The sequence below is a fragment of the Klebsiella sp. 54 genome (assembly GCF_018223875.1).
GTDB lineage: Bacteria > Pseudomonadota > Gammaproteobacteria > Enterobacterales > Enterobacteriaceae > Klebsiella > Klebsiella quasipneumoniae.
This window is the reverse complement of sequence record NZ_JAGRRA010000003.1, coordinates 1-57,671: the sequence shown is the minus strand read 5'-3', so window position 1 is coordinate 57,671 and position 57,671 is coordinate 1. Positions and strand designations below refer to the sequence as shown.

General features: G+C 57.8%; 50 protein-coding genes and 1 pseudogene. 34 read left to right on the top strand and 17 right to left on the bottom strand.

Annotated features, from left to right (window positions below):
* Positions 1 to 331 precede the first annotated feature (331 nt).
* From mrcB to fhuB, 5 genes are all read left to right on the top strand, one after another.
* On the top strand, positions 332 to 2,887 hold the full coding sequence (mrcB, locus tag KHQ24_RS09990) for a bifunctional glycosyl transferase/transpeptidase (protein WP_023319766.1): 2,556 nt from the start codon (positions 332 to 334) through the stop codon (positions 2,885 to 2,887).
* A gap of 234 nt (positions 2,888 to 3,121) precedes the next feature.
* A complete protein-coding gene (gene fhuA / locus KHQ24_RS09985) occupies positions 3,122 to 5,329 on the top strand; it encodes a ferrichrome porin FhuA (RefSeq protein WP_004204430.1) in 2,208 nt (735 codons plus the stop codon).
* Positions 5,330 to 5,374: 45 nt separating this feature from the next.
* Positions 5,375 to 6,172, top strand: a complete 798-nt coding sequence (fhuC, locus tag KHQ24_RS09980) for a Fe3+-hydroxamate ABC transporter ATP-binding protein FhuC (protein ID WP_004204431.1) — start codon at positions 5,375 to 5,377, stop codon at positions 6,170 to 6,172.
* Positions 6,172 to 7,062, top strand: coding sequence for a Fe(3+)-hydroxamate ABC transporter substrate-binding protein FhuD (fhuD, locus tag KHQ24_RS09975; protein ID WP_065878620.1), 891 nt, complete (start codon positions 6,172 to 6,174; stop codon positions 7,060 to 7,062). The genes fhuC and fhuD overlap by 1 nt, the downstream gene beginning before the upstream one ends.
* Positions 7,059 to 9,041 carry a Fe(3+)-hydroxamate ABC transporter permease FhuB gene (gene fhuB, locus KHQ24_RS09970; RefSeq protein WP_004204433.1) on the top strand — a complete coding sequence of 661 codons (1,983 nt, stop codon included), beginning with the start codon at positions 7,059 to 7,061 and terminating at the stop codon, positions 9,039 to 9,041. Before fhuD ends, fhuB begins: the two co-directional genes overlap by 4 nt.
* Before the next feature lie 174 nt (positions 9,042 to 9,215).
* On the opposite strand, the gene hemL is transcribed toward fhuB, so the two are convergent.
* On the bottom strand, positions 9,216 to 10,496 hold the full coding sequence (hemL, locus tag KHQ24_RS09965) for a glutamate-1-semialdehyde 2,1-aminomutase (RefSeq protein WP_017900647.1): 1,281 nt from the start codon (positions 10,494 to 10,496) through the stop codon (positions 9,216 to 9,218).
* Between the two features lie 180 nt (positions 10,497 to 10,676).
* On the opposite strand from hemL, the gene clcA reads away from it, so the two are divergent.
* Entirely contained in the window at positions 10,677 to 12,095 is a 1,419-nt protein-coding gene (gene clcA / locus KHQ24_RS09960) for a H(+)/Cl(-) exchange transporter ClcA (protein ID WP_211777255.1), read from the top strand.
* Between the two features lie 81 nt (positions 12,096 to 12,176).
* Positions 12,177 to 12,521: an iron-sulfur cluster insertion protein ErpA gene (gene erpA, locus KHQ24_RS09955; protein WP_002889275.1), complete on the top strand. Its 345-nt coding sequence runs from the start codon at positions 12,177 to 12,179 to the stop codon at positions 12,519 to 12,521.
* Positions 12,522 to 12,602: 81 nt separating this feature from the next.
* Here erpA and KHQ24_RS09950 read toward each other — a convergent pair whose 3' ends face one another.
* Genes KHQ24_RS09950 through mtnN form a run of 3 tightly spaced genes read right to left on the bottom strand, consistent with a single transcriptional unit; the run spans position 12,603 to position 14,757 of the window.
* Positions 12,603 to 13,229 (bottom strand): TRIC cation channel family protein, encoded by a 627-nt coding sequence (locus KHQ24_RS09950; RefSeq protein WP_004204437.1) that lies wholly within the window; start codon positions 13,227 to 13,229, stop codon positions 12,603 to 12,605.
* 36 nt (positions 13,230 to 13,265) lie between these two features.
* Positions 13,266 to 14,066 carry a vitamin B12 ABC transporter substrate-binding protein BtuF gene (gene btuF / locus KHQ24_RS09945; RefSeq protein WP_065878616.1) on the bottom strand — a complete coding sequence of 267 codons (801 nt, stop codon included), beginning with the start codon at positions 14,064 to 14,066 and terminating at the stop codon, positions 13,266 to 13,268.
* Entirely contained in the window at positions 14,059 to 14,757 is a 699-nt protein-coding gene (gene mtnN, locus KHQ24_RS09940; RefSeq protein ID WP_004204440.1) for a 5'-methylthioadenosine/S-adenosylhomocysteine nucleosidase, read from the bottom strand. The genes btuF and mtnN overlap by 8 nt, the downstream gene beginning before the upstream one ends.
* Positions 14,758 to 14,840: 83 nt before the next feature.
* Here mtnN and dgt point away from each other — a divergent pair, with 83 nt between their 5' ends.
* The 3 genes from dgt to cdaR all read left to right on the top strand — a co-directional run bounded on the left by dgt (position 14,841) and on the right by cdaR (position 19,248).
* On the top strand, positions 14,841 to 16,355 hold the full coding sequence (gene dgt, locus KHQ24_RS09935) for a dGTPase (protein ID WP_004204441.1): 1,515 nt from the start codon (positions 14,841 to 14,843) through the stop codon (positions 16,353 to 16,355).
* A gap of 134 nt (positions 16,356 to 16,489) precedes the next feature.
* Positions 16,490 to 17,923 (top strand): serine endoprotease DegP, encoded by a 1,434-nt coding sequence (gene degP, locus KHQ24_RS09930; protein WP_004145870.1) that lies wholly within the window; start codon positions 16,490 to 16,492, stop codon positions 17,921 to 17,923.
* Positions 17,924 to 18,090: 167 nt separating this feature from the next.
* Complete coding sequence (gene cdaR / locus KHQ24_RS09925; RefSeq protein ID WP_002889289.1) at positions 18,091 to 19,248, top strand: DNA-binding transcriptional regulator CdaR; 1,158 nt, start codon at positions 18,091 to 18,093, stop codon at positions 19,246 to 19,248.
* A gap of 120 nt (positions 19,249 to 19,368) precedes the next feature.
* Here cdaR and KHQ24_RS09920 read toward each other — a convergent pair whose 3' ends face one another.
* The 4 genes from KHQ24_RS09920 to map all read right to left on the bottom strand — a co-directional run bounded on the left by KHQ24_RS09920 (position 19,369) and on the right by map (position 24,233).
* Positions 19,369 to 19,755: a DUF3461 family protein gene (locus tag KHQ24_RS09920; protein WP_002889292.1), complete on the bottom strand. Its 387-nt coding sequence runs from the start codon at positions 19,753 to 19,755 to the stop codon at positions 19,369 to 19,371.
* A gap of 107 nt (positions 19,756 to 19,862) precedes the next feature.
* A complete protein-coding gene (gene dapD, locus KHQ24_RS09915) occupies positions 19,863 to 20,687 on the bottom strand; it encodes a 2,3,4,5-tetrahydropyridine-2,6-dicarboxylate N-succinyltransferase (protein WP_002889295.1) in 825 nt (274 codons plus the stop codon).
* Positions 20,688 to 20,717: 30 nt separating this feature from the next.
* A complete protein-coding gene (glnD, locus tag KHQ24_RS09910; RefSeq protein ID WP_017900651.1) occupies positions 20,718 to 23,381 on the bottom strand; it encodes a bifunctional uridylyltransferase/uridylyl-removing protein GlnD in 2,664 nt (887 codons plus the stop codon).
* A 57-nt stretch (positions 23,382 to 23,438) separates the two neighbouring features.
* Entirely contained in the window at positions 23,439 to 24,233 is a 795-nt protein-coding gene (gene map, locus KHQ24_RS09905; RefSeq protein WP_211777254.1) for a type I methionyl aminopeptidase, read from the bottom strand.
* 321 nt (positions 24,234 to 24,554) lie between these two features.
* On the opposite strand from map, the gene rpsB reads away from it, so the two are divergent.
* The 20 genes from rpsB to tilS all read left to right on the top strand — a co-directional run bounded on the left by rpsB (position 24,555) and on the right by tilS (position 48,232).
* Positions 24,555 to 25,280: a 30S ribosomal protein S2 gene (gene rpsB / locus KHQ24_RS09900; RefSeq protein ID WP_004204447.1), complete on the top strand. Its 726-nt coding sequence runs from the start codon at positions 24,555 to 24,557 to the stop codon at positions 25,278 to 25,280.
* Between the two features lie 119 nt (positions 25,281 to 25,399).
* Positions 25,400 to 26,251: a translation elongation factor Ts gene (tsf, locus tag KHQ24_RS09895; protein WP_004151930.1), complete on the top strand. Its 852-nt coding sequence runs from the start codon at positions 25,400 to 25,402 to the stop codon at positions 26,249 to 26,251.
* Between the two features lie 147 nt (positions 26,252 to 26,398).
* Positions 26,399 to 27,124 (top strand): UMP kinase, encoded by a 726-nt coding sequence (gene pyrH, locus KHQ24_RS09890; RefSeq protein ID WP_002889306.1) that lies wholly within the window; start codon positions 26,399 to 26,401, stop codon positions 27,122 to 27,124.
* A 150-nt stretch (positions 27,125 to 27,274) separates the two neighbouring features.
* Positions 27,275 to 27,832, top strand: a complete 558-nt coding sequence (gene frr / locus KHQ24_RS09885; RefSeq protein ID WP_002889308.1) for a ribosome recycling factor — start codon at positions 27,275 to 27,277, stop codon at positions 27,830 to 27,832.
* A 228-nt stretch (positions 27,833 to 28,060) separates the two neighbouring features.
* Positions 28,061 to 29,263, top strand: coding sequence for a 1-deoxy-D-xylulose-5-phosphate reductoisomerase (ispC, locus tag KHQ24_RS09880; RefSeq protein ID WP_065904252.1), 1,203 nt, complete (start codon positions 28,061 to 28,063; stop codon positions 29,261 to 29,263).
* A gap of 237 nt (positions 29,264 to 29,500) precedes the next feature.
* The gene (ispU, locus tag KHQ24_RS09875) at positions 29,501 to 30,259 is read left to right on the top strand and encodes a (2E,6E)-farnesyl-diphosphate-specific ditrans,polycis-undecaprenyl-diphosphate synthase (RefSeq protein WP_002889316.1); all 759 of its coding nucleotides are present in this window, start codon (positions 29,501 to 29,503) and stop codon (positions 30,257 to 30,259) included.
* 12 nt (positions 30,260 to 30,271) lie between these two features.
* Positions 30,272 to 31,129: a phosphatidate cytidylyltransferase gene (gene cdsA, locus KHQ24_RS09870; RefSeq protein WP_023292047.1), complete on the top strand. Its 858-nt coding sequence runs from the start codon at positions 30,272 to 30,274 to the stop codon at positions 31,127 to 31,129.
* An 11-nt stretch (positions 31,130 to 31,140) separates the two neighbouring features.
* Complete coding sequence (rseP, locus tag KHQ24_RS09865; RefSeq protein ID WP_049092268.1) at positions 31,141 to 32,493, top strand: sigma E protease regulator RseP; 1,353 nt, start codon at positions 31,141 to 31,143, stop codon at positions 32,491 to 32,493.
* 31 nt (positions 32,494 to 32,524) lie between these two features.
* Entirely contained in the window at positions 32,525 to 34,954 is a 2,430-nt protein-coding gene (bamA, locus tag KHQ24_RS09860) for an outer membrane protein assembly factor BamA (RefSeq protein WP_004204452.1), read from the top strand.
* 121 nt (positions 34,955 to 35,075) lie between these two features.
* Entirely contained in the window at positions 35,076 to 35,561 is a 486-nt protein-coding gene (gene skp / locus KHQ24_RS09855; RefSeq protein ID WP_002889325.1) for a molecular chaperone Skp, read from the top strand.
* A gap of 3 nt (positions 35,562 to 35,564) precedes the next feature.
* Entirely contained in the window at positions 35,565 to 36,590 is a 1,026-nt protein-coding gene (lpxD, locus tag KHQ24_RS09850) for a UDP-3-O-(3-hydroxymyristoyl)glucosamine N-acyltransferase (protein ID WP_004204453.1), read from the top strand.
* Positions 36,591 to 36,695: 105 nt separating this feature from the next.
* The gene (fabZ, locus tag KHQ24_RS09845) at positions 36,696 to 37,151 is read left to right on the top strand and encodes a 3-hydroxyacyl-ACP dehydratase FabZ (protein ID WP_004145858.1); all 456 of its coding nucleotides are present in this window, start codon (positions 36,696 to 36,698) and stop codon (positions 37,149 to 37,151) included.
* A 3-nt stretch (positions 37,152 to 37,154) separates the two neighbouring features.
* Positions 37,155 to 37,943, top strand: coding sequence for an acyl-ACP--UDP-N-acetylglucosamine O-acyltransferase (gene lpxA / locus KHQ24_RS09840; protein ID WP_004204455.1), 789 nt, complete (start codon positions 37,155 to 37,157; stop codon positions 37,941 to 37,943).
* The gene (lpxB, locus tag KHQ24_RS09835; RefSeq protein ID WP_004204457.1) at positions 37,943 to 39,094 is read left to right on the top strand and encodes a lipid-A-disaccharide synthase; all 1,152 of its coding nucleotides are present in this window, start codon (positions 37,943 to 37,945) and stop codon (positions 39,092 to 39,094) included. The genes lpxA and lpxB overlap by 1 nt, the downstream gene beginning before the upstream one ends.
* Positions 39,091 to 39,690, top strand: a complete 600-nt coding sequence (gene rnhB / locus KHQ24_RS09830; RefSeq protein WP_004204458.1) for a ribonuclease HII — start codon at positions 39,091 to 39,093, stop codon at positions 39,688 to 39,690. The genes lpxB and rnhB overlap by 4 nt, the downstream gene beginning before the upstream one ends.
* A 17-nt stretch (positions 39,691 to 39,707) precedes the next feature.
* Positions 39,708 to 43,190 carry a DNA polymerase III subunit alpha gene (gene dnaE, locus KHQ24_RS09825; protein WP_017900653.1) on the top strand — a complete coding sequence of 1,161 codons (3,483 nt, stop codon included), beginning with the start codon at positions 39,708 to 39,710 and terminating at the stop codon, positions 43,188 to 43,190.
* A gap of 12 nt (positions 43,191 to 43,202) precedes the next feature.
* Positions 43,203 to 44,162 carry an acetyl-CoA carboxylase carboxyl transferase subunit alpha gene (accA, locus tag KHQ24_RS09820; RefSeq protein WP_004204460.1) on the top strand — a complete coding sequence of 320 codons (960 nt, stop codon included), beginning with the start codon at positions 43,203 to 43,205 and terminating at the stop codon, positions 44,160 to 44,162.
* Between the two features lie 113 nt (positions 44,163 to 44,275).
* Positions 44,276 to 46,429 (top strand): lysine decarboxylase LdcC, encoded by a 2,154-nt coding sequence (locus tag KHQ24_RS09815; protein WP_004204462.1) that lies wholly within the window; start codon positions 44,276 to 44,278, stop codon positions 46,427 to 46,429.
* A 46-nt stretch (positions 46,430 to 46,475) separates the two neighbouring features.
* A complete protein-coding gene (locus KHQ24_RS09810; RefSeq protein ID WP_004204463.1) occupies positions 46,476 to 46,865 on the top strand; it encodes a VOC family protein in 390 nt (129 codons plus the stop codon).
* A gap of 53 nt (positions 46,866 to 46,918) precedes the next feature.
* Positions 46,919 to 48,232 (top strand): tRNA lysidine(34) synthetase TilS, encoded by a 1,314-nt coding sequence (gene tilS / locus KHQ24_RS09805; RefSeq protein ID WP_108433553.1) that lies wholly within the window; start codon positions 46,919 to 46,921, stop codon positions 48,230 to 48,232.
* 12 nt (positions 48,233 to 48,244) lie between these two features.
* Here tilS and rof read toward each other — a convergent pair whose 3' ends face one another.
* A complete protein-coding gene (rof, locus tag KHQ24_RS09800; protein WP_002889424.1) occupies positions 48,245 to 48,505 on the bottom strand; it encodes a Rho-binding antiterminator in 261 nt (86 codons plus the stop codon).
* Positions 48,492 to 48,692, bottom strand: coding sequence for a YaeP family protein (locus KHQ24_RS09795; protein ID WP_002889429.1), 201 nt, complete (start codon positions 48,690 to 48,692; stop codon positions 48,492 to 48,494). Before KHQ24_RS09795 ends, rof begins: the two co-directional genes overlap by 14 nt.
* A gap of 196 nt (positions 48,693 to 48,888) precedes the next feature.
* Here KHQ24_RS09795 and KHQ24_RS09790 point away from each other — a divergent pair, with 196 nt between their 5' ends.
* From KHQ24_RS09790 to nlpE, 3 genes are read left to right on the top strand one after another with little or no spacing between them, the layout of a single operon-like run.
* Entirely contained in the window at positions 48,889 to 49,434 is a 546-nt protein-coding gene (locus KHQ24_RS09790; RefSeq protein WP_004204466.1) for a YaeQ family protein, read from the top strand.
* Positions 49,431 to 49,844: an alternative ribosome rescue aminoacyl-tRNA hydrolase ArfB gene (gene arfB, locus KHQ24_RS09785; RefSeq protein WP_004204468.1), complete on the top strand. Its 414-nt coding sequence runs from the start codon at positions 49,431 to 49,433 to the stop codon at positions 49,842 to 49,844. The genes KHQ24_RS09790 and arfB overlap by 4 nt, the downstream gene beginning before the upstream one ends.
* A gap of 42 nt (positions 49,845 to 49,886) precedes the next feature.
* Entirely contained in the window at positions 49,887 to 50,585 is a 699-nt protein-coding gene (gene nlpE, locus KHQ24_RS09780) for an envelope stress response activation lipoprotein NlpE (RefSeq protein WP_004204471.1), read from the top strand.
* A gap of 188 nt (positions 50,586 to 50,773) precedes the next feature.
* Here nlpE and KHQ24_RS09775 read toward each other — a convergent pair.
* From KHQ24_RS09775 to metN, 7 genes and pseudogenes are all read right to left on the bottom strand, one after another.
* Positions 50,774 to 51,066: pseudogene (locus KHQ24_RS09775) on the bottom strand (hypothetical protein); the annotation flags it as partial.
* A gap of 58 nt (positions 51,067 to 51,124) precedes the next feature.
* Positions 51,125 to 52,843 (bottom strand): proline--tRNA ligase, encoded by a 1,719-nt coding sequence (gene proS / locus KHQ24_RS09770; RefSeq protein ID WP_004204474.1) that lies wholly within the window; start codon positions 52,841 to 52,843, stop codon positions 51,125 to 51,127.
* Positions 52,844 to 52,955: 112 nt separating this feature from the next.
* Positions 52,956 to 53,663 (bottom strand): tRNA (N6-threonylcarbamoyladenosine(37)-N6)-methyltransferase TrmO, encoded by a 708-nt coding sequence (tsaA, locus tag KHQ24_RS09765; RefSeq protein ID WP_017900660.1) that lies wholly within the window; start codon positions 53,661 to 53,663, stop codon positions 52,956 to 52,958.
* Positions 53,660 to 54,067, bottom strand: a complete 408-nt coding sequence (gene rcsF, locus KHQ24_RS09760; RefSeq protein ID WP_004204477.1) for an Rcs stress response system protein RcsF — start codon at positions 54,065 to 54,067, stop codon at positions 53,660 to 53,662. The genes tsaA and rcsF overlap by 4 nt, the downstream gene beginning before the upstream one ends.
* 107 nt (positions 54,068 to 54,174) lie before the next feature.
* Complete coding sequence (gene metQ, locus KHQ24_RS09755) at positions 54,175 to 54,990, bottom strand: methionine ABC transporter substrate-binding lipoprotein MetQ (RefSeq protein ID WP_002889445.1); 816 nt, start codon at positions 54,988 to 54,990, stop codon at positions 54,175 to 54,177.
* A gap of 43 nt (positions 54,991 to 55,033) precedes the next feature.
* A complete protein-coding gene (locus tag KHQ24_RS09750; RefSeq protein ID WP_004204478.1) occupies positions 55,034 to 55,687 on the bottom strand; it encodes a methionine ABC transporter permease MetI in 654 nt (217 codons plus the stop codon).
* The gene (gene metN / locus KHQ24_RS09745; RefSeq protein WP_002889450.1) at positions 55,680 to 56,711 is read right to left on the bottom strand and encodes a methionine ABC transporter ATP-binding protein MetN; all 1,032 of its coding nucleotides are present in this window, start codon (positions 56,709 to 56,711) and stop codon (positions 55,680 to 55,682) included. The genes KHQ24_RS09750 and metN overlap by 8 nt, the downstream gene beginning before the upstream one ends.
* A gap of 188 nt (positions 56,712 to 56,899) precedes the next feature.
* Between metN and gmhB the strand changes: the two genes are divergently transcribed.
* Entirely contained in the window at positions 56,900 to 57,466 is a 567-nt protein-coding gene (gmhB, locus tag KHQ24_RS09740) for a D-glycero-beta-D-manno-heptose 1,7-bisphosphate 7-phosphatase (RefSeq protein WP_004204479.1), read from the top strand.
* Positions 57,467 to 57,671: the final 205 nt, after the last annotated feature.

Genomic DNA, 57,671 nt, shown 5'->3' with positions numbered 1-57,671 from the left:
ATCTTGTTACGTAAGCACGAGGTAAAATGCTGGTTAAGAATGTCGCATTTTAGTGCTATCCTGTATGCCCTGAACATTACGTGCTATGTTCTGACTTATTCTGCCAGTGATGCGTTTAACACATTGATTTTATGGTGAATTTATATTGTTAGTATCATGTGAAGCGAAGCAAAGCAACCCTTTGAAAGGTGGGCGGCGCGTTCTGCCCGCCAGCAGGTTGTCGTCCTGAGGATGAGCAGCCTGAACGTTAATTTGAGAGATTTCTTCTTCCTCTGAACGGAGGAAGTATTGAGAATCAGGCCTTTGCGCCTGAACGTTGCGGAGAAAAAGCATGGCGGGAGATGACCGCGAGCCTATCGGACGTAAGGGAAGACCCTCACGTCCGACAAAACAGAAAGTCACCCGTCGCCGGGTCCGGGAAGAGGACTACGACGACGAGTATGATGACGATGATTATGAGGATGAGAAACCGGTGCCGAGAAAAGCCAAAGGCAAAGGTGGCAAGCCTCGTCGTAAGCGCAGCTGGCTGTGGCTGCTGGTCAAGCTGGGGATTGTCTTCGCGGTGCTGATTGCCGCCTATGGCGTCTACCTCGACCAGAAAATCCGCAGCCGCATCGACGGTAAAGTTTGGGAGCTGCCGGCTGCGGTCTATGGACGGATGGTGAACCTTGAGCCGGACATGCAGATCAGCAAAAACGAGATGGTGCGTCTGCTGAACGCCACCCAGTATCGTCAGGTTAGCGCGATGACGCGTCCCGGCGAATATACGGTGCAGGCCAACAGCATCGAGATGATCCGCCGTCCGTTCGATTTCCCGGACAGTAAAGAAGGGCAGGTGCGCGCGCGTCTGACCTTCGACGGCGACCATCTGGAAACCATCGAGAATATGGATAACAACCGCCAGTTCGGTTTCTTCCGCCTCGATCCGCGGCTTATTACCATGCTGCAGTCGCCGAACGGCGAGCAGCGTCTGTTCGTGAAGCGCAGCGGCTTCCCTGACCTGCTGGTGGATACACTGTTGGCGACCGAAGACCGCCACTTCTACGAGCACGATGGCATCAGCCTCTATTCCATCGGCCGTGCGGTGCTGGCGAACCTGACGGCAGGCCGGACGGTGCAAGGGGCAAGTACCCTGACCCAGCAGTTGGTGAAAAACCTGTTCCTCTCCAGCGAGCGCTCCTACTGGCGTAAAGCCAACGAAGCGTACATGGCGCTGATCGTCGACGCCCGCTACAGCAAGGATCGCATCCTTGAGCTGTACATGAACGAGGTGTACCTCGGTCAGAGCGGCGATAACGAAATTCGCGGCTTCCCGCTGGCCAGCCTGTACTACTTTGGCCGTCCGGTGGAAGAGCTGAGCCTCGACCAGCAGGCGCTGCTGGTGGGGATGGTGAAAGGGGCCTCGGTGTATAACCCGTGGCGCAACCCGAAGCTGGCCCTTGAGCGACGCAATCTGGTGCTGCGTCTGCTGCAGCAGCAGCAGGTCATCGACCAGGAGCTGTACGACATGCTGAGCGCGCGTCCGCTGGGCGTGCAGCCGCGCGGCGGGGTCATTTCACCACAGCCGGCGTTCATGCAGATGGTGCGTCAGGAGCTGCAGGCGAAGCTGGGCGATAAAGTAAAAGATCTCTCCGGCGTGAAGATCTTCACTACCTTCGACTCGGTGGCGCAGGATGCCGCGGAAAAAGCGGCTACTGAAGGGATCCCGGTACTGAAGAAACAGCGCAAGCTGGCAGATCTGGAAACTGCCATGGTGGTGGTGGACCGCTTTACCGGTGAAGTGCGGGCGATGGTCGGCGGCGCGGAGCCGCAGTTCGCCGGCTACAACCGCGCGATGCAGGCCCGCCGGTCGATTGGTTCTCTGGCCAAGCCGGCGACCTATCTGACCGCGCTGAGCCAGCCGAATCAGTATCGCCTGAATACGTGGATCGCCGATGCGCCAGTGACCATTCGCCTGTCCAATGGCCAGACCTGGTCGCCGCAGAACGACGATCGTCGCTTCAGCGGCCAGGTGATGCTGGTAGATGCCCTGACTCGTTCGATGAACGTGCCGACGGTTAACCTCGGGATGGCGCTGGGCTTGCCGGCGGTGGTCGATACCTGGACCAAACTGGGGGCGCCGAAGAATCAGCTCAACGCCGTGCCGGCGATGCTGCTTGGCGCGCTGAACCTGACGCCGATTGAAGTGGCCCAGGCCTTCCAGACTATCGCCAGCGGCGGCAACCGTGCACCACTCTCCGCCCTGCGGTCAGTGATTGCGGAAGATGGCACGGTGCTGTATCAGAGCTACCCGCAGGCGGAGCGCGCGGTGCCTGCCCAGGCGGCCTACATGACGCTGTGGACCATGCAGCAGGTAGTGCAGCGCGGGACGGGGCGTCAGCTGGGGGCGAAGTATCCGGGCCTCCATCTGGCGGGGAAAACCGGGACCACCAACAATAACGTCGATACCTGGTTTGCCGGGATCGACGGTAGCCAGGTGACCATCACCTGGGTGGGTCGCGACAATAACCAGCCAACCAAACTGTACGGTGCCAGCGGTGCGATGTCGATTTATCAGCGTTATCTGGCGAACCAGACGCCAACGCCGCTGGTGCTGACGCCGCCGGAAGATGTGGTCGACATGGGCGTGGACAGCAACGGCAACTTCGTCTGCAGCGGCGGGATGCGTTCGCTGCCGGTGTGGACGACGCAGCCGGATGCGCTGTGCCGCCAGGGCGAGATGATGCAGCAGCAGCAGTTGCAGCAGCAGGAAGCGAACAACCCGTTCAATCAGTCCGGGCAGCAGCAGCCTCAGCAGCAACAGCAACCGCAGCAACAGCCGCCGAAGCAGCAGGAGAAGAGCGACGGCGTCGCGGGCTGGATCAAGGATATGTTCGGCAGTAACTGATCTACGCCATAAGACCAGACCCCTTAAGACGAAAGTATTAAGGGGTTTTTTTACGTCTGTAAAAAAGTTAACGGCTCTTTAACTCCATAATAACTATCTGGTTATTAATTCAGCCCTCGACCCGCAGCGACAGGCATATCGCTTGCCTTGCCTTCGACGTTTCGCCTATTATATCGCCCGTCATAATAATAATTCTCGTTTACGTTATCATTCACTTTCATCAGAGATATACCCATGGCGCGTCCAAAAACTGCTCAGCCAAACCACTCGCTGCGTAAAGTCGCAGCTGTAGTAGCCACGGCGGTTAGCGGCATGTCTGTCTACGCACAGGCAGCAGAACAACCGAAGCAAGAAGAAACCATCACCGTCGTTGCCGCTCCGGCCGCCCAGGAAAGCGCCTGGGGACCGGCGCCGACCATCGCGGCGAAACGCTCCGCCACGGCGACGAAAACCGATACCCCGATTGAAAAAACGCCGCAGTCTGTGTCGGTGGTGACGCGCCAGGAGATGGAGATGCGCCAGCCGACGACGGTAAAAGAGGCGCTCTCCTATACGCCAAGCGTCTTCTCCACCCGCGGCAGTTCGACCACTTATGACGTGGTCACCATTCGCGGCTTCACCACCTCGACGACCGTCAACACCAACCAGTATCTGGACGGCATGAAGCTGCAGGGGAATAACTACTCTGAAGTCTCCATGGATCCTTACTTCCTGGAGCGCGTGGAAGTGATGCGCGGGCCAACTTCGGTGCTGTACGGCAACAGCAACCCGGGCGGTATCGTCAGCATGGTCAGCAAACGCCCGACCACCGAGCCGCTGAAAGAAGTGCAGTTTAAGATGGGCACCGACAATCTGTGGCAGACCGGGTTTGACTTCAGCGACGCCATTGATGATGCCGGCGTCTGGTCTTACCGCCTGACCGGCCTGGGCCGCAGCCAGGATGCCCAGCAGCAGATGGCGAAATCGACCCGCTACGCGGTGGCGCCCTCCTTTAGCTGGCGTCCGGACGATAAAACCGACTTCACATTCCTGAGCAACTTCCAGAATGACCCGGATGCGGGCTACTACGGCTGGCTGCCGCGTGAAGGCACCGTGGTGCCGTATTACGACGCCAATGGTAAGGCGCACAAGCTGCCAACCGATTTCAATGAAGGCGAGGCGGATAATAAAATCTCCCGCCGCCAGAAGATGGTGGGCTACAGCTTCTCCCATCAGTTCGATGATACCTTTACCGTGCGGCAGAACCTGCGCTATGCCGAGGTCGATACCCTGTATCGCTCGGTGTACGGCAATGGCTATGTCGCGCCGGGCTACATGAATCGCGCCTATGTGCGCTCCGACGAGCACCTGAACACCTTTACCGTCGATACCCAGCTGCAGTCTGATTTCGCCACCGGCGCGGTCAGCCATACGCTGCTGACCGGCGTGGACTACTCGCGGATGCGTAATGATGTGGATGCCGACTACGGGACGGCGGATCCTATCAGCATGAATAATCCGCAGTACGGCAACCCGAATATTCAGGTTACCTTCCCGTACGCGGTGCTCAACCGGATGGAACAGACCGGCCTGTACGCGCAGGATCAGATGGAGTGGGATAAGTGGGTCATGACCCTGGGCGGTCGTTACGACTACGCCACCACCTCAACGTTAACCCGCGCCACCAACAGCCTGGCGGAGAACCACGACCAGCAGTTCAGCTGGCGCGGCGGCATCAACTACCTGTTCGATAACGGTATCTCTCCGTACTTCAGCTACAGCGAATCGTTTGAACCGGTATCGGGCTCCAGCAGCAGCGGCAAGCCGTTCGATCCGTCGCGCGGTAAGCAGTATGAAGCCGGCGTGAAATATGTGCCGAAAGATATGCCGGTGGTGGTCACCGCGGCGGTCTATCAGCTGACCAAAGACAAGAACCTGACGGCGGATCCGGCTAACCAGGCGTTCAGCATCCAGACCGGCGAGATCCGCTCCCGCGGCCTTGAGCTGGAGGCGAAAGCGGCAGTTAACGCCAATATCAACCTGACCGCAGCCTACAGCTATACCGATGCGGAATACACTCACGATACGGTGTTTAACGGCAAACGTCCGGCGGAAGTGCCGCGTAATATGGCCTCCCTGTGGGCGGATTATACCTTCCACGAAACCGCGCTCAGCGGTCTGACGATTGGGGCCGGGGCGCGCTATATCGGTTCAACGGTCAGCTACTACAAAAATGACACCAGCACCGGTAAGAAAAATGATTCCTTTAGTGTGGCCGGTTATGCGCTGATGGATGCGACGGTGAAATACGATCTGGCGCGCTTTGGCCTGCCGGGATCGTCGGTTGGCGTCAACGTCAACAACCTGTTCGACCGCGAATATGTCTCCAGTTGCTACAGCGAATACGCTTGCTACTGGGGGGCCGGACGTCAGGTCGTCGCCACCGCCACCTTCCGTTTCTAACCACCTACGGGCGCGGTTCGCCGCGCCCTTTATCAGGTTATCGCTATGCAGGAACAGACTCCGCACGCAGAAACCACCTTCGCGTTGGATCGCGTCACTTTCCGTGTGCCTGGCCGCACGTTGCTCCATCCGCTCTCGCTCACCTTCCCGGCTGGAAAAGTCACAGGCCTGATCGGTCATAATGGCTCCGGCAAGTCGACGTTACTGAAAATGCTTGGCCGTCATCAGCCGCCTTCCGCAGGCGATGTGCTGCTGGACGGGCAGCCGCTGGAGAGCTGGGGCAGCAAAGCCTTTGCCCGCAAAGTGGCCTATCTGCCGCAGCAGCTGCCGCCGGCCGAAGGTATGACGGTGCGTGAGCTGGTGGCCATCGGCCGCTACCCGTGGCACGGCGCGCTGGGTCGCTTTGGCGCGGCGGACCGCGAGAAAGTGGAAGAGGCGATTGCGCTGGTGGGGCTGAAGCCGCTCGCCCATCGCCTGGTGGACAGCCTCTCCGGCGGCGAACGCCAGCGGGCGTGGATCGCCATGCTGGTGGCGCAGGATAGCCGCTGTCTGCTGCTCGATGAACCGACCTCGGCGCTGGATATCGCCCATCAGGTTGATGTCCTCGCGCTGGTGCATCGTCTCAGCCAGCAGCGCGGCCTGACGGTGATCGCCGTCCTGCACGACATTAATATGGCGGCCCGCTACTGCGACTATCTGGTGGCCCTGCGCGGCGGAGAAATGATCGCCCAGGGGACGCCGGCGGAACTGATGCGCAGCGACACCCTGGAACAAATCTACGGCATCCCGATGGGGATCCTGCCGCACCCGGCCGGCGCGGCGCCGGTAAGCTTTGTCTATTGATGATGACCCCGACTCAGATAACCCGACGCCGCCTGCTGACCGCGATGGCGCTCTCGCCGCTGCTGTGGCAGATGCGCGGCGCGCAGGCGGCGAACGTTGACCCGCAGCGCGTGGTCGCCCTGGAGTGGCTGCCGGCGGAGCTGCTGCTGGCGCTGGGCGTCACGCCTTACGGCGTGGCCGATATCCCCAACTATCGCCTGTGGGTGAACGAACCCGCGCTGCCCGACTCGGTGATCGATGTCGGTTTGCGTACCGAACCCAATCTTGAACTGCTGACGCAGATGAAACCGTCATTTATCGTCTGGTCGGCAGGCTACGGCCCGTCGCCGGAGAAGCTGGCGCGTATCGCCCCCGGCCGCGGATTTACCTTCAGCGATGGCAAACGTCCGCTGGCGATGGCTCAGCGCTCGCTGCTGGAGATGGCTGACCTGCTGGGCAAAACACAACAGGCTCAGCGCCACCTGGCGGAGTTTGAGGCGCTGATGGCGAGCCTGAAGCCGCGTTTTGCCGGGCGCGGCGACCGTCCGCTGTTGATGATCTCCCTGCTCGATCCGCGCCATGTACTGGTTTTTGGCGAAAACTGCCTGTTCCAGGAAGTGCTCGATCGCTTTGGCATCAAAAACGCCTGGCGCGGCGAAGCGGCGTTCTGGGGCAGCGTCAGCGTTGGCATCGACCGGCTGGCGGCGTTTAACGAGGCCGATGTGATCTGTTTCGATCATGGTAACGAGCGGGAGATGACCCAACTGCTGGCGACCCCGCTGTGGCAGGCGATGCCGTTCGTGCGCGCGGGGCGCTTCCAGCGCGTTCCGGCGGTGTGGTTCTATGGCGCGACGCTGTCGGCGATGCATTTTGCCCGCGTGCTGGCCGAGGCCCAGGGGAATCCGGCATGAATAGGCGTATTTCACCGTTAGCCATTATCCTGCTGGCCGGGCTGCTGGTTGCCGCCTTCGCGTTGAGCATCGTCAATCTCAATGTCGCCTTGCCCTATGCGCAATGGCGGCAGGCGCTGTGGCAGCCGGATAGCGATCGGATTGCCCAGATGCTGTTTCATTACAGCCTGCTGCCGCGGGTGGCCGTTTCACTGCTGGTGGGGGCCGGGCTGGGACTGGTCGGCGTACTGTTCCAGCAGGTGCTGCGCAATCCGCTGGCGGAGCCAACCACCCTTGGCGTCGCCACCGGCGCGCAACTGGGGATCACAGTCACTACGCTGTGGGCCATCCCCGGCGTGCTGGCGTCGCAGTTTGCCGCGCTGGCCGGAGCCTGTCTGGTGGGAGCGCTGGTGTTTGGCGTCTCCTGGGGCAAGCGCCTGTCGCCGGTAACGCTGATCCTGGCGGGCCTGGTGGTCAGCCTCTACTGCGGGGCGCTTAACCAGCTGATGGTGATTTTCCATCACGACCAGCTGCAGAGTATGTTCCTGTGGAGCACCGGGACGCTGACGCAAACCGACTGGAGCGTGGCGCAGCGCCTGTGGCCGCAGCTGCTGGGCGGCGCAGTACTCACGCTGCTGCTGCTGCGTCCGCTGACCCTGATGGGGCTCGATGACGGAGTGGCGCGCAACCTTGGGCTGGCGTTGTCTCTGGCGCGCCTCGGCGCCCTGACGCTGGCGATCGTGATGAGCGCGCTGCTGGTCAACGCGGTCGGGATTATCGGCTTTATCGGCCTGTTCGCGCCGCTGCTGGCGAAAATGCTCGGCGCCCGTCGACTGCTGGCCCGGCTGCTGCTGGCGGCGCTGATCGGCGCGCTGCTCCTGTGGCTTTCAGATCAGGTGATCCTCTGGCTGAGCAGGGTATGGCGGGAAGTCTCCACCGGCTCGGTCACCGCCCTGATTGGCGCGCCGCTGCTGCTGTGGCTGCTGCCGCGGCTGCGCAGCATCAGCGCCCCGGTGATGAACGGCGGCGATAACGTGCAGCCTGAGCGCTATCACGTGCAAGGGTTTGTTCTCGGGGGCGTCGCGTTGCTGCTGCTGGCGGTGAGCGTGGCGCTGGCCTTTGGTCGCGATGCCCACGGTTGGCTGTGGGCTCACGGCGATCTGCTGGAGCAACTGCTGCCCTGGCGCTGGCCGCGAGTGCTGTCGGCGCTGTTCGCCGGGGTGATGCTGGCGGTCGCCGGCTGTATTATCCAGCGCCTGACCGGCAACCCGATGGCCAGTCCGGAAGTGCTGGGCATCAGCTCCGGCGCCGCCTTTGGCGTGGTGCTGATGCTGTTCTTCGTCCCTGGCGACGCCTTTGGCTGGCTGCTGCCGGCCGGGAGCCTTGGCGCGGCCGGCACCTTGCTGATCATTATGCTGGCCGCCGGGCGCGGCGGCTTTTCGCCGCATCGGATGCTGCTGGCGGGGATGGCGCTCAGTACCGCCTTCACCATGCTGCTGATGATGCTGCAGGCCAGCGGCGATCCGCGCATGGCGCAGATCCTGACGTGGATCTCAGGGTCGACCTACAGCGCGACGCCGGAGAGGGTGGTCCGCAGCGGCGCGGTGATGCTGCTCCTGCTGGCGCTGGCGCCGCTCTGTCGCCGTTGGCTGACCATCCTGCCGCTGGGCGGGGAGGCGGCGCGAGCGGTGGGCATGGCGCTGACCTCATCGCGGATTGTTCTGCTGCTGCTGGCGGCCTGCCTGACGGCGGCGGCGACGCTGACCATCGGCCCGCTGAGCTTCGTCGGGCTGATGGCGCCGCATATTGCGCGCATGATGGGCTTCCGGCGCACGCTGCCGCATATGGTGATCTCCGGACTGACTGGCGGGCTGCTGCTGGTCTTCGCAGACTGGTGCGGACGGATGATCATGTTCCCGTACCAGATCCCGGCGGGGCTGCTGTCGACCTTTATCGGCGCGCCGTACTTTATCTATTTGCTGAGAAAGCAGAGCCGCTAACGCGTGGCGTTAGCGCGAAAGATCCCGGATAGCGGCGCGTTGCGCTTTATCCGGGCTACCGCACGGTGCCGTTTTTTTGTCGGGTAGCGGCTAACGCCTTACCCGACCTACGGTCCGTGCCATTGCGGGTTTGGCAGGCCGGGTAAGCGGAGCGCCACCCGGCATGCAGGGAGCTTACAGTTTGGCAAACACCCGACGCGCGGCGTCGATGGTATTGTCGATATCTTCTTCGCTGTGGGCCACGGACATAAAGCCAGCCTCAAATGCTGACGGCGCCAGGTACACGCCTTCCTCCAGCATCAGATGGAAGAAGCGCTTGAAGCGTTCGACATCGCACTTCACCACATCCTGATAGCAGGTGACAGTTTCGGCATCGGTAAAGAAGATGCCGAACATGCCGCCGACGTTATTGACCACCAGCGGGATCCCGGCGTCACGCGCCGCATCAAGCAGACCTTGCGCCAGCTGGTTGGTCAGCTCGGTGAGGGTTTCATGTACGCCCGGCTGCGCCACTTCGCTTAAGCAGGCGAAGCCGGCGGCCATGGCGATCGGGTTACCGGAGAGGGTACCGGCCTGATAAACCGGGCCGGTGGGCGCCAGAGCGTCCATCACCTCGCGACGGCCGCCGAAAGCGCCTACCGGCATCCCGCCGCCGATGATTTTCCCGAGACAGGTCAGATCCGGCTCCACGCCGTAATAAGCCTGCGCGCCCGCCAGCGCCACGCGGAAGCCGGTCATCACTTCGTCGATGATCAGCAGGGCGCCAAATTCGTCGCACAGCGCGCGCAGGCCCGGCAGGAACTCCGGCTGCGGCGGAATGCAGTTCATATTACCGGCGACCGGCTCGACGATGATGCAGGCGATATCCTGTGGATATTGCTCGAACGCCGCGCGCACCGAGGCGAGGTCGTTATAGGTGCAGGTCAGGGTGTGTTTGGCGAAATCAGCCGGCACGCCCGGCGAGTTCGGCTGGCCGAGGGTCAGCGCGCCGGAACCGGCTTTCACCAGCAGGCAGTCGGCATGGCCGTGGTAGCAGCCTTCGAACTTGATGATCTTGTCGCGGCCGGTGAAGCCGCGCGCCAGGCGAATCGCGCTCATGGTGGCTTCGGTACCGGAGTTCACCATCCGCACCATATCCATGGTCGGTACCAGCTCGGTCACCAGCGCCGCCATTTTCACTTCCATTTCGGTCGGCGCGCCAAAGCTCAGGCCGCGTGACGCCGCCTCGATCACCGCGTTGCGGATCGCCGGATGGTTGTGGCCCAGCACCATCGGACCCCACGAGCCGACATAATCGATATAGGCCTTTCCATCCACGTCATAGAGGTAAGCGCCATCCGCGCGTTCGATAAACAGCGGGGTGCCGCCGACGCCGGTAAAGGCGCGCACCGGCGAGTTAACGCCGCCGGGGATCAGTTCGCGCGCAGCATGGTACAGATTTTCAGATTTGCTCATGGCCAGGGTCCTGGTTCGTGAAAAATGTTTTATCGGCTATTCTAAGTTATTCCAGGATGGTTATGAAAGTTTTGCCCAATTGAAACAATGTGCCGCAAGGGCATTTTTTTGACGACGCAGCGCGCCGGGGCGGCTAAAATGCCTCTCTCTTCATTTGTATTACCAATAATTGATAACGGCATGAAAGCAGAAACTCCCTCTTTTGAAGCACATCAGTTCGTGCGGGTGCGTCGCGGCGATGCGGTGCGCCGCTTAATTCAGCGCGATAAAACGCCGCTGGCGGTGCTGTTTATGGCGGCGGTGGTCGGCACGCTGGCCGGGCTGGTGGGCGTGGCGTTTGAAAAGAGCGTGTACTGGGTGCAGAACCAGCGGATCGGCGCGCTGGCGCAGGTAGCGGACCACTGGTATCTGGTCTGGCCGCTGGCGTTTATCTTGTCGGCGCTGCTGGCGATGGTCGGCTATTTCCTCGTGCGCCGCTTTGCGCCGGAGGCTGGCGGATCGGGGATCCCTGAGATCGAAGGGGCGCTGGAGGAGCTGCGGCCGGTGCGCTGGTGGCGCGTGCTGCCGGTTAAATTCATCGGCGGCATGGGGACCCTGGGCGCCGGAATGGTGCTGGGACGCGAAGGGCCGATGGTGCAGCTTGGCGGCAACATTGGGCGCATGGTGTTGGATATTTTCCGCATGCGCAGTCCGGAAGCGCGGCACACGCTGCTGGCGACCGGCGCGGCATCGGGTCTCTCAGCGGCTTTTAACGCGCCGCTGGCTGGTATCCTGTTTATCATCGAAGAGATGCGCCCGCAGTTCCGCTACAACCTGATCTCCATTAAAGCGGTATTTACCGGCGTGATCATGTCGAGCATTGTGTTTCGCATTTTTAACGGCGAGGCGGCAATTATAGAGGTGGGCAAGCTGAGCAATGCCCCGGTGAACACTCTGTGGCTGTACCTGGTGCTGGGGATGCTGTTTGGCTGCTTCGGCCCGCTGTTTAATTTTCTGGTGCTGCGCACCCAGGATCTGTTCCAGCGCATTCACGGCGGCAACATCAAAAAATGGGTGTTAATGGGCGGGATCATCGGCGGGCTTTGCGGTCTGCTGGGGCTGATGCAGCCCTCCGCGGTGGGCGGTGGCTTTAACCTGATCCCCATCGCCGCCGCCGGTAACTTCTCCGTCGGTTTGCTGCTGTTTATCTTTATTGCCCGCGTGGTGACCACGCTGATCTGCTTCTCCTCCGGCGCGCCGGGGGGCATCTTCGCCCCGATGCTGGCGCTCGGCACGCTGCTGGGCACGGCGTTCGGCATGGCGGCTATCCCGCTGTTTCCGTCCTACCATCTCGATGCCGGCACCTTCGCTATCGCCGGCATGGGCGCGCTGCTCGCCGCCTCGGTGCGCGCGCCGCTGACCGGGATTGTGCTGGTGCTGGAGATGACCGATAACTATCAGCTCATTTTGCCAATGATTATTACCTGCCTTGGCGCAACACTACTGGCGCAATTCCTCGGCGGTAAGCCTTTGTATTCGACCATTCTGCAACGTACTCTGGCGAAGCAGGAGGCCGAGCAGGCGGCAAAAGCGCAGCAGGCGCCCCGGGAGAATACTTGAACGATTTACCAGGGTATTAGATAATGGCTCAAAAGGCCCGGTTATTCTTTAACCGGCCGGAAGTATCAATGGGAGCAAAAAATGAGTGATGACGTAGCGTTGCCGCTGGAGTTTACCGAAGCCGCAGCCAATAAAGTAAAACACCTGATTGCGGATGAAGATAATCCGAACCTGAAACTGCGCGTGTATATTACCGGCGGCGGTTGCAGCGGTTTCCAGTATGGCTTCACCTTCGACGATCAGGTGAACGAAGGGGATATGACCATTGAGAAACAGGGTGTCGGCCTGGTGGTTGACCCAATGAGCCTGCAGTATCTGGTCGGCGGCTCTGTCGACTATACCGAAGGGCTGGAAGGTTCGCGCTTTATCGTGACCAACCCGAACGCGAAAAGCACCTGCGGCTGCGGATCCTCGTTCAGCGTGTAAAGCGAGTGCGACCGGGCGTCTTCCCCTTCTGCGAGAGGGCGCCAACGTTAAAAACGGTAACCTCAGGTTACCGTTTTGCTTTTATGACCGTCCGTTATCGTCCAGCGCAAACGTCGGCAGCTTCAGGTGCCAGCGGATCGCCGCCAGACGAATCACCAGGGTCACCACCATCCCCATCATCGCCGAATTCTCCAGCGGGAGATGAAAGGTGTCGTGCGCGGTGGCGTGGACAATGCCGCCCACAATACAGGCGGTGGCGTAGATCTCGGTGCGCAGAATCATAGGAATTTCGCGCGCCAGCACGTCGCGGATTATCCCGCCGCCAACGCCGGTCACCACGCCCATGCACACCGCGACCAGCGGGCCGCTGCCGGCGAGAAACGCTTTATTCACCCCGATGCCGACAAACACCGCCAGACCGACGGCATCAAGAACGGGCAGGATCCATTTCGGCAGCCGGCGCGGCTGGCGGACCAGCAGGATGGTCAGCATGCTGGTGACCATCGCCACCACCAGATCGGTGGGATCTTTGACCCAGAATACCGGGCCATTCGCCAGCGCCATATCGCGGATGGTACCGCCGCCCACCGCCGTCACCACGCCTAACACCAGCACGCCGAATGGGTCCATACGCAATTTCCCCGCCAGCAGAACGCCGGAGATCGCGAAGACAGCTGTGCCAATAATATCCAGCCAATAGACAAGCATCGTTGATTCCCACTGAACATCCGGTATGCCGGATGGTTATTTTACCTGGTCGAGCGCCGCACAAAGTTGTTTGGCGGCGAGGATAATACGTGGGCTTGCGCGTTCAAACCAGTCGCTGTGTAACGCAATCAACGAAATGGTGAGCTGATGTTGCCAAAAGCGCTGCGCTTCGGCGATGCGGCTGGCGTCGCCGGTCACCACAATCGCCTGCGGCTGACGGGCCAGCACCTGTTCGCGGCTCACCTGCGGCCAGGGAACGCGGCTGGCGGAAAAGATATTCTCGCCGCCGCACAGCCTCAGCACCTGATCCTGAATTGAGCCGGGGCCGCTGGTGAATAGCGGTGCGGAACCGAACTGCAGGAAGACGCGTTTCTTCGGCGCGCTGGCATAGCGCGCTTTCAGCGCATCGTATTCCTGCTGCATCGCCTGCGCCGCCTGCTGTGCTTTTTCCGGCTGTGGGCTCCACTGCGCCAGCTGACGCAGGGTGGCGATGATCTCTTCGATGGTCGAAGTCTGTACCCACAGGACGTGGATCCCCAGCGACTGCAGCTGGTTAACCTGACGTTCGGCATTACCCCCGCGCCAGGCCAGCACCAGGTCTGGCTTGAGCGCTACGATGCGCTCCAGGTTCATTCCCTGCCAGCTGGCAACTTGCTCAATCGTTTTGGCCTGCGGCGGATAATCGGAATAACTGCTGACGCCGACCGGCGTGATCCCGGCGGCAAAGGCCAGTTCGGTATTGGCGGGGGAGAGGGTGATCACCCGCGGCGCGGCCAGCAGCCACGCCGGGGCGAGTAACAGCAGCGCGGCAAGCGCGAAGGAGAGCGACTTAGCCACGTGCCAGGTTCTGTACCAGATTCTCCACCATCAGGGTGGACTGTCTGGCGGCGACCGCAAGGAACTCCTCAAAGCTGAGGTGAGACTGCTGGTCGGCCACATCGGAGATGGCGCGAACCACCACGAAAGGAACCTTAAAGTTATGGCAGACGTGAGCGATGGCGGTCGCTTCCATTTCCACAGCGATCGCCTGCGGGAAATTATGGCGGATCTTCGCCAGACCGACAGAGCCGTTAATGAAGGCATCACCGCTGACGATCAGGCCGCGAACGGCATTGAGATCTAACGCGTTAATGCAGCTCTCCGCCGCGGCCACCAGTTTTTCGTCCGCTTTAAAGCCGGCCGGACAGCCAGGCAACTGGCCGTACTCATAGCCGAAGGCGGTGACGTCGGCGTCGTGGTAGCGCGCTTCATCGGAGACGACGATATCGCCGACCTTCAGCGTCGGCGCCAGGCCGCCGGCAGAGCCGGTATTAATGATCACGTCAGGCTGGCAGCGCTCCAGCAGCAGGGTCGCGCCCATCGCCGCCGCCACTTTCCCGATACCAGACTTCAGCAGCGCGACGTCAACGCCGTGAAGTTGGCCGGTATAGATTTCGCTCCCGCCAATAGTGATAGTCTGGCGGTTTTCGATTTTGTCGCGCAGAAGGGTAACTTCCTCTTCCATAGCGCCAATAATGCCAATTTTCATAGATTTACTCGCGATGTGTCAGGTTTAGTTGCATAGTCTATCATGCGCTTAAGGGGAAGCGTATTGCTCGCGCGGGAGAGGCTATGGCAAAGATTGATTTTCGCAACAAGATAAACTGGCGTCGACGCTTCCGTTCGCCGCCGCGTGTCGAGACGGAGCGCGACATCCTGCGGATCTTCGAAAGCGATCGGGGACGGATCGTCAACTCGCCGGCAATCCGTCGCTTACAGCAAAAAACTCAGGTCTTCCCGCTGGAGCGCAACGCGGCGGTGCGTACCCGCCTGACCCACTCGCTGGAGGTGCAGCAGGTGGGACGCTATATCGCCAAAGAGGTGCTGAGCCGGCTGAAAGAGCTGAGGCTACTGGAGGAGTATGGCCTGGAAGAGCTGACCGGGCCATTCGAGAGCGTGGTGGAGATGGCCTGCCTGATGCACGATATCGGCAATCCCCCGTTTGGCCATTTTGGCGAGGCGGCGATTAACGACTGGTTCCGCCAGCGTCTGGCGCCCGGCGATGCGCTCGGGCAGCCGCTGACCGACGATCGCTGTGAAGTGCAGGCATTACGCTTGCATGAAGGGGAAACGTCGCTTAACGCGCTGCGCCGCAAAGTGCGCCAGGATCTCTGCAGCTTTGAGGGCAACGCCCAGGGCATTCGTCTGGTCCATACGCTGATGCGCATGAATCTGACCTGGGCGCAGGTCGGCTGTATTCTGAAATATACTCGGCCGGCGTGGTGGTCTGAGGCGACGCCAGCCAGCCACAGCTATTTAATGAAAAAGCCTGGCTACTATTTAGCCGAAGAGGAGTATGTGGCGCGCCTGCGTAAAGAACTGGATCTGGCGCCTTACAATCGGTTCCCATTAACCTGGATTATGGAAGCCGCGGATGACATCTCATATTGCGTCGCGGATCTCGAGGACGCGGTGGAAAAACGTATTTTCAGCGCTGAGCAGCTTTATCAGCATCTTTACGACGCCTGGGGCTGCCATGAAAAAGGATCGTTATTCTCACAGGTAGTGGAAAATGCCTGGGAGAAATCACGAGCCAATTCCCTGAAACAGAGCGCGGAAGATCAGTTTTTTATGTATTTGCGGGTGAACACGCTGAATAAGCTAGTGCCCTACGCGGCGCGCCGATTTATTGACAACCTGCCGGCCATCTTTACGGGCGACTTTAATCATGCGCTGCTCGAGGACGACAGCGATTGCAGTCAGCTGCTGGAGCTTTATAAAAATGTGGCGATGAAACAGGTGTTTAGCCATCCGGATGTCGAGCAGCTGGAATTGCAGGGCTACCGGGTGATCAGTGGCCTGCTGGATATCTATCAGCCGCTGCTGAAATTATCGCTCGAGGATTTCAGCGAATTAGTGGCGCAGGAGCGGGTACGGCGTTTACCCATTGCCTCCCGGCTGTATCAGAAACTATCAACCCGCCACCGGCTGGCCTATGTGGAAGCGGTAAATAAGCTGGCGCGCACGGCGCCTGAATTTGCGCTGATGGAATACTATTATCGCTGCCGTCTGATTCAGGATTATATCAGCGGGATGACGGATTTGTATGCGTGGGATGAATATCGGCGGCTAATGGCGGTGGAATAAGCTGGAGTTTTGTAAAGATGGACAATAAATTTTTACTTTTTCCAGAAACTTAATTCCGGAACTTAGCGCTATAAAATGACTCTGATAGTCACGTACACAGCAACTTTCGTTTTCTGATATTGAGATTGAAACTGATGAAAAAAACCACGTTAGCAATGAGTGCACTGGCTCTGAGTTTAGGTCTGGCGTTGTCCCCGCTCTCTGCGAGCGCGGCAGAAACGGCATCTTCGGCCACTAATGCACAGCAGATGCCAAGCCTGGCCCCGATGCTGGAGAAGGTGATGCCGTCGGTGGTGAGCATTAACGTTGAAGGTAGCACCACCGTTAATACCCCACGGATGCCACGTAACTTCCAGCAGTTCTTTGGCGATAATTCGCCGTTCTGCCAGGACGGTTCTCCTTTCCAGAGTTCGCCGTTTTGCCAGGGCGGCGGACAGGGCGGTCAGCCTGACGGCGGCCAGCAGCAGAAATTTATGGCGCTGGGCTCCGGCGTGATCATTGATGCGGCCAAGGGGTATGTGGTGACCAACAACCACGTCGTGGACAACGCCACCACAATTAAGGTTCAACTGAGCGATGGCCGTAAGTTTGATGCCAAAGTGGTTGGCAAAGATCCGCGCTCTGATATCGCGCTGATTCAGATTCAGGATCCGAAAAACCTGACGGCGATTAAGCTCGCCGACTCTGACGCGCTGCGCGTTGGCGACTACACCGTGGCTATCGGTAACCCGTTCGGTCTGGGCGAAACCGTGACCTCCGGGATTGTTTCCGCGCTGGGTCGTAGCGGCCTGAACGTGGAAAACTACGAAAACTTTATCCAGACCGATGCGGCGATTAACCGCGGGAACTCCGGCGGCGCCCTGGTGAACCTCAACGGCGAGCTGATCGGCATCAACACCGCCATTCTGGCGCCGGACGGCGGCAACATCGGTATCGGTTTTGCTATCCCAAGCAACATGGTGAAAAACCTGACCGAGCAGATGGTGAAATATGGCCAGGTGAAACGCGGCGAGCTCGGCATCATGGGGACCGAACTGAACTCTGAGCTGGCGAAAGCGATGAAAGTCGACGCCCAGCGCGGCGCCTTTGTCAGCCAGGTGATGCCGGGTTCGGCGGCCGCGAAAGCGGGCATTAAAGCCGGCGACGTGATCACCTCTCTCAACGGGAAGGCGATCAGCAGCTTCGCCGCGCTGCGTGCCCAGGTCGGCACCATGCCTATCGGCAGCAAAGTTGAGCTTGGTCTGCTGCGCGACGGCAAACCGGTGACCGTGACCGTCGAACTGCAGCAGAGCAACCAGACCCAGGTTGACTCCAGCACCATCTTCAACGGGATTGAAGGGGCGGAAATGAGCAACAAGGGTCAGGACAAAGGTGTGGTGGTCAATAATGTGAAAGCCGGTACCCCGGCGGCGCAGATTGGCCTCAAGAAAGGCGACGTCATCGTCGGGGCGAACCAGCAGCCGGTGAAAAACATCGCCGATCTGCGGAAAATCTTCGACGCCAAACCGTCCGTGCTGGCGCTGAACATTCAGCGCGGCGACGCCTCTATCTATCTGCTGCTGCAGTAACAGTCAGCGCTCGCTCTCCAGCCCCTTCCCTCGCCGAGGGCAGGGGCTTTTTTTCGTTCTGTGACCGCTTCCACAACTCCACATATCTCACCCGGGCTTCGGGCATATGCACAATGCAGCAGAGCAACGACTCTTTTATGCTGGTGCCCTGCAAAGGGGAGGATTACATGGCTGGCTGGCATCTTGATACCAAAATGGCGCAGGATATTGTGGCGCGGACGATGCGCATCATCGATACCAACATCAACGTGATGGATGCCCGCGGGCGGATTATCGGCAGCGGCGATCGGGAAAGGATTGGTGAATTGCACGAAGGCGCGCTGCTGGTGCTTTCCCAGGGGCGGGTGGTGGATATCGACGACGCGGTGGCTCGCCATCTCCACGGGGTGCGCCAGGGCATTAACCTGCCGCTGCGCCTGGAGGGGGAGATCGTCGGGGTGATCGGCCTGACCGGCGAGCCGGAGTCGCTGCGAAAATATGGCGAGCTGGTGTGCATGACGGCTGAGATGATGCTGGAGCAGTCGCGACTGATGCATCTCCTGGCGCAGGACAGCCGTCTGCGCGAAGAGCTGGTGATGAACCTGATTCAGGCGGAAGAGCATACCCCGGCGCTGAACGAATGGGCGCAGCGTTTAGGAATTGATCTGAATCAGCCGCGCGTAGTGGCGATGATTGAGGTGGACAGCGGCCAGCTCGGCGTGGACAGCGCGATGGCAGAGCTACAGCAGCTGCAGAACGCGCTGACCACCCCCGATCGCAATAATCTGGTGGCCATTGTCTCGCTCACGGAAATGGTGGTGTTGAAACCGGCGCTGAACAGCTTTGGCCGCTGGGACGCAGACGATCACGTCCGCCGCGTCGAGCAGCTTATCGCCAGGATGAAAGAGAATGGGCAGCTCCGCTTCCGCGTGGCGCTGGGCAACTTCTTCACCGGTCCCGGGAGTATCGCCCGCTCTTACCGTACCGCACGCACGACGATGATGGTGGGTAAGCAACGAATGCCGGAGAGCCGCAGCTATTTCTATCAGGATCTGATGCTGCCGGTGCTGCTTGACAGCCTGCGCGGCGGCTGGCAGGCCAATGAGCTGGCCCGTCCGCTGGCGCGTCTCAAGGCGATGGACAACAACGGGCTGCTGCGGCGAACGCTGCAGGCGTGGTTTCGCCATAACGTGCAGCCCCTGGCGACGTCAAAGGCGCTGTTTATTCATCGCAATACCCTGGAGTACCGGTTGAATCGTATCTCGGAGCTGACGGGGCTGGATCTTGGCAGCTTTGACGACCGGCTGCTGCTGTATATTGCGCTGCAGCTGGATGAACAACGCTAAGGCGTGGAGGTAAAAAAATGCCGGGTAGCGACTCGCCATACCCGGCCTTGGACGATGCATGCTGTCGGTAGCGGCTCGATACCGCCAGCCCGGCCAGGCGACGCGCCGCCGGGGATGCGCTTACTTACGGGTGAGCTTTTCCAGATCGGCTTCGATTTCGCTGATCTTATTGGTGACCACACTTTCCAGATGGCGTAAATCGTCGAGGATTTTACGCTTGAGATCGATTTCAGTGCGATCGCGCTGGCAGATCTGATCCAGCTCATCGATAACGTAGCGCAGGTTCGGGCTGATCTCCTGGACCTCTTTGTAGCCCTGGCCGACGCCGTCGGCGACGACGGTTTTGCGCTGACGCGGATATTTGAACTTCACGCTCTTGGCGAAGAATTCGCCTTTGTCTTTCTGAAAGTAAATTTTCAGAATGTCGTTGTTAGCTTCCTGCCGCAGGCTATAGCGATCGATCTCATCAGGGTTGGTAATGCCAAGACTTTTCAGATTATCGTACATAACGGTACCTTTGATAGCATCATAACCATTGAATAATTAACGAAAAAATCCATTTTCGCCAGCATCAAATATAAAAAAAGCGGGATATCTCCCGCTTTTTATTTGCTTTAGTCGATGGTGCGCAGCAGTTCGTTAATGCCGACCTTGCCGCGGGTTTTGGCATCGACTTTCTTCACGATCACCGCGCAGTACAGGCTGTATTTACCATCTTTCGACGGCAGGTTGCCTGATACCACTACCGAGCCAGCCGGCACGCGGCCGTAGAAGACTTCGCCGGTTTCGCGATCGTAGATTTTGGTGCTCTGACCGAGGTAAACGCCCATGGAGATCACGGAGCCTTCTTCGACAATCACCCCTTCAACCACTTCAGAGCGCGCGCCGATGAAGCAGTTATCTTCGATGATGGTCGGGTTCGCCTGCAGCGGCTCCAGTACGCCACCAATGCCGACGCCGCCGGACAGGTGAACGTTTTTACCGATCTGCGCGCAGGAGCCGACGGTGGCCCAGGTGTCAACCATGGTGCCTTCGTCAACGTAGGCGCCGATGTTCACATAGGACGGCATCAGCACGGTGTTGCGGGCGATGAACGCGCCCTGACGCACCGCTGCCGGCGGCACCACGCGGAAACCTTCTTTCTGGAAACGCGCTTCGTCATAGTCAGCGAATTTCATCGGGACTTTATCGAAGTAGCGGCTTTCCGCACCATCGATAACTTGGTTATCGTTAATACGGAAAGAGAGCAGTACCGCCTTCTTCAGCCACTGATGCGTCACCCACTGACCGTCGATCTTCTCAGCGACGCGCAGCGCGCCGGAATCCAGAAGGGCGATAACCTGGTTAACCGCTTCGCGGGTCACGGTGTCCACATTAGCCGGCGTGATGTCGGCGCGACGCTCGAAAGCGGACTCAATAACGTTCTGTAACTGCTGCATTGTTTCTTTCCATTCACTAAAAAAAATACGTCACCCTTTATCGTTTGGATTGAGGGCCGCTGTCAACCGTTGTTGCACTTCTTGTTGCAGCTCATTATTAAGGGCACGCCGGTCGGCGGTAGCGATTATAAATAAATCTTCTACTCGCTCACCAATTGTCGTAATTCGCGCCCCGTGAAGCGAAATTCCGAGGTCGGCGAATACCTGACCGACACGGGCGAGCAGCCCGGGCTGGTCAAGGGCTATCAGCTCGAGAAACGATTTCCGATCGGTATGGGTCGGCAGGAAATTTACCTCGGTGTCCACCGAGAAATGACGCAGTTTTGCCGCCTGACGACGGGGCGCCGGGGGTTCCCAACTGCGCTGCGTGATGGTCTGTTCCAGACCCTGGCGGATCGCTTCGTGGCGATCGGCGGACAGCGGACTGCCGTCGGGTTCGAGGACAATAAAGGTGTCCATCGCCATGCCGTCGCGGGTGGTGAAGATCTGCGCATCGTGGACGCTGAGGTTGCGACGGTCCAGTTCGCCACACACCGCGGCGAACAGGTAAGGGCGATCCGGGCTCCAGATAAAAATCTCCGTTCCGCCGCGGGTGGCCTGCGAGCTCAGGAGGATCATCGGCTTATTCAGATCGTGGCGCAGCAGGTTGCGGGCGTGCCAGGCGAGCTGCGTCGGCGTATGTCGCACGAAATAGTTGGCGCGGCAGCGGTTCCAGATCTGATGCAGCGCCTCTTCATTAATATTGTCCATCCGCAGCAGGGCCAGCGCCTGCAATTGATGGTGACGCACGCGTTCGCGCATGTCCGGGGTGCTTTGCATGCCGCGACGCAGCTGTTTTTCAGTGGCGAAATAGAGTTCGCGCAGCAGGCTCTGCTTCCAGCTGTTCCACAGGGTTTCGTTGGTGGCGCAGATATCGGCGACGGTCAGACACACCAGATAGCGCAGGCGATTTTCCGTTTGCACTTCCTCGGCGAACTGCTTAATCACCTCCGGATCCTGAATATCGCGCCGCTGGGCGGTGACCGACATCAGCAAGTGGTGACGCACCAGCCAGGCGACCAGCTGCGTTTCCCGGGAGTTCAGCCCGTGCAGCTCGGCAAACTTCAGCACATCCTGTGCGCCGAGGATCGAGTGGTCGCCGCCGCGCCCTTTGGCGATATCGTGGAACAGGGCAGCGATTAAAATCAGCTCCGGGTGCGTTAAGCGCGGCCATAGCTCCACGCACAGCGGGTGGCGGCTACGAGTCTCTTCTTTAGCAAAACTCTCCAGCTTGAGCATCACGCGGATGGTGTGTTCATCGACGGTATAGGCGTGAAACAGGTCGAACTGCATCTGGCCGACGATATGGGACCACTGCGGCATATAGGCCCACAGCACGCTGTGACGATGCATCGGCAGCAGTCCGCGACTCACTGCCCCCTGATGGCGCAGCATGCTGAGAAAGAGCGTGCGCGCCTCCGGGATATAGCACAGCGGCTGGGTCAGATGGCGGCGGGCGTGGCGCAGATGGCGCAACGTCGTGGAGTAGATGCCGGTGATGGTGCTGTTGCGCACCATAATATAAAACATGCGCAGAATGGCCTGCGGCTCGCGAATAAACAGCGTATCGTCACGCAGATCGATCAGCGTGCCGCGCAGCTGGAAGTCATCATCGATCGGGCGCGGTTTTTCATCTTCGGTCAGCGCAAGGATGGCCTCTTCAAACAGCTGCAGCAGCATCTGGTTCAGCTCGCTCACCCGGCGGGTGACGCGGAAGAAGTCCTTCATCATATGCTCAATCGGCTGGTTGCCGTCGCCTTCATAGCCGAGCCGGCGGGCGACGCTGAGCTGGCGGTCGAAAAGCAGGCGGTTGTCATAGCGAGTGAGTTCGAGATGCAGCGCGAAGCGGATACGCCACAGTTGATGCAGACACTCGTTGAGCTCATTGCGCTCGGCTTCGGTCAGAAAACCGAAGCCGACCATCTCATCCATTGAGGTGGCGCCGAAATGGCGGCGAGCCACCCACTGTAGCGTATGGATATCGCGCAGGCCGCCGGGGCTGCTTTTCACGTCCGGCTCGAGGTTATAGCTGGTGCCGTGATAACGCTGATGACGGACGTTCTGCTCTTCGACCTTGGCGGCGAAGAACTTTTCTGATGGCCAGAAGCCGTCGCTAAAAATATGTTTTTGCAGCTCAAGGAACAGCGCGACGTCGCCGATCAGCAGGCGCGATTCGATTAAGTTCGTGGCGACGGTGAGATCTGAAAGCCCTTCCAGTAAACACTCTTCGAGAGTGCGTACGCTATGGCCTACCTCCAGTTTGACGTCCCACAGCAGCGTCAGCAGTTCGCCGACCTTTTGCGCCTGGTCGTCCGGCAGCTTTTTGCGGCTGAGGATCAGCAGATCGACGTCAGAAAGCGGATGCAGCTCGCCGCGGCCATAGCCGCCGACGGCCACCAGCGCCAGGTCGCAGACGGATTCGAATCCACTGGCGATCCACAACCGCTGCAGCAGCTGGTCGATAAATTCGGTGCGCGCCGCAATGAGCAGCTCCGCGGCGATACCGGCGTCAAACGCCTCGCCCAGCCAGTGCTGAAAGGTATCGATGTGCGCCTTTATTGCAGCACAGTTCAGATCGCCCTGCGGCCAGCTCACCGGATGTTCCGGCGGGATGGGCAGAAGAGGGGAGGCTGTGTCAGGTAATGAGTTGCTCATCGCGTCACCATAAGAAAAAACTATCTAATAAAAAAGCCGGCGGGCGCCGGCTTTTCATCATTCATCGTGCGAGATTATCGCCGGGATGGTGTCATCCTTACGTAGCGTCAGAATTTCGCAGCCGTTGTCTGTCACCACAATAGTATGCTCATACTGTGCAGACAAGCTCCGGTCTTTAGTTTTCACCGTCCAGCCGTCTTTCATGCTGCGGATCTCTTTTTTACCGGCGTTGACCATCGGCTCGATGGTAAAGGTCATGCCTGGTTTGAGCACGACGTTGGTTTCCGGCGAGTCGTAGTGCAGCACCTGCGGCTCTTCATGGAAGCCGCGGCCGATGCCATGACCGCAGTATTCGCGAACCACGGAGAATCCTTCCGCTTCCACATATTTCTGGATCGCCGCGCCGATGGTGCGCAGATTGATGCCCGGCTTCACCATCTTCAGCGCCAGGTACAGGCTTTCCTGAGTGATGCGGCACAGGCGCTCGCCGAGAATCGTCGGTTTGCCGACGATAAACATTTTGGAGGTATCGCCATGGAAATCATCTTTAATGACGGTCACGTCGATATTCACGATATCGCCATCTTTCAGCAGTTTGCCGTCGTCAGGGATACCGTGACAGACCACTTCGTTGACCGAAATGCAGACGGATTTCGGATAGCCGTGATAGCCGAGACAGGCGGAAATGGCCTTCTGCTCGTTAACGATATAGTCGTTACAGATACGGTCCAGTTCGCCAGTGCTGACGCCCGGCTTAACCCTGGGTTCGATCATTTCCAGCACTTCAGCGGCCAGGCGACCGGCAACGCGCATTTTTTCAATATCTTCAGATGTCTTAATAGAGATAGCCATGGAGTATGTCCAGCAGTGTCGATATTTTCGACAATAATAGAGTAAGTCCTGTCAATGGTAACAGTCCGGGCAGGCTGGTGCCAAACTGAGAATCATTAACAGCACGCGACGTCAACAAGAGTTGGTGTCTGGGTGGATTTTGTGGTATAAAGCGCGCCGGACTTCCGATCCATCTCAGATACACAGGATGGACGGGAGCGACAAATCTCACTTTGTGTAACAACACACACGTATCGGCACATATTCCGGGGTGCCCTTTGGGGTCGGTAATATGGGATACGTGGAGGCATAACCCCAATTTAATCTATAGAGGTTTTAAACATGGCAACTGTTTCCATGCGCGACATGCTCAAGGCTGGTGTTCACTTCGGTCACCAGACCCGTTACTGGAACCCGAAAATGAAGCCGTTCATCTTCGGTGCGCGTAACAAAGTTCACATCATCAACCTTGAGAAAACCGTACCGATGTTCAACGACGCTCTGGCTGAACTGAACAAGATCGCTGCTCGTAAAGGTAAAATCCTTTTCGTTGGTACTAAGCGCGCTGCAAGCGAAGCGGTAAAAGACGCTGCTCTGAGCTGCGACCAGTTCTTCGTGAACCATCGCTGGCTGGGCGGTATGCTGACTAACTGGAAAACCGTTCGTCAGTCCATCAAACGTCTGAAAGACCTGGAAACTCAGTCCCAGGACGGTACTTTCGACAAGCTGACCAAGAAAGAAGCGCTGATGCGTACTCGTGAGCTGGACAAGCTGGAAAACAGCCTGGGCGGTATCAAAGACATGGGCGGCCTGCCGGACGCACTGTTCGTAATCGACGCTGACCACGAGCACATCGCTATCAAAGAAGCAAACAACCTGGGCATCCCGGTATTTGCTATCGTTGATACCAACTCTGATCCGGACGGCGTAGACTTCGTTATCCCGGGTAACGACGATGCAATCCGCGCAGTAAGCCTGTACCTGGGCGCTGTTGCTGCTACCGTTCGTGAAGGTCGCTCTCAGGACCTGGCTTCTCAGGCGGAAGAAAGCTTCGTAGAAGCTGAATAATAAGGTTTAAGCCCTTATTAGTACCGTGTATGAATAGGGGCCCATTATCGGCCCCTTTTTTCAATTTACGCTGTTTGGCCGTTGGCCGGGCAGTATCCACATCTCCCGAGGATTTTAGAATGGCTGAAATTACCGCTTCCCTGGTAAAAGAGCTGCGCGAACGTACTGGCGCAGGCATGATGGATTGCAAAAAAGCGCTGACTGAAGCGAATGGCGACATCGAGCTGGCAATCGAAAACATGCGTAAATCCGGCGCGATCAAAGCGGCGAAGAAAGCAGGCAACGTGGCTGCTGACGGCGTGATCAAAACCAAAATCGAAGGCAACTACGGTTACATTCTGGAAGTTAACTGCCAGACTGACTTCGTTGCTAAAGATGGTGGTTTCCAGGCATTTGCTGACAAAGTACTGGACGCCGCTGTTGCGGGTAAAATCTCCGACGTTGAAGTTCTGAAAGCGCAGTTCGAAGAAGAACGTGTTGCCCTGGTTGCTAAAATCGGTGAGAACATCAACATCCGTCGTATCGCTGTTCTGGAAGGCGACGTTCTGGGCAGCTACCAGCACGGTGCGCGCATCGGCGTTCTGGTTGCCGCTAAAGGCGCTGACGAAGAGCTGGTTAAGCAGCTGGCAATGCACGTTGCTGCAAGCAAGCCGGAATTCGTTAAGCCGGAAGACGTGTCTGCTGAAGTGGTAGAGAAAGAGTACCAGGTTCAGCTGGACATCGCGATGCAGTCCGGTAAGCCGAAAGAAATCGCAGAGAAAATGGTTGAAGGCCGCATGAAGAAATTCACCGGCGAAGTTTCTCTGACTGGTCAGCCTTTCGTCATGGAGCCGAGCAAATCTGTTGGTCAGCTGCTGAAAGAGCACAACGCTGACGTGACTGGCTTCATCCGCTTTGAAGTGGGCGAAGGCATCGAGAAAGTTGAGACTGACTTTGCAGCAGAAGTTGCTGCGATGTCCAAGCAGTCTTAATTTTTACAAGGAGCCGCCTGAGGGCGGCTTCTTTTTGCGCCCATTTTGTAAATTCAGCCAACTGCTTATAGTGACCGCGCTGAAATGCGACATACAATGTCGCCGGAATTCTCACATCTCATTCGTTGACAGTCTCAGGAAAGAAACATGGCTACCAATGCAAAACCCGTCTACAAACGTATTCTGCTGAAATTAAGTGGCGAAGCGCTGCAGGGCTCAGAAGGCTTCGGTATTGATGCAAGCATACTTGACCGCATGGCTCAGGAGATCAAAGAGCTGGTTGAGCTGGGTATTCAGGTTGGCGTAGTAATTGGTGGCGGTAACCTGTTCCGTGGTGCTGGTCTGGCGAAAGCGGGTATGAACCGCGTTGTGGGCGACCACATGGGCATGCTGGCAACGGTTATGAATGGCCTCGCGATGCGCGATGCGCTCCACCGCGCCTATGTGAACGCTCGTCTGATGTCCGCCATTCCGCTGAACGGCGTGTGTGACAACTACAGCTGGGCAGAGGCGATCAGCCTGCTGCGCAACAACCGCGTGGTGATCCTTTCCGCGGGTACCGGCAACCCGTTCTTTACCACCGATTCCGCAGCCTGCCTGCGCGGTATTGAAATTGAAGCCGATGTGGTGCTGAAAGCCACCAAGGTTGACGGCGTATTCACCGCTGATCCGGCCAAAGATCCTTCCGCCACGATGTACGATCAGCTGACCTACAGCGAAGTGCTGGAAAAAGAGCTGAAAGTGATGGATCTCGCGGCCTTCACCCTGGCGCGTGACCATAAATTGCCGATTCGCGTCTTCAACATGAACAAACCTGGCGCCCTGCGTCGCGTGGTGATGGGCGAAAAAGAAGGCACATTGATCACGGAATAATTCCCGTCAGCGCCAAATCCGGGTAATATTCCGCTTTACTTTCGCGGGGATATTACCCTGTGATTTTCATTAAATCTGACTATACTTAGCTCATTTTCCGACGGGTGCCCCGTCTGGTCTGACTGAGACAAGCTTTCAAGGATTCGTAACGTGATTAGCGATATCAGAAAAGATGCTGAAATCCGCATGGAAAAATGCGTCGAAGCATTCAAAAACCAAATCAGCAAAATTCGCACGGGTCGTGCTTCTCCGAGCCTGCTGGACGGGATTGTTGTTGAATACTACGGTACGCCGACCCCGCTGCGCCAGCTGGCCAGCGTCACCGTCGAAGACTCCCGTACCCTGAAAATCAACGTCTTTGACCGTTCTATGTCCGCGGCCGTTGAAAAAGCGATCATGGCGTCCGACCTCGGTCTGAACCCAAGCTCTGCCGGCAGCGATATTCGTGTTCCGTTGCCGCCGCTGACCGAAGAGCGTCGTAAAGATCTGACCAAGATCGTGCGTGGTGAAGCTGAGCAGGCGCGTGTTGCCGTACGTAACGTTCGCCGCGACGCCAACGACAAAGTCAAAGCGCTGCTGAAAGAGAAAGAGATCAGCGAAGATGACGATCGCCGTTCTCAGGACGACGTGCAGAAAATGACTGACGCCGCCATCAAGAAAGTTGACGCGGCGCTGGCAGACAAAGAAGCAGAACTGATGCAGTTCTGATGCTCTGCCCTTACTCGGGCCTGACAGCGTCTGGTCTGAGTAAAATCCGAAACGCCGTACAGAAGACTGTACGCTCAATTCTCGGGATTGCGTTGCGACCGCTGGCCTTGTAGCCTTTAGCGCTAAGTTGAAGGCCTAATGCCGCCGTCTTATCCCTGATAATTGCTGCGTAGGGGCTTGCTGGCGGCGTTTTGCTTTTTATTCTGTTTCCACTCTTCTGGACGTCTCATGAAGCAATTAACCGTTCTCGGTTCGACCGGCTCCATTGGCTGTAGCACGCTGGACGTGGTGCGCCATAATCCCGGTCGCTTTTCCGTCGCCGCGCTGGTCGCGGGGAAAAACGTTGACCGTATGGTTGAACAATGCCTTGAATTTACCCCCCGTTACGCCGTGATGGACGATGCGCAAAGCGCTGAGCGATTGCGCACCCGTCTGCAGGAACATGGCTGCCGTACCGAGGTGCTGAGCGGCCAGCAGGCGGCGGCAGAGGTCGCAGCGCTGGAGGAGGTCGATCAGGTGATGGCGGCTATCGTCGGCGCGGCGGGGCTGGTGCCGACGCTGGCGGCGATCCGCGCCGGGAAAACGGTGTTGTTAGCGAATAAAGAGTCGCTGGTGACCTGCGGTCGCTTGTTCATGGAGGCGGTTCAACGGTCGGGGGCGCGATTGCTGCCGGTCGATAGCGAACATAACGCGATTTTTCAGAGTATGCCGGAGACAATTCAGCAGCATCTGGGATACGCTGACCTGGCGCAGAATGGCGTTTCATCCATCCTGCTGACCGGCTCGGGCGGGCCTTTCCGTGATACAGCGGTAGCTGAACTGGCGGCGATGACGCCGGATCAGGCCTGCCGTCATCCTAACTGGTCGATGGGACGCAAGATCTCCGTTGACTCCGCTACGATGATGAACAAAGGCCTGGAATATATTGAAGCGCGCTGGCTGTTTAACGCCTCGGCCCGGCAGATGGAGGTCCTTATCCATCCGCAGTCGGTGATCCACTCGATGGTTCGCTATCAGGACGGCAGCGTGCTGGCGCAGCTTGGAGAGCCGGATATGCGCACGCCGATCGCCCATACCATGGGCTGGCCGCAACGGCTTAACTCCGGCGCTAAGCCGCTGGACTTCTGCCAGCTGAGCAATCTGAGCTTCTCCGCGCCAGACTATACGCGGTATCCGTGCCTGAAGCTGGCGATGGAGGCGTTTGACGTCGGCCAGGCGGCGACCACCACGCTGAATGCGGCCAATGAAGAGTCGGTTGCCGCGTTTCTGCATGGCGATATCCGCTTTACCGATATTGCGGCGGTTAACCAGATTGTGCTGGATAAGATGAACCTGCAGGAGCCGCAAAGCATTGATGACGTTCTGGTTATCGACGCTGAGGCCCGCGCGGTTGCTCATCAACAGCTGAAACGGTTGGTCACCCAGGCGTAACGCGGTGATATTTGTGGGCGCAAAGCTTCAGTGATATAGTCTGCGCCACCCGATCGTTGCATTTTGTTGTTAAAGATTACGGTGGCCGTGGCAAAACACGGCTTTTTTGCGTAAAGCTTTTGGTTGTTCTCTGCGATTGGCTGCAGCCCCGGCACCGGATAAAAATGCGTATCCAGCGCGGCCCGGTGGCCTCTGTTTGGTGGCTAGTTAATCCTTATTATGGACTTAAAACGCGTGATGTTGTCTGCTAATCAAACTGTCAGCGAAATATCGCCCACACATGGCTGCCGTCATGTCGCCATTATTATGGATGGCAACGGCCGTTGGGCGAAACGGCAAGGTAAAATTCGCGCTTTCGGGCACAAGGCCGGTGCGAAATCCGTGCGTCGCGCGGTCTCTTTCGCGGCGAATAATGGGATTGAGGCGTTAACGTTATACGCGTTCAGCAGCGAAAACTGGAACCGTCCGGCTCAGGAAGTCAGTGCGCTGATGGAGCTGTTCGTCTGGGCGCTGGATAGCGAAGTCAAAAGCCTGCACCGACACAATGTGCGTTTGCGGATTATTGGCGACACCACGCGCTTCAATGCGCGCCTGCAGGAGCGTATCCGCAAAGCGGAAGCGCTGACCGCGAACAATACCGGCTTAACGCTGAATATTGCGGCCAATTACGGCGGTCGCTGGGATATTACCCAGGGCGTTCGTTTGCTGGCGAAACAGGTACAGGACGGGACGCTGCTGCCTGAGCAGATCACGGAAGACATGCTGAGTCAGCAGGTCTGCATGCATGAACTGGCTCCCGTAGATTTAGTTATTAGGACCGGGGGAGAGCACCGAATAAGTAATTTTCTGATTTGGCAAATTGCCTATGCCGAACTTTACTTTACGGATGTTCTTTGGCCCGATTTTGCTGAACAGGACTTTGAAGGTGCACTCCATGCCTTTGTTAATCGAGAGCGTCGTTTCGGCGGCACTGAGCCGGGTGGCAGTCATGCCTGATGGGGGTCACTTTTGCTGAAGTATCGCCTGATATCTGCTTTCGTCTTAATCCCCGTCGTCATTGCGGCGCTGTTTTTATTGCCGCCTATGGGGTTTGCTATCGTGACCCTGGTGGTCTGTATGCTCGCCGCATGGGAGTGGGGGCAACTGAGTGGTTTCACCTCGACGTCGCAGCGGGTCTGGCTGGCGGTGTTGTGCGGCCTTCTGCTGGCGGCGATGCTGTTTCTGCTGCCGGAATACCATTATGACGTTCATCAACCGATGGTTGAAGGCTCGCTGTGGGCCTCTTTCGCCTGGTGGATCGTCGCGCTGCTGCTGGTGCTCTCTTATCCGGCGTCGGCGGCATTCTGGCGTCACTCTAAAGTGCTGCGCCTCATCTTCGGTATCCTGACCATTGTCCCGTTTTTCTGGGGCATGCTGGCGCTGCGCGCCTGGCACTATACCGATAACCATTACAGCGGTGCGCTGTGGCTCCTGTACGTGATGATTCTGGTCTGGGGAGCGGATTCCGGCGCCTATATGTTTGGCAAAATGTTTGGCAAGCACAAGCTGGCGCCGAAGGTTTCGCCGGGAAAAACCTGGCAGGGCTTTTTTGGCGGTTTGCTGACCGCGGCGGTGATCTCCTGGGCCTACGGGGTGTGGGCCCATCTTGACGTTACGCCAACGGTGCTGCTGGTCTGTTCGGTGGTAGCCGCCCTGGCTTCGGTGCTGGGCGATTTGACGGAAAGTATGTTTAAGCGCGAGGCCGGCATTAAGGACAGCGGGCACTTGATTCCCGGACACGGCGGTATTCTCGATCGTATCGACAGCCTGACGGCGGCGGTGCCGGTCTTCGCCTGTCTGCTACTGTTGGTCTTCAGGACGATTTGACGGAAGGTGATATGCTGAGCGTGCTCTGGAATCTGGCAGCTTTTATCATTGCGCTTGGCGTACTGATTACGGTGCATGAGTTTGGCCATTTTTGGGTAGCGCGTCGCTGCGGTATCCGGGTTGAGCGTTTTTCTATCGGCTTCGGCAAAGCGTTGTGGCGGCGGATGGATAAGCAGGGTACAGAGTTCGTCATTGCCCTGATCCCGCTGGGCGGCTACGTCAAGATGCTGGATGAGCGTGTTGAAGCGGTGGCGCCGGAGATGCGCCACTACGCGTTCAATAATAAAACCATCGGCCAGCGCGCGGCGGTGATTGCCGCCGGTCCCATCGCTAACTTCCTTTTCGCTATCTTTGCCTACTGGCTGGTCTTCATCATCGGCGTTCCTGGGGTCCGTCCGGTAGTGGGTGAAATAACGCCCAATTCGGTTGCCGCGCAAGCACAAATTGCAAAAGGAACGGAACTTAAAGCGATAGATGGTATCGAAACGCCTGATTGGGATGCGGTGCGTCTGCAGCTGGTGGCCAAAATCGGCAACCCGCAAACAATACTTACCGTCGCCCCTTTCGGGACTAATCAGCGCCAGGATAAAATCGTCGATCTGCGGCACTGGGCGTTTGAGCCAGACAAGCAAGATCCCGTCACGTCGCTGGGGATCCAGCCGCGCAGCGCGCAGATTGATACAGTGCTGGCGGAGGTCCAGGCGGGCTCGGCAGCGCAGAAAGCAGGTTTGCAAGCGGGCGACCGGATCGTTAAAGTCGATGGTCAACCGTTAACGCAGTGGATGACGTTTGTTAATCTGGTGCGCGATAATCCGGGCAAAGCGCTGGCGCTGGAGATTGAACGGCAGGGGAGTGCGCTGCCGTTAACCCTGACGCCGGATGCAAAAACGGTGAAAGGTAAGGCAGAAGGGTTCGCAGGGGTGGTGCCAAAGGTCATCCCGCTGCCTGAAGAATACAAGACAGTACGTCAGTACGGACCGTTTGCCGCCATCGCTGAAGCCACGGATAAAACCTGGCAGCTGATGTCACTGACGGTCAGGATGCTGGGTAAATTGATAACCGGTGATGTCAAACTGAACAACCTCAGTGGGCCGATCTCTATCGCTCAGGGGGCTGGAATGTCAGCGGAGTTTGGGTTGATTTATTATCTGATGTTCCTTGCGCTGATTAGCGTGAACCTCGGAATCATCAACCTGTTCCCACTACCCGTACTGGATGGGGGACATCTGCTGTTTTTGGCGATTGAAAAGCTGAAGGGCGGGCCGGTATCCGAGCGAGTTCAAGACTTTAGTTATCGCATTGGCTCAATACTGCTGGTGCTGTTAATGGGGCTTGCACTTTTCAATGATTTCTCTCGGTTATAAGAGAGTTTGTTAGGAAGAACGCATAATAACGATGGCGATGAAAAAGTTGCTCATAGCGTCGCTGCTGTTTAGCAGCGCGACTGTATACGGTGCTGAAGGGTTCGTGGTGAAGGACATTCATTTCGAAGGCTTGCAGCGTGTCGCTGTTGGTGCGGCCCTCCTCAGTATGCCAGTGCGTCCTGGCGATACGGTGACCGACGATGATATCAGTAACACTATTCGCGCGCTGTTTGCCACTGGCAACTTCGAGGACGTCCGCGTCCTGCGCGATGGTGATACCCTGCTGGTGCAGGTGAAAGAGCGTCCGACGATCGCCAGCATCACCTTCTCCGGCAACAAGTCGGTGAAAGATGACATGCTCAAGCAGAACCTTGAGGCCTCTGGCGTTCGGGTGGGCGAGTCGCTTGACCGCACGACCATCGCGGATATCGAGAAGGGCCTCGAGGATTTCTACTACAGCGTCGGTAAATACAGCGCCAGCGTCAAAGCGGTCGTTACCCCGCTGCCGCGTAACCGTGTCGACCTGAAACTGGTCTTCCAGGAAGGCGTCTCCGCTAAAATTCAGCAGATCAACATCGTCGGCAACCATGCGTTTTCGACTGATGAGCTGATCTCCCACTTCCAGCTGCGCGATGAAGTGCCGTGGTGGAACGTGGTCGGCGACCGTAAATACCAGAAGCAGAAACTGGCGGGCGACCTTGAAACCCTGCGCAGCTACTACCTGGATCGCGGCTATGCCCGTTTCAACATCGATTCTACCCAGGTCAGCCTGACGCCGGATAAGAAAGGGATCTACATCACCGTCAACATCACCGAAGGCGATCAGTACAAGTTTTCCGGGGTGCAGGTGACGGGCAACCTCGCCGGCCATTCCGCGGAAATCGAAGCGCTGACCAAAGTCGAGCCGGGTGAACTGTATAACGGCGCGAAAGTGACCAAGATGGAAAACGACATCAAGAAACTGTTGGGTCGTTATGGTTACGCCTACCCGCGCGTACAGTCGCAGCCGGAGATCAACGACAGCGATAAAACCGTTAAGCTGCACGTCAACGTCGACGCGGGCAACCGCTATTACGTGCGTAAAATTCGCTTCGAAGGCAATGACACCTCCAAAGACGCCGTTCTGCGCCGCGAAATGCGCCAGATGGAAGGCGCGTGGCTGGGCAGCGACCTCGTCGATCAGGGTAAAGACCGTCTCAACCGTTTAGGCTTCTTCGAAACGGTCGATACCGATACCCAGCGCGTACCAGGCAGCCCGGACCAGGTCGACGTAGTCTACAAGGTGAAAGAGCGTAACACCGGTAGCTTCAACTTCGGTATCGGTTACGGTACCGAGAGCGGCGTCAGCTTCCAGGCGGGCGTTCAGCAGGATAACTGGTTAGGTACTGGCTATGCTGTCGGGATCAACGGCACCAAAAACGACTACCAGACCTATACCGAGCTGTCGGTGACCAACCCGTACTTCACCGTAGACGGTGTGAGCCTCGGCGGTCGTATCTTCTATAATGACTTTGACGCGAACGATGCGGATCTGTCTGACTATACCAACAAAAGCTATGGTACAGACGTCACGCTGGGCTTCCCGGTCAACGAATACAACACGCTGCGCGCGGGCGTCGGGTATGTGCATAACTCCCTGTCCAATATGCAGCCGCAGGTGGCGATGTGGCGTTACCTGAACTCGATGGGCCAGTATCCGGACAACACCAACGACCGGAACTCGTTCAGTGCGAATGACTTCACCTTCAACTACGGTTGGACCTATAACAAGCTTGACCGCGGCTTCTTCCCAACCGAAGGTTCGCGCGTCAACCTGAACGGTAAAGTGACCATTCCGGGTTCGGACAACGAATACTACAAAGCGACGTTGGATACCGCCACCTATGTGCCGATCGACAACGATCATGAATGGGTGGTGCTGGGTCGTACCCGCTTTGGCTATGGCGATGGTATCGGCGGCAAAGAGATGCCGTTCTATGAGAACTTCTATGCAGGTGGCTCCAGCACCGTGCGTGGCTTCCAGTCGAACACCATTGGTCCGAAGGCGGTGTACTTCCCGTCGAGCAGCCGTCATGATGGCGACAGCGGCTATACCAACGACTGTAAGAGCACCGAATCCGCACCGTGTAAATCCGATGATGCGGTGGGCGGTAACGCCATGGCGGTGGCCAGCCTGGAGCTGATTACCCCGACGCCGTTTATTAGTGACAAATATGCGAACTCGGTCCGGACTTCCTTCTTCTGGGATATGGGTACCGTATGGGATACTCACTGGGATTCGAACGCGTACGCTGGATATCCGGATTACAGCGATCCGAGCAACATCCGTATGTCTGCGGGTATTGCCGTGCAGTGGATGTCGCCGTTGGGGCCGTTGGTCTTCTCCTACGCCCAACCGTTCAAAAAGTACGATGGAGACAAAGCCGAACAGTTCCAGTTTAACATTGGTAAAACCTGGTAATTGTTGGCGGCAACGGAATGCAAGTGCAGTATAGCGCTGACCGTAGGCGATAACGCGTTTATCGCCTCGCCACGCAAATAACGGTACCCCTGGGTACTCATGGGATGGTAAGGAGTTTATTGTGAAAAAGTGGTTATTAGCTGCAGGTCTGGGTTTGGCAATGGTAACTTCCGCTCAGGCGGCAGATAAAATTGCCCTGGTGAACATGAACAGCCTGTTCCAACAGGTTGCCCAGAAAACTGGCGTTTCCAACACGCTGGAAAACGAGTTCAAAGGCCGCGCTAGCGAACTGCAGCGTATGGAAGGCGACCTGCAGTCTAAAATGCAGCGTCTGCAGTCCATGAAGCCGGGCGCCGATCGTACCAAACTGGAAAAAGACGTGATGGCTCAGCGCCAGACCTTCTCCCAGAAAGCGCAGGCGTTTGAACAGGATCGCGCTCGTCGTTCCAACGAAGAGCGTGGCAAACTGGTGACCCGTATCCAGACTGCCGTACAGAGCGTAGCGAAAGATCAGAGCATCGATCTGGTGGTTGACGCGAATGCCGTTGCATACAACAGCAGCGATGTAAAAGACATCACCGCTGATGTGCTGAAACAGGTTAAATAAGTAATGCCTTCAATTCGACTGGCTGATCTCGCGCAGCAGTTGGATGCAGAATTACACGGTGATGGCGATATCGTCATCACCGGCGTTGCGTCCATGCAGAGCGCGAAAACGGGCCAAATCACTTTCATGGTCAACCCTAAGTACCGTGAGCACCTGGCCGCTTGCCAGGCTTCTGCCGTTGTGATGACGCAGGATGATTTGCCTTTTGCCCATAGCGCCGCGCTGGTAGTGCGTAATCCCTACCTGACCTACGCGCGCATGGCTCAAATTCTGGATACCACGCCGCAGCCGGCACAGGATATCGCGCCGAGCGCGGTTATCGATCCGACGGCGAAGCTGGGTAGCAACGTTGCCATCGGCGCCAACGCCGTTATCGAATCCGGGGTAGTGCTGGGTGATAACGTGGTCATCGGCGCAGGCTGCTTCGTTGGGAAAAATACGAAAATAGGCGCCGGCTCGCGTCTGTGGGCCAATGTGACCGTTTACCATGAGATTGAGATCGGCGAGAATTGCCTGATCCAGTCCAGCACGGTGATCGGCGCGGATGGCTTCGGCTACGCCAACGATCGCGGCAACTGGGTGAAGATCCCGCAGCTGGGTCGCGTCATTATTGGCGATCGCGTGGAGATCGGCGCCTGCACCACAATTGACCGCGGCGCGCTGGACGATACCGTGATTGGCAACGGGGTTATCATTGATAATCAGTGCCAGATTGCGCATAACGTGGTGATTGGCGACAATACCGCGGTTGCCGGCGGCGTTATCATGGCAGGCAGCCTGAAAATCGGCCGCTACTGCATGATTGGCGGCGCCAGCGTGATTAACGGCCATATGGAAATCTGCGATAAGGTCACCGTCACGGGGATGGGGATGGTGATGCGTCCTATCAGCGAACCTGGCGTATACTCCTCCGGTATTCCGCTGCAGCCGAACAAGGCGTGGCGTAAAACCGCTGCGCTGGTGATGAATATTGACGAGATGAGCAAGCGCCTGAAAGCGATTGAGCGCAAGGTTAATCAACAAGACTAATTCATCATTTGGTCACATGACATTTCCGGCCTGTTGCATTCGCTAAAAGATTGCCGCAGGCCGTGTTATTATTGCCTTTTAGTACATTTAGACAGGAAGAGTATTTTGACTACTGACACTCATACTCTGCACATTGAAGAGATTCTGGAACTTCTGCCTCACCGTTACCCGTTCCTGCTGGTAGATCGCGTGCTGGATTTTGAAGAAGGTCGTTTTCTGCGCGCAGTAAAAAATGTTTCTGTAAACGAGCCGTTTTTCCAGGGGCATTTCCCTGGTAAGCCGATTTTGCCGGGCGTCCTGATTCTGGAAGCAATGGCGCAGGCCACCGGGATTCTGGCATTCAAAAGCGTTGGAAAACTGGAACCAGGCGAGCTGTATTACTTCGCGGGCATCGATGAAGCACGTTTCAAACGCCCGGTAGTACCAGGCGATCAGATGATTATGGAAGTCACTTTCGAGAAAACCCGCCGCGGCCTGACCCGTTTCAAAGGCGTTGCGCTGGTTGACGGTAAAGTGGTTTGCGAAGCGACGATGATGTGTGCGCGTAGCCGGGAGGCCTGATACGTGATTGATAAAACCGCTTTTGTTCATCCTACCGCCATTGTAGAAGAAGGCGCCGTGATTGGCGCTAACGTCCACATTGGTCCGTTTTGTATTGTTGGCGCCAACGTCGAAATCGGCGAAGGCACCGTACTGAAGTCTCACGTTGTCGTTAATGGCCACACCAAAATCGGCCGTGACAATGAGATCTATCAGTTCGCTTCCATCGGCGAAGTTAACCAGGATCTGAAATATGCTGGCGAACCGACCCGGGTGGAAATTGGCGATCGCAACCGCATTCGCGAAAGCGTCACCATTCATCGCGGCACAGTACAGGGCGGTGGATTAACAAAGGTGGGCAACGATAACCTGCTGATGATCAACGCCCACGTGGCGCACGATTGTACGCTTGGCGATCGCTGCATCCTGGCCAATAACGCGACGCTCGCAGGCCATGTTTCGCTGGATGATTATGTCATTATCGGCGGCATGACCGCGGTGCACCAGTTCTGCGTCATTGGCTCACATGTTATGGTTGGCGGCTGCTCCGGCGTGGCGCAGGACGTTCCGCCGTTCGTGATTGCCCAGGGCAACCATGCTACGCCATTCGGCGTCAATATCGAAGGCCTGAAACGCCGCGGCTTCAGCCGGGAAGCGATTACCGCGATCCGCAACGCGTATAAACTGCTGTACCGCAGCGGCAAGACCCTGGAAGAAGCCAAGCCGGAGATCGCCGAACTGGCGACTCAGCATCCTGAAGTCCAGCCGTTTGTCGATTTCTTCGCCCGCTCTACCCGCGGCTTGATTCGTTAATGACTGAACAGCGTCCCCTGACGATTGCCCTGGTCGCCGGAGAAACCTCCGGCGATATTCTTGGCGCCGGCCTCATCCGCGCCCTCAAAGCACGCATCCCGAATGCGCGCTTTGTCGGCGTGGCGGGACCGCTGATGCAGGCGGAAGGGTGTGAAGCCTGGTACGAAATGGAAGAGCTGGCGGTGATGGGTATTGTTGAAGTGCTCGGTCGCCTGCGTCGCTTACTCCATATTCGCGCCGATTTGACCCGCCGCTTCGGCGAGCTGCGTCCCGACGTCTTCGTCGGCATCGACGCCCCTGATTTCAATATTACCCTCGAAGGGAATCTGAAAAAGCAGGGCATCAAAACCATTCACTACGTCAGCCCGTCGGTCTGGGCCTGGCGACAAAAACGCGTTTTCAAAATCGGCAGATCCACCGATCTGGTGCTGGCCTTTCTGCCTTTCGAAAAAGCGTTTTATGACAAATTTAACGTTCCCTGCCGTTTTATCGGCCATACCATGGCGGATGCGATGCCGCTGGATCCTGACAAAGGCGCAGCGCGCGATCGGTTAGGGATCCCGCACGACGTGCGTTGCCTGGCGCTGTTGCCCGGCAGCCGCGGCGCAGAAGTCGAAATGCTCAGCGCGGACTTTCTGAAAACCGCTCAGCTTCTGCGGGCTAGCTATCCCGATCTGCAGGTGGTGGTGCCGCTGGTTAATGCCAAACGGCGGGAGCAGTTTGAGCGAATTAAAGCTGAAACGGCGCCGGATATGATCGTCCATATGCTGGACGGTCAGGCGCGCGATGCGATGATCGCCAGCGACGCCGCGCTGCTGGCCTCCGGGACGGCGGCGCTGGAGTGTATGCTGGCGAAATGCCCGATGGTGGTTGGCTATCGCATGAAGCCGTTCACCTTCTGGCTGGCGAAGCGGTTGGTTAAAACCGACTACGTCTCGTTGCCGAACCTGCTGGCCGGGCGCGAGCTGGTTAAAGAGCTGCTGCAGGATGAGTGCGAGCCGCAGGCGCTGGCTGCCGCTCTGCAGCCGCTGCTGGCCGATGGCAAAACCAGTCATGAGATGCATGAGACATTCCGCGCGCTGCATCAGCAGATCCGCTGCAACGCCGATGAGCAGGCGGCGGATGCCGTACTGGAGTTAGCAAAACAATGATGGAGTTCGTCTATCCGCATACCCATCTGGTTGCCGGCGTCGATGAGGTCGGGCGTGGCCCCCTGGTTGGCGCGGTGGTGACCGCGGCGGTGATCCTCGATCCGGCGAAGCCGATTGTGGGTCTGAATGATTCCAAAAAACTCAGCGAGAAGCGTCGTCTGGCGCTGTTCGATGAGATTAAAGAGAAAGCGCTGTGCTGGAGCCTGGGGCGCGCCGAGCCGCACGAAATCGATGAGCTGAATATCCTGCATGCCACTATGCTGGCGATGCAGCGCGCCGTCGCCGGCCTGAGCATTGTACCCGAGTTTGTTCTGATTGATGGCAATCGCTGCCCATCGCTACCGATGCCCTCCCTGGCAGTAGTCAAAGGCGACAGCCGGGTGGCAGAAATCAGCGCAGCGTCTATTCTGGCAAAAGTCACTCGTGACGCCGAAATGGCCACGCTGGACCTCGCATTTCCCCACTACGGATTTGCCCAGCATAAAGGCTATCCCACCGCTGTTCACCTGCAGAAGCTGCAGGAACACGGCGCAACAGAGCATCACCGGCGCAGTTTTGGCCCGGTGAAGCGTGCCCTGGGCCTGGCGTCCAACTAAGTCACCGGGATCTAAAGATGGCTGAACCACGTTTCGTACACCTGCGGGTGCACAGCGACTATTCCATGATCGATGGGCTGGCAAAGACCGGGCCGCTGGTCAAGAAGGCGGCCTCGCTTGGCATGCCAGCGCTGGCGATCACCGATTTCACCAATCTCTGTGGGCTGGTGAAGTTCTACGGGACGGGACACGGCGCGGGGATTAAGCCGATCGTCGGCGCCGATTTCCACGTGCAGTGCGACCTGCTCGGCGACGAATTTACCGAGCTGACCGTGCTGGCGGCGAATAACACCGGCTACCAGAACCTGACTCTGCTGATTTCCCGCGCCTATCAGCGCGGCTACGGCGCCCTGGGGCCGTGGATCGATCGCGACTGGCTGGTGGAACATCAGGAAGGGCTGATTCTGCTCTCCGGCGGCCGTAAAGGCGACGTCGGCGTCAGCCTGATCCGCGGCAACATGCCGCTGGTTGAGCAGTGCGTCGCCTTCTATGAAGAGCATTTCCCGGATCGCTATTTTCTGGAGCTGATCCGCACCGGTCGTCAGGATGAAGAGAGTTATCTTCATGCCGCCGTGGCGCTGGCGGAAGCGCGTGGTCTGCCGGTGGTGGCGACCAACGATGTCCGCTTCCTCGACACTGGCGACTTTGACGCCCATGAAATCCGCGTCGCTATTCACGACGGCTTCACCCTCGACGACCCGAAACGGCCGCGCAACTACTCGCCGCAGCAATATATGCGCAGCGAGGAAGAGATGTGCGAGCTGTTCGCCGATATTCCGGAAGCGCTGGCAAACAGCGTTGAAATTGCCAAGCGCTGCAACGTCACCGTGCGGCTTGGCGAATATTTCCTGCCGCAGTTCCCGACCGGCGATATGACCACGGAAGATTTCCTGGTGATGAAATCGAAAGAAGGTCTGGAGGAGCGGCTGGAATTCCTCTTCCCGGATCCGGAAGTGCGCGCGAAGCGCCGGCCGGAATACGACGAGCGTCTGGATATCGAGCTGCAGGTGATCAACCAGATGGGCTTCCCCGGCTACTTCCTGATCGTGATGGAGTTTATCCAGTGGTCGAAGGATAACGGTGTGCCGGTCGGCCCGGGCCGCGGTTCCGGCGCCGGTTCGCTGGTGGCCTACGCGCTGAAGATCACCGATCTCGACCCGCTGGAGTTCGACCTGCTGTTCGAACGTTTCCTTAACCCGGAGCGTGTCTCAATGCCCGACTTTGACGTCGACTTCTGCATGGAGAAACGCGACCAGGTTATCGAGCACGTGGCGGATATGTATGGTCGCGACGCGGTATCGCAGATCATCACCTTCGGTACCATGGCGGCGAAGGCGGTCATCCGCGACGTGGGCCGCGTGCTGGGTCACCCGTACGGCTTTGTCGACCGCATCTCCAAGCTGGTGCCGCCCGATCCGGGCATGACGCTGGCGAAAGCCTTTGAGGCCGAGCCGCAGCTGCCGGAGATCTACGAGGCGGACGAAGAAGTGAAAGCGCTGATCGACATGGCGCGTAAGCTGGAAGGGGTGACGCGAAACGCCGGTAAGCATGCGGGCGGCGTGGTTATCGCACCGACCAAGATCACCGACTTCGCCCCGCTGTATTGCGATGAGCAGGGGCTGCATCCGGTTACCCAGTTTGACAAGAACGACGTGGAATACGCCGGGCTGGTGAAATTCGACTTCCTCGGTCTGCGTACGCTCACTATCATTAACTGGGCGCTGGAGATGATTAATAAGCGCCGTGAGAAGAACGGTGAAGGGCCGCTGGATATCGCCGCCATCCCGCTGGATGACAAGAAAAGCTTCGACATGCTGCAGCGCTCGGAAACCACTGCGGTCTTCCAGCTTGAATCGCGCGGCATGAAAGATCTGATTAAACGCCTGCAGCCGGACTGCTTCGAAGATATGATCGCTCTGGTGGCCCTGTTCCGCCCGGGCCCGCTGCAGTCGGGGATGGTAGATAACTTTATCGACCGTAAGCACGGCCGAGAAGAGATCTCGTATCCGGACGTGCAGTGGCAGCATGAAAGCCTGAAACCGGTGCTGGAGCCGACCTACGGCATCATCCTGTATCAGGAACAGGTCATGCAGATTGCCCAGGTGCTGTCCGGGTATACCCTCGGCGGCGCGGATATGCTGCGTCGCGCGATGGGTAAGAAAAAGCCGGAGGAGATGGCCAAGCAGCGTTCTATCTTTGAGGATGGGGCGAAGAAAAACGGCATTGACGGCGAACTGGCGATGAAAATCTTTGACCTGGTGGAGAAATTCGCCGGTTACGGGTTTAACAAATCGCACTCCGCCGCGTACGCGCTGGTTTCTTACCAGACGCTATGGCTTAAGGCGCACTATCCGGCTGAGTTTATGGCGGCGGTAATGACCGCCGATATGGATAACACCGAGAAGGTCGTTGGCCTGGTGGACGAGTGCTGGCGGATGGGGCTGAAAATTTTGCCGCCGGATATTAACTCCGGCCTGTACCATTTCCACGTCAACGACGACGGCGAGATCGTCTACGGTATCGGCGCCATCAAGGGCGTCGGCGAAGGGCCGATCGAAGCGATCATTGAGGCGCGCAACAACGGCGGTTATTTCCGCGAGCTGTTCGACCTCTGCGCGCGGACCGATATTAAAAAGCTCAACCGTCGCGTGCTGGAAAAGCTGATTATGTCCGGGGCGTTCGATCGTCTCGGTCCGCACCGTGCGGCGCTGATGAATTCGCTGGGCGATGCGCTGAAAGCCGCCGACCAGCACGCCAAAGCCGAGGCCATCGGCCAGGCTGATATGTTCGGCGTACTGGCGGAAGAGCCTGAGCAGATTGAACAGTCCTACGCCAGCTGCCAGCCGTGGCCTGAGCAGGTGGTGCTGGATGGTGAAAGGGAGACCCTGGGGCTGTACCTGACCGGGCACCCGATTAACCAGTATCTGAAAGAGATTGAGCGCTACGTCGGCGGCGTGAGGCTCAAAGACATGCATCCGACCGATCGTGGAAAAGTGACCACGGCGGCGGGGCTGGTGATTGCGGCGCGGGTAATGGTCACCAAGCGCGGCAATCGTATCGGCATCTGTACCCTGGATGACCGTTCCGGGCGGCTGGAAGTGATGTTATTCACCGACGCGCTGGATAAATATCAGCAGTTGCTGGAAAAAGACCGCATACTTATCGTCAGCGGACAGGTCAGCTTTGATGACTTTAGCGGGGGGCTTAAAATGACCGCCCGTGAAGTCATGGACATTGACGAAGCCCGGGAAAAATATGCTCGCGGGCTTGCTATCTCGCTGACGGACAGGCAAATTGATGACCAGCTTTTAAACCGACTCCGTCAGTCTCTGGAACCCCACCGTTCGGGAACCATTCCAGTGCACCTCTACTATCAGAGGGCGGATGCACGCGCGCGGTTGCGTTTCGGCGCAACATGGCGCGTCTCTCCGAGCGATCGTTTACTCAACGATCTGCGTGGCCTTATCGGCTCGGAGCAGGTGGAACTGGAGTTTGACTAATACAGGAATACTATGAGTCTGAATTTCCTAGATTTTGAACAGCCGATTGCAGAGCTGGAAGCGAAAATCGATTCCCTGACTGCGGTAAGCCGTCAGGATGAGAAACTGGATATTAACATCGACGAAGAAGTGCATCGTCTGCGCGAGAAAAGCGTAGAGCTGACGCGCAAAATCTTCTCCGATCTCGGTGCATGGCAGGTTGCGCAACTGGCGCGCCACCCGCGCCGTCCTTACACCCTGGATTATGTCCGCCTGGCGTTCGACGAGTTTGACGAACTGGCCGGTGACCGTGCCTACGCTGACGATAAAGCGATTGTCGGCGGTATCGCGCGTCTTGATGGTCGTCCGGTGATGATCATTGGCCACCAGAAAGGTCGCGAAACCAAAGAAAAAATTCGTCGCAACTTTGGTATGCCGGCCCCGGAAGGCTACCGCAAAGCGCTGCGCCTGATGGAGATGGCTGAGCGGTTTAAAATGCCGATCATCACCTTCATCGACACCCCGGGCGCCTACCCGGGCGTTGGCGCGGAAGAGCGCGGCCAGTCGGAAGCGATCGCTCGCAATCTACGTGAAATGTCGCGTCTGAGCGTGCCGGTGATCTGCACCGTGATCGGCGAAGGCGGCTCCGGCGGCGCGCTGGCTATCGGCGTGGGCGACAAGGTCAACATGCTGCAGTACAGCACCTATTCGGTGATTTCGCCGGAAGGCTGTGCCTCCATTCTGTGGAAGAGCGCGGATAAAGCGCCGCTGGCTGCGGAAGCGATGGGCATTATTGCCCCGCGTCTGAAAGAGCTGAAGCTGATCGATTCTATCGTTCCGGAACCGCTGGGCGGCGCCCACCGCAACCCGGAAGCGATGGCGGCAAACCTGAAAGCGCAGCTGCTGGCGGACCTGGCCGATCTCGATCTTCTCAGCGAAGAAGAGCTGCTTAACCGCCGCTATCAACGTCTGATGAGCTACGGTTACGCCTAAGTATTCCGCTAGCGCAAAAGACTAAGGGCCGGATTTTCCGGCCCTTTTTTTATGTGCGATGCGCCCAGGGGATTGCTATGATGCTGGACTTAGGTGAATACCAGGAGGAAAGCGTGAATATCATCGCCATCATGGGGCCTCACGGCGTCTATCACAAAGACGAGCCGATCAAAGAACTGGAAGCGGCGCTGCAGCGCCAGGGCTTTCAGACCATCTGGCCGCAAAACAGCGCCGACCTGCTGCAGTTTATCGAGCACAACCCGCGCATCTGCGGCGTGATCTTCGACTGGGATGAGTACAGCGTCGATCTGTGCAGCGATATCAATCAGCTCAATGAATATCTGCCTCTGTACGCCTTTATTAACGCCCACTCGACGATGGATGTCAGCAGTCAGGATCTGCGCATGACGCTGTGGTTCTTCGAATATGCGCTGGGACTCTCCGAAGAGATCGCCACCCGCATCGGGCAGTATACCCGCGAGTACCTGGACAATATCACCCCGCCGTTTACCCGCGCGCTGTTTAACTATGTGCAGGAGGGTAAATATACCTTTTGTACGCCGGGTCATATGGGCGGCAGCGCCTATCAGAAAAGCCCAGTGGGCTGCCTGTTCTATGACTTTTTTGGCGGGAATACGCTGAAGGCGGATGTCTCGATTTCGGTCACCGAGCTGGGCTCCCTGCTGGATCATACCGGCCCGCATCTGGAGGCGGAGGAGTATATCGCTCGCGCCTTTGGCGCCGAGCAAAGCTATATGGTGACCAACGGTACCTCAACGTCCAATAAAATTGTCGGCATGTACTCGGCGCCCGCCGGCAGCACGCTGCTGATTGACCGTAACTGTCACAAATCGCTGGCCCACCTGCTGATGATGAGCGATGTGGTTCCCCTGTGGCTGAAGCCGACCCGCAACGCGCTGGGGATCCTCGGCGGTATCCCCCGGCGCGAGTTTACCCGCGACAGTATTCAGCAGAAAGTGCGCGACACGGGCGGGGCGCAGTGGCCCGTGCATGCGGTGATCACCAACTCCACCTACGATGGCCTGCTCTACAACACCACCTGGCTTAAAGAGACGCTCGACGTCCCGTCGATCCATTTCGATTCCGCCTGGGTGCCGTATACCCATTTCCATCCGATATATCAGGGGAAAAGCGGCATGAGCGGTGAGCGGATCCCCGGTAAAGTCATCTTCGAGACGCAGTCGACGCATAAGATGCTGGCCGCGCTGTCGCAGGCCTCGTTGATCCACATTAAGGGCAACTATGATGAAGAGACCTTTAATGAAGCCTTTATGATGCATACCTCTACATCGCCGAGCTACCCCATCGTCGCGTCGATTGAGACCGCGGCGGCGATGCTGCGCGGTAACTCCGGTAAGCGCCTGATCCAGCGCTCCATTGAGCGGGCGCTGGACTTCCGCAAAGAGGTGCAGCGACTGCGCGAAGAGTCGGACGGCTGGTTCTTTGATATCTGGCAGCCGGAAGCGGTGGATAAAGCCGAGTGCTGGCCGGTGGCACCGGGCGAAGACTGGCACGGTTTCAAAGATGCCGATGCGGATCATATGTATCTCGATCCGGTGAAGGTCACCATTCTGACGCCGGGCATGGACGAGCAGGGGAATATGGATGAAGAGGGGATCCCGGCGGCGCTGGTGGCGAAGTTCCTCGACGAGCGGGGCGTGGTGGTGGAGAAAACGGGCCCCTACAACCTGCTGTTCCTCTTTAGCATCGGTATCGATAAAACCCGGGCGATGGGGCTGCTGCGCGGCCTGACCGAGTTTAAGCGTGCCTACGATCTCAATCTGCGGGTGAAGAATATGCTGCCGGATCTGTACGCCGAAGATCCCGACTTCTACCGCAATATGCGGATCCAGGATCTGGCGCAGGGGATCCACCGCTTGATCCGCCAGCACCAGCTGCCGCAGCTGATGCTCAGCGCCTTTGACGTCCTGCCGGAAATGAAAATGACGCCGCATCATGCCTGGCAGCGCCAGATTAAAGGTGAGGTGGAAACTATTGAACTGGAGAACCTGGTGGGCCGGATTTCGGCCAACATGATCCTCCCTTATCCGCCGGGGGTACCGCTGCTGATGCCAGGAGAGATGATCACGGAGGAGAGCCGGGCGGTGCTCGACTTCCTGCTGATGCTCTGCTCCATAGGACGTCATTACCCGGGGTTTGAGACCGATATTCACGGCGCGAAGCGCGATGAGGACGGCGTTTATCGGGTACGAGTCTTAAAAAATGACGAAAGGCTTGCGCGTTAACGGCGCGCACGAGTAACGTGGCTGGCTTAACAGAAGGAGTTTGACCATGCTGGGTTTGAAACGGGTTCACCATATTGCCATCATTGCGACCGACTACGCCCGCAGTAAAGCGTTCTATTGCGATACTCTGGGGTTTACGCTGCAAAGCGAGTTTTATCGCGCCGAGCGTGACTCCTGGAAAGGCGATCTGGCGCTCAACGGCGAGTATGTGATTGAGCTGTTCTCGTTCCCGTTTCCGCCGGCCCGCCCCAGTCGTCCGGAAGCCTGCGGGCTGCGTCATCTGGCCTTTAGCGTGGATGATATCGACGCTGCGGTAGCGCATTTGACTGCGCATGGCGTGGAGTGCGAAGCGATTCGCGTCGATCCCTTTACCGGTAAACGCTTTACCTTCTTTAGCGATCCGGACGACCTGCCGCTGGAAATATATCAGCAGTAAACCTTGCCAGCGCGACCCTGGCCCGGTAACGTGCCGGGCCATCACTTCTTGGTATGTTTGTGGTTATGACGGCTGACATTGCGCATACGCTTCATCCCCATCGCCAGCTGCTGGTGGCCTTCAGCGGCGGTCTGGACTCGACGGTTCTTCTGCATCAGCTGGTGCTGCTGCGGGAACAGGATCCCTCGCTGACGCTGCGGGCGGTGCATGTTCACCACGGCCTTAGCGCCCACGCAGACGACTGGGTGGCGCACTGTCGGCAGATTTGCCAGCAGTGGCAGGTGCCGTTGGTGGTGCATCGCGTGACGTTAGCCCGGGGCGGCCTGGGCGTCGAGGCCCATGCCCGTGCGGCGCGCTATCAGGCCTTTCAGGATACGCTCAATGCCGGCGAGGTGTTAGTGACCGCCCAGCACCAGGATGACCAGTGCGAAACGCTGTTGCTGGCGTTAAAACGCGGCAGCGGTCCTACTGGTCTGTCGGCGATGGCGCCATCCTCTGCCTTTGCCGACAGCCGATTACTGCGTCCTCTCCTCAATGAAACCCGCGAATCGCTACGCCAGTGGGCGCTCGCCCATCAGTTGTCGTGGATTGAAGATGAGAGTAATCAGGACGATACCTATGACCGCAACTTTCTGCGCCTGCGGGTGATCCCGCTGCTGCGCGAGCGCTGGCCGCACTTTAGCGAGGCCGTCGCCCGCAGCGCCAGCCTGTGCGCCGAGCAGGAGCAACTGCTGGACGAGATACTGGCGGCGGAGCTCGCGTCGCTGGCGGCCGAAGACGGGTCGCTGGCTATCGCACCACTGACGTCGATGAGTTCTCCCCGCCGCGCGGCGCTGCTGCGTCGCTGGCTCGCCGGGCAGCGGGCGCCGATGCCTGCCCGCGAGGTGCCGGAGCGCCTCTGGCACGAGGTGGCGCTGGCGCGGGAAGATGCCAGCCCCTGCCTGCGGTTGGGGGAATTTACCGTCCGTCGTTTTCAGCAGCGCTTGTACTGGGTGAGATATGTACCCGGGCAGGCGGATAGCGTCCAGCACTGGCCCGACTGGCGCCAGCCGCTGCGGCTGGCGGACGGTCTCGGCGAGCTGATGCTGCAGCCGGGCGGCAGGCTGCGCCCGCCCTCGGCGGATGAGCCGATCACCGTCCGCTTTCGCGCCAGCGGCAATTTGCATATCGTCGGGCGTCATGGCGGCCGTAAGCTAAAGAAGATCTGGCAGGAGCTGGGCGTTGCTCCGTGGCGACGAGACACCACGCCGCTGCTGTTTTACGGTGAAACGCCGATTGCCGCAGCGGACAATCTGTTTGTGACCCACGAAGGTGAAGTCAAAGACGGGGAAGGGGTCAGTCTGACATGGAGGAAAACGGGCGGTTAAGCCCGTTTTGATTCAGGATTCGCTCACCACCACGGTGCCGATTTCCGGGTGACTGAAGCTGGCGATTTTATCCAGGCGCAGCTCGCGGACGTTGCCGGCGAGTTCGACCACCAGATACTCGATATTTTTACGCGAGATTAGATCGCTGGCCTTCGCCTGCAGCTGTTCGCCATCCTTCAGCGCCAGCGTCAGCACCAGGTGATGCTGGCAGGCCAGCTCCAGGTTGTCGTAATCATCGCAGTTAATGGGTTGATAAGTATCATTCATTGACATAATCGCTCACCAGTAAGTTTGCTGCCGCATAAGCGGCCTTTTCCCTGACTGACTCCGAAAGGGCCTCATCCGCCGCAATCTCATTTAATACTTTCAACACGCAACCCAGCGCATCCGGGATATACCCTAAGTCTCCGCTGGCTATTTCCGCATACCGCTTGCGTATTAACTCACAATAGTGGTCCACATGCCCTCCTGTCAGCGTTCTGACTCAACCGTGGGATGCAAGTTTAAGCCTACGAAGATAAACTCTGTTTAGCAAGGGAACTATATCATAGTCATTTAAGCAATTTCAGCAGGATGAAACAGGTTGCTGCGATTGCTGACAGCCTTTTGCCGCCAGTTTCGCTACAATGTACGCCATTTTTTTCAGGAGTTTATTCATGGCGCTGAAAGCGACGATATATAAAGCCGCGGTGAATGTAGCCGATCTGGATCGCAACCAGTTTCTGGATGCTAACCTGACGCTGGCGCAGCACCCGTCGGAAACCCAGGAGCGCATGATGCTGCGCTTGCTGGCGTGGATCAAATATGCCGATGAACGGCTGCAGTTTACACGCGGCCTCTCGTCAGACGACGAGCCGGAGCTGTGGCTGCTTAACGATCATCTCGGGGTTGATCTGTGGATCGAGCTGGGGCTGCCGGACGAGAAACGTATCAAGAAAGCCTGCTCGCGGGCGCAGGCGGTGGCGTTGTTCGCCTATAACAGCCGGGCGGCTGAAATCTGGTGGCAGCAAAATCAGAACAAGCTTGCGGCGTACCCGAAGCTGACCATCTGGTATCTTGATGATGCCCAGCTGGCGCAGCTTAGCGCTTTTGCCGACCGCACGATGACGCTGCAGGCCACGTTGCAGGAGGGGAGCATCTGGTTATCCGATGCTCAGAATAATCTGGAAATTCAGCTTACCGCCTGGCAAGCGCCGGCATGATTACTATCAGCCGCAGTGTGGCCATTGCTGATAACGAGATCACGCTGGAAGGTATTCGCGCCCAGGGGGCCGGGGGCCAGCACGTGAACAAAGCGTCGACCGCGATCCATCTGCGCTTCGATATTAAAGCCTCGAGCCTGCCGGCGTTTTACAAAGAGCGCCTGCTCGCCGCCAGCCATCACTTAATTTCTGCTGACGGTGTGGTTATCATTAAGGCTCAGGAATATCGCAGTCAGGAGATGAACCGCGAAGCGGCGATCGCCCGGCTGGTGGCCCTTATCAAAGAATTAACCGCAGTGCAAAAAAGTCGCCGGGAGACGCGACCGACTCGGGCATCCAAAGAGCGACGCCTTGCTTCTAAGGCGCAAAAGTCCTCAGTCAAGGCGCTGCGTGGAAAAGTTCGCCAGTGAAGGCGTCGGCGAACGGGTGGAATGGATCATAAGGAAAGTAGAGTGAAGAAAATCATATTCTCCGTGATAGCGGCCTGTTCGCTGTTCGCGCTGTTTGGTTGTAACCATCGCGCCGAAAATGACACGGTTCAGCCGGCAGCGATGGAAGAGCTCAAACCGATGCAGCAAAGCTGGCGTGGAGTGCTGCCCTGCGCGGATTGCGAAGGCATCGACACCTCGCTGTTCCTGGAAAAAGACGGTACCTGGGTGATGAATGAGCACTACCAGGGCGCTGGTCGTGAACCATCTTCCTTTGCCTCTTACGGCACCTGGGCGCGTACGGCGGATAAGCTGGTACTGACCAACAGCAAGGGCGAAAAATCGTACTTTCGCGCGAAGGGCGACAAGCTGGAGATGCTCGACCGCAACGGGAGTCCCATTCAGTCTCCTCTCAACTATACCCTGGAGCCGGTGAAGGCCAGCCTGCCGACCACCCCGATGGCGATGCGTGGCATGTACTTCTATATGGCCGATGCGGCAACCTTTACTGATTGCGCGACCGGTAAACGCGTCGCGGTGGCGAACAATGCCCAGCTTGAGCGGGATTATGCCGCTGCCCGTGGCAATGATTCACGTCCGGTTCTGCTGGTGGTGGAAGGGCACTTTACCCTCGAGGCGAACCCGGATACCGGCGAAATGATGAAAACGCTGATGACGGATCAGGCCGGCAAATTTATTCCAGGGAAAGACTGCGGACACTGATTGTCCGGCTCCTGCCCGGGAAACGGGCAGGAGATACGCCTCAGCGGTAGCCGGCCAGCGGACTTCGGTTATGGTGGTTTTACCGTCCCCCCTTTTCCACCAACCATAGCGCACGAATCATGAGCCTCATGACGGGTGGGAAAGGGCAAATCGTTCTTTTACTCCGCACCGGCCTTCGGTTTGTTCACCAGATACAGCGCGACGTGGCTCACGGAAGAGGGGCTGAAGGCGCGGATCCCAAACCAAGTGACGCCGAGGCTGGAGAAGAAGAGCAGGTCGCCGGAACGAAGGTCGCTTTCGGCGATTTCGCGCAGTCCGCTGCCGGCAATCGAGCTTTGGCGCCGGAGGGGACAGCCCATGGCGGTGAGCGGCCATCGGTCGCGGATGCGGAAGGGGTGCTGCGGCCGACGTCTACAGTGCAGGCGGTAGGCAGGAGCAGGGCGGAGGTCAGCAGCCCGCTGCTGAGAAGAGGTGCAGTCATGGGTACAGTCCTTGTAAAAAAAAGGCCCTGACATCCGTTCAGGGCCCTGGTTGGGTGATTAGCCTTTTATCGCTTTAACCAGATATTCCACAATATCCCCGGTCTTAATCAGCTGCTTCTCACCGTTGCGACGATACTTGTATTCGATATCGTCATTGTCGAGGTTACGATCGCCCAGCACGATGGTGTGCGGGATACCGATCAGCTCCATATCGGCGAACATCACGCCCGGACGCTCTTTACGATCGTCCATCAGCACTTCAATACCCTGGGCGCTCAGCTCGGCGTACAGTTTCTCCGCCAGCTCCTGCACACGGTAAGATTTGTGCATGTTCATCGGCAGGATCGCCACCTGGAACGGCGCAATCGCATCCGGCCAGACGATACCGCGATCGTCAAAGTTCTGCTCAATCGCCGCCGCCACTACGCGAGTGACCCCGATACCATAGCAACCCATCGTCAGGATCTGGTTGCGGCCATCTTCGCCCTGGACCGCGGCTTTCATCGCCTCGGAGTACTTCGTCCCCAGCTGGAAGATATGACCCACTTCGATACCGCGCTTGATAAGCAGGGTACCTTTGCCGTCCGGGCTCGGATCGCCGGCGACGACGTTACGGATGTCCGCGACTTCCGGCGTGGCGACATCGCGGTCCCAGTTGATGCCGAAGTAGTGTTTGCCATCGATGTTGGCGCCGGCGGCGAAATCGCTCATCACCGCCACAGTACGGTCGATAATCACCGGCACCGGCAGGTTCACCGGACCCAGAGAGCCCGGACCGGCTTTCACCAGGGCGCGGATCTCTTCTTCGGTGGCGAAGGTCAGCGGGCTGGCGACCTGCGGCAGTTTTTCCGCTTTCACTTCGTTCAGCTCGTGATCGCCGCGCACCAGCAGGGCAACCAGCGGGGAAGCGCTATCTTCAACCGCTTTCACCAGCAGGGTTTTCACGGTTTTTTCGATCGGCAGGTTGAACTGCTCAACCAGCTCGGCGATGGTTTTGGCGTTCGGCGTGTCGACCAGGGTCATCTCCTGGGTGGCGGCCGCGCGCGGCGTTTTCGGCGCAACGGCTTCCGCAAACTCGATGTTTGCCGCGTAGTCGGAGCTGTCGGAGAAGATCACATCGTCTTCGCCGCTCTGCGCCAGCACCTGGAATTCATGAGAGGCGCTGCCGCCGATAGAGCCGGTATCAGCCTGTACCGCGCGGAAGTCCAGCCCCATGCGGCTGAAGATTTTACTGTAAGCGGCGTACATCGCATCGTAGGTTTCCTGCAGCGATTCCTGCGAAGTATGGAAAGAGTACGCATCTTTCATCAGGAATTCGCGGGAGCGCATCACGCCGAAACGCGGACGCACTTCGTCGCGGAATTTGGTCTGGATCTGATAGAAGTTCAGCGGCAGCTGCTTATAGGAGTTCAGCTCGTTGCGGATCAGGTCGGTGATGACCTCTTCGTGGGTTGGACCGAGGACGAACGGACGATCGCCACGATCGGCAATGCGCAGCAGTTCCGGGCCGTACTGCTCCCAGCGACCGCTCTCCTGCCATAGTTCAGATGGCTGAACGACCGGCATTAACACCTCGATCGCACCGGCGTTGTTCATCTCTTCACGCACGATGTTTTCGACTTTTTTCAGGACGCGCACGCCGGTCGGCAGCCAGGTGTATAACCCGGAGGCCAGCTTGCGGATCATCCCGGCGCGCAGCATCAGCTGGTGGCTGATTACCTCGGCGTCGGCAGGTGTCTCCTTCAGAGTGGAGAGCAGATATTGGCTAGTACGCATGTTGTAACGGTTCCAGTTAAACGAGCGGAACAGGCTGGTTGCCCAGCCTGAAACAAAAAAAGTGGTTTAGTTTACCAGTGTGGCAAAGATGCCAAAAGAGAGGAAAATAAAATTAGCGCGCTTCGAGGGCAAAGACTTCAAAACCGGCGGCAGTCACCCGCCAGCGGACGTTGAAATCCAGCAGCCAGACGGCGTAATTTTTACCTGCCTCTTCTTCCTTACGATAGGCCGGACGCGGATCCTGCGCCAGCACCTCTCGGATAAACGCCTTCAGATGCGGATAACGCTTCTCCAGATGCAAAAGCTGCGTTTCGACCTCGGCGGTAAAACTGACGACCTGATCCGCCTGCGGTGCCTGTTGCGCGTAGCTGGCGTGCGCGTTGGGCAGCGCTTCGGCAAACGGCAGATAGGGTTTGATGTCGACCACCGGCGTACCGTCGACGAGATCGAGGCTGCCGAGCTCCAGTATCACCTGCTCTTTTTGACAGCGAACGCCCTTCAGCTCAACCAGCGACATGCCAATGGGATTGGGGCGAAACGTGGAGCGGGTGGCGAAGACGCCCATACGCGCGTTGCCCCCGAGACGGGGAGGGCGCACCGTCGGACGCCAGCCGCCTTCCATGGTCTGATGAAACACAAACAAGATCCACAGATGGCTGAAGCTTTCCAGACCACGCACGGCGTCGGCCTGGTTGTAGGGCGCGATCAGATGGAGTTCTCCGCCGCCGTGCTTGACCAGACCCGGCTGGCGAGGCACGGCAAACTTCTCTTTATACGGCGAGCGGATAACGCCTATCTGCGCGAACTGAAATGCACTCATTGCGCCGATACGTTAAGCGCCGAGCCCAGACAAACCGCCTGACGGTAGCAGCCTGGGGTACCGCTGGTCACTTCGCAGCGGTGCAGCAGGACAGCATTGGCTTTCATTCGTGCGGCATTAATCTGCAGGCGCTTGCGGGCGGTAGGGATATTCGGCGGAGAATCCTGATTCGAAGCCTGGCAGGACTCGCCAGACACTTCACCCAGATCGCGGAACGGTTTACCTACCAGCTCTGACGCATCGGTATAAATACGTACCGGCGCCGGACGGGTTGCGCGTGGTTTGGTCGGCTCCGATTTAACCGGAGGAGTTGCAGTGCTTTGAACAGGCTCGACGGGAGATCTGCTTAGCATGGAACAACCGCTTAACATGAGTGCTATCAAACAGACCGGTAAAGCACGCATAATATTTCCTCAATGAATAAAAAACAGGGCGTTATTGAATCAGGTGCTTGCATAAATGACAAGACGGGCGTGAAGCCCGTCCTGAATGATATTACGGTGAGAAAAGATTACCAGCCTTTCACTGCGCCGCCGTTAAAGATCTTGTTTGCTGCTTCGTAAACTTCATCGCTCTGGTAAGCCTGAACGAATTTTTTCACATTCTCAGCATCTTTATTGTCTTCACGCGCCACGATCAGGTTCACGTACGGCGACTCTTTCCCTTCAACAAAGATGCCGTCTTTCGCCGGGGTCAGGCCAATCTGGCTGGCGTAAGTGGTGTTGATAACGGCCAGCGCAATCTGCGCGTCGTCGAGAGAACGCGGCAGCTGCGGCGCTTCCAGTTCAACAATCTTCAGGTTTTTCGGGTTCTCGACGATATCCAGTGAGGTCGGCAGCAGGCCAACGCCGTCTTTCAGTTTGATCAGGCCCACCTGCTGCAGCAGCAGCAGAGAACGACCGAGGTTGGTCGGATCGTTAGGGACGGCGATCTGCGAGCCCGGCTGCAGTTCGTCCAGCGATTTGATTTTCTTCGAGTAACCCGCGATCGGGTAGACGAAGGTATTGCCGACAGCCACCAGCTTGTAGCCGCGGTCTTTAATCTGCTGGTCGAGGTACGGTTTATGCTGGAAGGCGTTGACGTCGATATCACCTTTGCTCAGCGCTTCGTTCGGCAGAACGTAATCGTTGAAGGTCACCAGCTCAACGTCAAGGCCATACTTCTCTTTTGCCACTTTCTGCGCGACTTCAGCGACCTGCTGCTCCGCCCCGACGATAACGCCGACTTTAATATGATTCGGATCTTTTTCATCCTGACCGCAACCCACCAGCGCCAGAGAACCGATTAACGCACCAACTGCCGCAAAGGTTTTGAAATTAAAGGCCATGTTATTTCCTTCCTGTAAGAATGAGTGTTGTCTGCCAATAACGTTATTTATGAGTCACAGCCCGGACGATGCGATCGCCAGAGAATTGAATTAAATAAACCAGAATAACCAGCAATACCAGTACGGTATTCATCACGGTGGCGTTGTAGCCGATATAGCCATACTGATAACCAATCTGCCCCAAACCGCCGGCGCCCACCGCGCCGCCCATGGCGGAATAGCCCACCAGGGTGATAAGAGTGATAGTGGCGGCGTTGACCAGACCCGGCAGCGCTTCAGGCAGCAGAACCTTACGCACGATCTGCAGCGGCGTAGCGCCCATTGCCCGGGAGGCTTCAATAAGGCCTGTCGGGATCTCCAGCAGCGCGTTCTCCACCATGCGAGCGATAAACGGCGCGGCGCCCACTGTCAACGGCACGATCGCCGCCTGCAGGCCGATTGAGGTGCCGACGATCACGCGGGTAAACGGGATCATCCAGACCAACAGGATAATGAACGGGATGGAGCGGAAAATGTTCACCAGCGCCGACAGCGTCCGGTACAGTTTAGCATTGGCGACGATTTGCCCCGGACGGGTCACGTACAGCAGCACGCCCACCGGCAGACCAAGGACAAAACCGAAGAAGCCGGAGACAAAGGTCATTGCCAGCGTTTCCCATACGCCGCGCAACAGCAGCCACATCATTGCCTCAGACATAACCCAATACCTCTACTTTTACATGATGTTCCTGCAGCCAGGCGATAGCCGCCTGAGTGTCTTCCTGTGTACCGTGCATTTCAGTCAGCATGATGCCGAACTTCACCCCGCCGGCATAATCCATCTGCGCGCTAATAATGTTGTTATTCACGTTGAAGCGACGCGCGGTTTCAGAAAGCAGCGGCGCATCGACGGAGTGGCCGGTAAATTCCATGCGCAGCATCGGTACGCTATCCGCTGTAGCGGTAGGTTTCAGGCGCGCCTGGTAGTCATCCGGAATATCCAGGTGCAGGGTCGACTGAATAAACTGCTGGGCCAGCGGCGTCTTCGGATGGGAGAAGACTTCGCTCACCGTGTCCTGTTCAATCAACTGGCCGTTGCTAATCACTGCCACGCAGTCGCAAATGCGTTTCACCACATCCATTTCGTGGGTGATCAGCAGGATGGTCAGCCCCAGACGACGGTTAATATCTTTCAGCAGTTCGAGAATGGAACGGGTGGTGGCCGGATCCAGGGCGCTGGTGGCTTCATCGCACAGCAGTACCTTGGGGTTACTGGCCAGCGCGCGGGCAATGGCGACACGCTGTTTCTGACCGCCGGAGAGATTAGCCGGATAGCTGTCGTGCTTATCACCCAGGCCGACAAGATCCAGCAGCTCCGTCACGCGGCGTTTGATTTCTGCCTGTGGCGTGTTATCCAGCTCCAGAGGTAACGCCACGTTGCCGAAAACGGTGCGGGATGCCAGCAGGTTAAAATGCTGGAAAATCATGCCAATCTGACGGCGAGCGCGGGTTAGCTCTTTTTCCGACAGCGCAGTCAGCTCCTGACCGTCAACCTGTACGCTGCCCTCGGTCGGGCGCTCCAGCAGGTTAACGCAGCGAATCAGCGTACTTTTACCGGCGCCGGAGGCACCGATGACGCCGTAAATCTGTCCGGCAGGGACATGCAGGCTGACGTTATTCAGCGCCTGAATGCTGCGATTCCCCTGCTGGAACACTTTGGTGATATTGGAAAGTTTAATCATCAGTTATTTATTATCGTTTAGCCGTTTGCCGTGGCATTTTCTTCTGCCGTATCCAGGCGATGCCTGGCAATGAAATGGATGTTAAGGCATCCAGACGTCTAAATCAATCTGACTCTTTATAATGAGCACTTTCTTGCATGCGGAAACATGCGATACTAACGGCACTAGCCTTTTTCAGGAGCAAACCGGTGGCAAAGTCAGTACCCGCAATTTTTCTCGACCGTGACGGCACTATTAATGTCGATCATGGCTACGTCCACGAAATCGACAATTTTGAATTTATCGATGGCGTCATTGACGCAATGCGCGAACTAAAAGAGATGGGCTACGCGCTGGTGCTGGTCACTAACCAGTCCGGTATTGCTCGCGGTAAATTTACCGAAGCCCAGTTTGAAACGCTGACCGAATGGATGGACTGGTCCCTGGCAGACCGTGGCGTTGATCTGGACGGTATCTATTATTGCCCGCATCACCCGCAGGGTGCGGTTGAGGAGTACCGTCAGACCTGTGATTGCCGTAAACCGCATCCGGGGATGCTGATCTCCGCCCGCGATTATCTGCATATCGATATGGCCGCTTCCTATATGGTTGGGGACAAACTGGAAGATATGCAGGCTGCAGCGGCTGCTGATGTCGGTACTAAAGTGCTGGTGCGTACCGGTAAGCCTGTTACTGAAGAAGCGGAAAAAGCCGCGGACTGGGTGCTAAATAGCCTGACAGAGCTGCCGGCGGCGATTAAAAAGCAGCAAAAATAAGCGTTACGTATAAAAGATGAGCGGTTGAAATAAAATTGTATTTTTCCGCTTGTCATTCCCGGCGGGCTCCCTATAATGCGCCTCCATCGACACGGCGGATGTGAATCACTTCACACAAACAGCCGGTTCGGTTGAAGAGAAAAATCCTGAAAAACGGGTTGACTCTGAAAGAGGAAGGCGTAATATACGCCACCTCGCGACAGAG

Excerpts from the sequence above, each read along its gene's own strand:
- lpxB (WP_004204457.1), top strand. The coding sequence starts at position 37,943 with ATGACTGAACAGCGTCCCCTGACGATTGCCCTGGTCGCCGGAGAAACC.
- KHQ24_RS09950 (WP_004204437.1), bottom strand. The coding sequence starts at position 13,229 with ATGCTTGTCTATTGGCTGGATATTATTGGCACAGCTGTCTTCGCGATC.
- map (WP_211777254.1), bottom strand. The coding sequence starts at position 24,233 with ATGGCTATCTCTATTAAGACATCTGAAGATATTGAAAAAATGCGCGTT.
- pyrH (WP_002889306.1), top strand. The coding sequence starts at position 26,399 with ATGGCTACCAATGCAAAACCCGTCTACAAACGTATTCTGCTGAAATTA.
- fhuC (WP_004204431.1), top strand. The coding sequence starts at position 5,375 with ATGCAGGAACAGACTCCGCACGCAGAAACCACCTTCGCGTTGGATCGC.
- clcA (WP_211777255.1), top strand. The coding sequence starts at position 10,677 with ATGAAAGCAGAAACTCCCTCTTTTGAAGCACATCAGTTCGTGCGGGTG.
- fhuD (WP_065878620.1), top strand. The coding sequence starts at position 6,172 with ATGATGACCCCGACTCAGATAACCCGACGCCGCCTGCTGACCGCGATG.
- erpA (WP_002889275.1), top strand. The coding sequence starts at position 12,177 with ATGAGTGATGACGTAGCGTTGCCGCTGGAGTTTACCGAAGCCGCAGCC.
- arfB (WP_004204468.1), top strand. The coding sequence starts at position 49,431 with ATGATTACTATCAGCCGCAGTGTGGCCATTGCTGATAACGAGATCACG.
- dgt (WP_004204441.1), top strand. The coding sequence starts at position 14,841 with ATGGCAAAGATTGATTTTCGCAACAAGATAAACTGGCGTCGACGCTTC.
- rcsF (WP_004204477.1), bottom strand. The coding sequence starts at position 54,067 with ATGCGTGCTTTACCGGTCTGTTTGATAGCACTCATGTTAAGCGGTTGT.
- rof (WP_002889424.1), bottom strand. The coding sequence starts at position 48,505 with ATGTCAATGAATGATACTTATCAACCCATTAACTGCGATGATTACGAC.
- mrcB (WP_023319766.1), top strand. The coding sequence starts at position 332 with ATGGCGGGAGATGACCGCGAGCCTATCGGACGTAAGGGAAGACCCTCA.
- metQ (WP_002889445.1), bottom strand. The coding sequence starts at position 54,990 with ATGGCCTTTAATTTCAAAACCTTTGCGGCAGTTGGTGCGTTAATCGGT.
- lpxD (WP_004204453.1), top strand. The coding sequence starts at position 35,565 with ATGCCTTCAATTCGACTGGCTGATCTCGCGCAGCAGTTGGATGCAGAA.
- ispU (WP_002889316.1), top strand. The coding sequence starts at position 29,501 with ATGTTGTCTGCTAATCAAACTGTCAGCGAAATATCGCCCACACATGGC.
- glnD (WP_017900651.1), bottom strand. The coding sequence starts at position 23,381 with ATGAGCAACTCATTACCTGACACAGCCTCCCCTCTTCTGCCCATCCCG.
- degP (WP_004145870.1), top strand. The coding sequence starts at position 16,490 with ATGAAAAAAACCACGTTAGCAATGAGTGCACTGGCTCTGAGTTTAGGT.
- tsaA (WP_017900660.1), bottom strand. The coding sequence starts at position 53,663 with ATGAGTGCATTTCAGTTCGCGCAGATAGGCGTTATCCGCTCGCCGTAT.
- rpsB (WP_004204447.1), top strand. The coding sequence starts at position 24,555 with ATGGCAACTGTTTCCATGCGCGACATGCTCAAGGCTGGTGTTCACTTC.
- bamA (WP_004204452.1), top strand. The coding sequence starts at position 32,525 with ATGGCGATGAAAAAGTTGCTCATAGCGTCGCTGCTGTTTAGCAGCGCG.
- metN (WP_002889450.1), bottom strand. The coding sequence starts at position 56,711 with ATGATTAAACTTTCCAATATCACCAAAGTGTTCCAGCAGGGGAATCGC.
- proS (WP_004204474.1), bottom strand. The coding sequence starts at position 52,843 with ATGCGTACTAGCCAATATCTGCTCTCCACTCTGAAGGAGACACCTGCC.
- KHQ24_RS09810 (WP_004204463.1), top strand. The coding sequence starts at position 46,476 with ATGCTGGGTTTGAAACGGGTTCACCATATTGCCATCATTGCGACCGAC.
- tsf (WP_004151930.1), top strand. The coding sequence starts at position 25,400 with ATGGCTGAAATTACCGCTTCCCTGGTAAAAGAGCTGCGCGAACGTACT.
- ispC (WP_065904252.1), top strand. The coding sequence starts at position 28,061 with ATGAAGCAATTAACCGTTCTCGGTTCGACCGGCTCCATTGGCTGTAGC.
- accA (WP_004204460.1), top strand. The coding sequence starts at position 43,203 with ATGAGTCTGAATTTCCTAGATTTTGAACAGCCGATTGCAGAGCTGGAA.
- dnaE (WP_017900653.1), top strand. The coding sequence starts at position 39,708 with ATGGCTGAACCACGTTTCGTACACCTGCGGGTGCACAGCGACTATTCC.
- KHQ24_RS09750 (WP_004204478.1), bottom strand. The coding sequence starts at position 55,687 with ATGTCTGAGGCAATGATGTGGCTGCTGTTGCGCGGCGTATGGGAAACG.
- cdaR (WP_002889289.1), top strand. The coding sequence starts at position 18,091 with ATGGCTGGCTGGCATCTTGATACCAAAATGGCGCAGGATATTGTGGCG.
- rseP (WP_049092268.1), top strand. The coding sequence starts at position 31,141 with ATGCTGAGCGTGCTCTGGAATCTGGCAGCTTTTATCATTGCGCTTGGC.
- rnhB (WP_004204458.1), top strand. The coding sequence starts at position 39,091 with ATGATGGAGTTCGTCTATCCGCATACCCATCTGGTTGCCGGCGTCGAT.
- dapD (WP_002889295.1), bottom strand. The coding sequence starts at position 20,687 with ATGCAGCAGTTACAGAACGTTATTGAGTCCGCTTTCGAGCGTCGCGCC.
- tilS (WP_108433553.1), top strand. The coding sequence starts at position 46,919 with ATGTTTGTGGTTATGACGGCTGACATTGCGCATACGCTTCATCCCCAT.
- KHQ24_RS09920 (WP_002889292.1), bottom strand. The coding sequence starts at position 19,755 with ATGTACGATAATCTGAAAAGTCTTGGCATTACCAACCCTGATGAGATC.
- fhuA (WP_004204430.1), top strand. The coding sequence starts at position 3,122 with ATGGCGCGTCCAAAAACTGCTCAGCCAAACCACTCGCTGCGTAAAGTC.
- fhuB (WP_004204433.1), top strand. The coding sequence starts at position 7,059 with ATGAATAGGCGTATTTCACCGTTAGCCATTATCCTGCTGGCCGGGCTG.
- KHQ24_RS09790 (WP_004204466.1), top strand. The coding sequence starts at position 48,889 with ATGGCGCTGAAAGCGACGATATATAAAGCCGCGGTGAATGTAGCCGAT.
- hemL (WP_017900647.1), bottom strand. The coding sequence starts at position 10,496 with ATGAGCAAATCTGAAAATCTGTACCATGCTGCGCGCGAACTGATCCCC.
- mtnN (WP_004204440.1), bottom strand. The coding sequence starts at position 14,757 with ATGAAAATTGGCATTATTGGCGCTATGGAAGAGGAAGTTACCCTTCTG.